General features: G+C 32.9%; 35 protein-coding genes (2 of these 35 running past the window's edge). 1 reads left to right on the top strand and 34 read right to left on the bottom strand.

The window, feature by feature from the left end; translation table 11 throughout:
• The 33 genes from L3X37_RS05740 to L3X37_RS05580 form a co-directional block, all read right to left on the bottom strand.
• A protein-coding gene (locus L3X37_RS05740; RefSeq protein WP_237239215.1) for an amidohydrolase family protein crosses the window boundary here: on the bottom strand, positions 1–79 show its 5' end (the start). It extends 749 nt beyond the left edge of the window; only the first 79 of its 828 coding nucleotides appear in the window; it begins with the start codon at positions 77–79; its stop codon lies beyond the left edge, outside the window.
• Positions 79–1,539 carry a sulfatase family protein gene (locus L3X37_RS05735; RefSeq protein WP_237239214.1) on the bottom strand — a complete coding sequence of 487 codons (1,461 nt, stop codon included), beginning with the start codon at positions 1,537–1,539 and terminating at the stop codon, positions 79–81. The genes L3X37_RS05740 and L3X37_RS05735 overlap by 1 nt, the downstream gene beginning before the upstream one ends.
• Before the next feature lie 81 nt (positions 1,540–1,620).
• Positions 1,621–2,964, bottom strand: a complete 1,344-nt coding sequence (locus tag L3X37_RS05730) for a sulfatase family protein (RefSeq protein ID WP_237239213.1) — start codon at positions 2,962–2,964, stop codon at positions 1,621–1,623.
• 22 nt (positions 2,965–2,986) lie between these two features.
• Positions 2,987–3,841: a fumarylacetoacetate hydrolase family protein gene (locus tag L3X37_RS05725; RefSeq protein ID WP_237239212.1), complete on the bottom strand. Its 855-nt coding sequence runs from the start codon at positions 3,839–3,841 to the stop codon at positions 2,987–2,989.
• Positions 3,842–3,846: 5 nt separating this feature from the next.
• Positions 3,847–5,973, bottom strand: a complete 2,127-nt coding sequence (locus L3X37_RS05720; protein ID WP_237239211.1) for a GDSL-type esterase/lipase family protein — start codon at positions 5,971–5,973, stop codon at positions 3,847–3,849.
• A gap of 293 nt (positions 5,974–6,266) precedes the next feature.
• Positions 6,267–8,654, bottom strand: a complete 2,388-nt coding sequence (locus L3X37_RS05715) for an alpha-L-fucosidase (protein ID WP_237239210.1) — start codon at positions 8,652–8,654, stop codon at positions 6,267–6,269.
• 15 nt (positions 8,655–8,669) lie between these two features.
• The gene (locus tag L3X37_RS05710) at positions 8,670–10,910 is read right to left on the bottom strand and encodes an alpha-L-fucosidase (RefSeq protein ID WP_237239209.1); all 2,241 of its coding nucleotides are present in this window, start codon (positions 10,908–10,910) and stop codon (positions 8,670–8,672) included.
• A 125-nt stretch (positions 10,911–11,035) separates the two neighbouring features.
• Positions 11,036–12,082, bottom strand: coding sequence for an alpha-L-fucosidase (locus tag L3X37_RS05705; protein WP_237239208.1), 1,047 nt, complete (start codon positions 12,080–12,082; stop codon positions 11,036–11,038).
• 20 nt (positions 12,083–12,102) lie between these two features.
• Positions 12,103–13,602: an alpha-L-fucosidase gene (locus L3X37_RS05700; protein ID WP_237239207.1), complete on the bottom strand. Its 1,500-nt coding sequence runs from the start codon at positions 13,600–13,602 to the stop codon at positions 12,103–12,105.
• Between the two features lie 32 nt (positions 13,603–13,634).
• Entirely contained in the window at positions 13,635–15,443 is a 1,809-nt protein-coding gene (locus L3X37_RS05695) for an alpha-L-fucosidase (RefSeq protein ID WP_237239206.1), read from the bottom strand.
• Positions 15,444–15,449: 6 nt separating this feature from the next.
• On the bottom strand, positions 15,450–17,786 hold the full coding sequence (locus L3X37_RS05690) for a beta-N-acetylhexosaminidase (protein WP_237239205.1): 2,337 nt from the start codon (positions 17,784–17,786) through the stop codon (positions 15,450–15,452).
• Positions 17,787–17,796: 10 nt separating this feature from the next.
• A complete protein-coding gene (locus L3X37_RS05685; RefSeq protein ID WP_237239204.1) occupies positions 17,797–18,576 on the bottom strand; it encodes an SDR family NAD(P)-dependent oxidoreductase in 780 nt (259 codons plus the stop codon).
• 43 nt (positions 18,577–18,619) lie between these two features.
• A complete protein-coding gene (locus tag L3X37_RS05680) occupies positions 18,620–20,230 on the bottom strand; it encodes a UxaA family hydrolase (protein WP_237239203.1) in 1,611 nt (536 codons plus the stop codon).
• Between the two features lie 188 nt (positions 20,231–20,418).
• The gene (locus tag L3X37_RS05675) at positions 20,419–21,603 is read right to left on the bottom strand and encodes a PNGase F N-terminal domain-containing protein (RefSeq protein WP_237239202.1); all 1,185 of its coding nucleotides are present in this window, start codon (positions 21,601–21,603) and stop codon (positions 20,419–20,421) included.
• An 18-nt stretch (positions 21,604–21,621) separates the two neighbouring features.
• The gene (locus L3X37_RS05670; protein ID WP_237239201.1) at positions 21,622–22,389 is read right to left on the bottom strand and encodes an endonuclease/exonuclease/phosphatase family protein; all 768 of its coding nucleotides are present in this window, start codon (positions 22,387–22,389) and stop codon (positions 21,622–21,624) included.
• A gap of 80 nt (positions 22,390–22,469) precedes the next feature.
• Positions 22,470–24,602 (bottom strand): glycoside hydrolase family 20 protein, encoded by a 2,133-nt coding sequence (locus L3X37_RS05665; RefSeq protein WP_237239200.1) that lies wholly within the window; start codon positions 24,600–24,602, stop codon positions 22,470–22,472.
• 91 nt (positions 24,603–24,693) lie between these two features.
• Positions 24,694–26,937, bottom strand: a complete 2,244-nt coding sequence (locus tag L3X37_RS05660; protein ID WP_237239199.1) for a GH92 family glycosyl hydrolase — start codon at positions 26,935–26,937, stop codon at positions 24,694–24,696.
• A gap of 4 nt (positions 26,938–26,941) precedes the next feature.
• Positions 26,942–27,997, bottom strand: a complete 1,056-nt coding sequence (locus tag L3X37_RS05655) for an aldose epimerase family protein (protein ID WP_237239198.1) — start codon at positions 27,995–27,997, stop codon at positions 26,942–26,944.
• Positions 27,998–28,081: 84 nt separating this feature from the next.
• Positions 28,082–29,554: an alpha-L-fucosidase gene (locus L3X37_RS05650; RefSeq protein WP_237239197.1), complete on the bottom strand. Its 1,473-nt coding sequence runs from the start codon at positions 29,552–29,554 to the stop codon at positions 28,082–28,084.
• On the bottom strand, positions 29,551–31,191 hold the full coding sequence (locus tag L3X37_RS05645) for a DUF4091 domain-containing protein (protein ID WP_237239196.1): 1,641 nt from the start codon (positions 31,189–31,191) through the stop codon (positions 29,551–29,553). The genes L3X37_RS05650 and L3X37_RS05645 overlap by 4 nt, the downstream gene beginning before the upstream one ends.
• Positions 31,192–31,226: 35 nt before the next feature.
• Positions 31,227–33,548: a GH92 family glycosyl hydrolase gene (locus tag L3X37_RS05640; RefSeq protein ID WP_237239195.1), complete on the bottom strand. Its 2,322-nt coding sequence runs from the start codon at positions 33,546–33,548 to the stop codon at positions 31,227–31,229.
• A gap of 45 nt (positions 33,549–33,593) precedes the next feature.
• Positions 33,594–35,720, bottom strand: coding sequence for a c-type cytochrome domain-containing protein (locus L3X37_RS05635; RefSeq protein ID WP_237239194.1), 2,127 nt, complete (start codon positions 35,718–35,720; stop codon positions 33,594–33,596).
• Positions 35,710–35,913, bottom strand: coding sequence for a hypothetical protein (locus L3X37_RS05630; RefSeq protein ID WP_237239193.1), 204 nt, complete (start codon positions 35,911–35,913; stop codon positions 35,710–35,712). The genes L3X37_RS05635 and L3X37_RS05630 overlap by 11 nt, the downstream gene beginning before the upstream one ends.
• An 8-nt stretch (positions 35,914–35,921) precedes the next feature.
• Positions 35,922–37,379 carry a DUF1501 domain-containing protein gene (locus L3X37_RS05625; protein WP_237239192.1) on the bottom strand — a complete coding sequence of 486 codons (1,458 nt, stop codon included), beginning with the start codon at positions 37,377–37,379 and terminating at the stop codon, positions 35,922–35,924.
• A gap of 4 nt (positions 37,380–37,383) precedes the next feature.
• The gene (locus L3X37_RS05620) at positions 37,384–39,747 is read right to left on the bottom strand and encodes a PSD1 and planctomycete cytochrome C domain-containing protein (protein ID WP_237239191.1); all 2,364 of its coding nucleotides are present in this window, start codon (positions 39,745–39,747) and stop codon (positions 37,384–37,386) included.
• Between the two features lie 102 nt (positions 39,748–39,849).
• Complete coding sequence (locus tag L3X37_RS05615; protein ID WP_237239190.1) at positions 39,850–42,174, bottom strand: glycoside hydrolase family 20 protein; 2,325 nt, start codon at positions 42,172–42,174, stop codon at positions 39,850–39,852.
• A gap of 9 nt (positions 42,175–42,183) precedes the next feature.
• Positions 42,184–44,472: a GH92 family glycosyl hydrolase gene (locus tag L3X37_RS05610; RefSeq protein ID WP_237239189.1), complete on the bottom strand. Its 2,289-nt coding sequence runs from the start codon at positions 44,470–44,472 to the stop codon at positions 42,184–42,186.
• 9 nt (positions 44,473–44,481) lie between these two features.
• Positions 44,482–45,615, bottom strand: a complete 1,134-nt coding sequence (locus L3X37_RS05605) for a putative glycoside hydrolase (protein WP_237239188.1) — start codon at positions 45,613–45,615, stop codon at positions 44,482–44,484.
• A gap of 29 nt (positions 45,616–45,644) precedes the next feature.
• Positions 45,645–46,808, bottom strand: a complete 1,164-nt coding sequence (locus L3X37_RS05600) for a glycoside hydrolase family 18 protein (RefSeq protein WP_237239187.1) — start codon at positions 46,806–46,808, stop codon at positions 45,645–45,647.
• Positions 46,809–46,847: 39 nt separating this feature from the next.
• Positions 46,848–47,927: a carbohydrate-binding family 9-like protein gene (locus tag L3X37_RS05595; protein ID WP_237239186.1), complete on the bottom strand. Its 1,080-nt coding sequence runs from the start codon at positions 47,925–47,927 to the stop codon at positions 46,848–46,850.
• Positions 47,928–47,990: 63 nt separating this feature from the next.
• Entirely contained in the window at positions 47,991–48,962 is a 972-nt protein-coding gene (locus tag L3X37_RS05590; RefSeq protein ID WP_237239185.1) for a glycoside hydrolase family 130 protein, read from the bottom strand.
• A gap of 1 nt (position 48,963) precedes the next feature.
• A complete protein-coding gene (locus tag L3X37_RS05585) occupies positions 48,964–50,841 on the bottom strand; it encodes a sodium:solute symporter family protein (RefSeq protein WP_237239184.1) in 1,878 nt (625 codons plus the stop codon).
• Positions 50,842–50,868: 27 nt separating this feature from the next.
• Positions 50,869–53,118, bottom strand: coding sequence for a GH92 family glycosyl hydrolase (locus tag L3X37_RS05580; protein WP_237239183.1), 2,250 nt, complete (start codon positions 53,116–53,118; stop codon positions 50,869–50,871).
• A gap of 340 nt (positions 53,119–53,458) precedes the next feature.
• On the opposite strand from L3X37_RS05580, the gene L3X37_RS05575 reads away from it, so the two are divergent.
• Positions 53,459–57,040, top strand: coding sequence for a RemA C-terminal-like gliding motility protein (locus tag L3X37_RS05575; RefSeq protein ID WP_237239182.1), 3,582 nt, complete (start codon positions 53,459–53,461; stop codon positions 57,038–57,040).
• A 76-nt stretch (positions 57,041–57,116) separates the two neighbouring features.
• On the opposite strand, the gene hisS is transcribed toward L3X37_RS05575, so the two are convergent.
• A protein-coding gene (gene hisS, locus L3X37_RS05570; RefSeq protein ID WP_237239181.1) for a histidine--tRNA ligase crosses the window boundary here: on the bottom strand, positions 57,117–57,671 show its 3' portion. It continues 1,086 nt past the right edge of the window; the window shows 555 of its 1,641 coding nt (coding positions 1,087–1,641); its start codon lies beyond the right edge, outside the window; it ends in the stop codon at positions 57,117–57,119.

Below are 57,671 nucleotides of genomic sequence, written 5' to 3'. Positions count from 1 at the left end.
TGATTTGCATCGATTCATCAATCCAAGCATCTCGAATAGGGTCAAATTTCCAAAAATGTTGATGTGCATCAATTTTCATTAAATTATATTTTTATATATTGATTCTAAATCTAAAGCGTCTCCTTTTTCTTTTTGTAATTGAATTAAATCTATAAACAAAGATTTAATCTTATCTAAATTTTCAGCATCTTTAGCAAGATCATTCAATTCTAAAGGGTCTTCATTTAAATTATATAACAGCATTTGTTTTGCCTTTGGGTATAGTATTAATTTGTAATTATCTTTTCTAATCATACGCTGTGACCCTTTTTTATAAACCCCATAAATACTTTTATAACGACTTTTAGCTTGCTTATCGCTAACCAAATCTAAAAAACTATTAAACTCTATATATTCTGGTTTTTTCACATCTGCAATATCTAAAGATGTAGCCATAATATCTTGTAAATAAATATCGGCATCAATCTTTTTTCCTTTAGGTATATTAGGTCCTACAACCATTAAAGGCACTCTTACACTATGGTCGTACATATTCTGTTTCCCTAATAATCCATGTTCGCCAATAGCCAAACCATGATCTGAACTAAAAATTATATAGGTATTTTCTTTTAACCCTTTCTTTTCTAGACTATTAATAATCTCTTTTATTTGATCGTCTAAATGGGTTGTAATAGCATAATATTCTTGTTTATTTACTTTTACTGCATATTCAGTTCTTGGAAATGGTGCTAGTCTTTCATCTCTTAACTTTTTACCAGCACCCATTTCTTCTGCAAAAGGGTACTCAGGCATGAAACTTTGTGGTATAGAAACACTATCCAACGGATACATATCTACATACTTTTTAGGTGACTGCCGTGGGTCGTGAGGCGCATTAAACGCTACATACATAAAAAATGGCTTATCCCTTTTAGCTGCGTTGTCTATAAAAGATAGGGCATCATCTTTAACTAGTTCGCTCCAATGTTTACCTCCTTTCCAGTAGCCACCAAATTCTTTTTTCCAAGGTTTCCATAGCGTGTCATTTTTATTTAGTGGACGATTATAACCTTCTGGTGTGTCAAAAGGCATTCCTCTTAACACATTCCCAACATGGTTAAAAATAGAATCTGGTTTTGCTTGTACGTGCCATTTACCTGTCATGTAAGTTTCATACCCTGCTGTTTCCATTAATCTTGGCCAAGTTTTATCTAAATCTTCATTTTTAGAATAATTTCCAGAAATTTGCTGTGCTCTCCATACAGATCTTCCACTAATAATCATTGCTCTAGAAGCTACACATATAGCGCCATTCCATCCTCCCATATTATAAGTATGGGTAAAAGTAGTTCCTTCTTCTACTAATTTATCCATGGTAGGTGTAATAACCTCTGGGTTGCCTAAAGCATTAACATCTTTAAAGCTTTGGTCGTCTGAAAATAAAAAGATAATATTAGGCTTTTTGTTTGTTTGTAAATCTAGATGCGTCTTTTCTTTAATTTCTTTACATCCAAAAAACAATAAGAAACATATTATTTTTAAATCAATTGCTTTTATCATTTTTAATTTATTTAGCCAATAATTAACACGCTACTTTTCTTACTTGATTTTAAATTTACAAGAAATAATCACAATTCTTTCTTATAATTTCCCAACTTCTCTTTTATTAAGATTTAAATCGGTATCAATTTCCATCATTATTTTCTTTAATTCAATAATTTTTTCTGGAAACATTTCTGTCAAGCTATACGCCTCTGAAATATCACTTTCTAAATCAAATAAAAAAGTATCATCTTCAATAATTAGAAGCTTATACTTACCTTTTCTTATGCCTTGAAGTTCCCCTTTACTAGAATAATACAAAAATGGCTTACTTTCTTCTTTTTGTTTTTCTCCAAAAAGTGCAGAAGAAACATCAACGCCATCAATATCTTTTTTTGGCAAATCTGCACCGCATAAACTTGCAATAGTCGGTAACAAATCCATATTAGTAATAACCTTTGTTTGAAAAGAACCTGAAGGTATTTTTCCTGGCCACCAAGCTATACAAGGCACACGAGTGCCTCCTTCCCAAGTAGTTCCTTTTCCTCCACGAAGTGGCCCCGCAGAACCACCATCAGTTTTAAATACTTTCCAAGGCCCATTATCTGAAGTAAAAATGACTAAAGTATTACGCTCTAAATCGTACTTTTTTAATGTTTTTAATACCTCTCCTACACTCCAGTCGATTTCTTCAACTGTATCTCCGTATTTACCTCTTATACTCGTATTTTGAAATTTTTCAGAAGCATATAAAGGAATATGGGGCATTGGGTGCGCTAGGTATAAAAAGAACGGGGTGCTTTTATTCTTCTTAATAAAATCTACAGCCTTATGCGTAAGTCTTTTTGTTAAGTATTGTTGATTTGGGTCTAACTCAATTGTATCTTTTTGAGACATTAAAGGAAGTTGCCATTTGTAGTTTTTATTTCCATAAATATCCTGTTCCTTTCTACTCATATCATTACTAAAAGGAATGCCATAAAAGATATCAAAACCTTGATTGATTGGTAAGAATTTTTCTTGATAGCCCAAATGCCATTTACCGATACAAGCTGTAGCATAATCTTTTTCTTTTAAAATTTCCGCAATGGTTTTCTCTTCTGGATTTAAACCTGTTTTTGATGAAGGAAATAAAACGCCTTTTTCTAAACCAACTCTTTTAGGATAAGACCCTGTTAATAAAGAGGCTCTAGATGGCGTACAAACTGGAGCGGCAACATAAAACTGTGAAAGCTTCATTCCCTCTGCTACCATTTTATCTAATTCTGGCGTATGCAGTGTTGGGTTTCCATAACTACTTAAATCGCCGTAACCTAAATCATCAGTATAAATAATAACAATATTGGGGTTTTTGCCAATTTCAACTTTACTTTTTAGTTTTTGCGAATGCCCTCTAACTCCAAATAGAAATAATAGTATTACTAAACCTGATATTTTCTTCATTTTAGTTTTATTTCTTATTATTTTACTTATACGCCTTTGCAACCTGCTTAGAAGTACCCAAACCTTCAATACCCAATTCCATGGTGTCTCCTGGTTTTAAATATTTAGGGGGATTAAATCCTAAACCAACACCAAAAGGTGTTCCAGTTGAAATAATATCTCCTGGAAGTAAAGTCATGTATTGACTTATATATGAAACCACTTCTTGAACATTAAAAATAAAATCTGATGTTGACGAATATTGTAATCTTTCTCCATTAACATCTAACCATAATTCTAAATTATTAGGGTTTTTTATTTCATCTTTTGTTGCAATAAACGGTCCTAAAGGAGCAAATGTATCGCAGCCCTTTCCTTTACACCATTGTCCTTCTTTTTCTATTTGAAAAGCACGCTCAGAAACATCGTTATGCAATACATAACCAGCTACATAATTAAACGCATCAACTTCTTTAACATAGGATGCTTTTTTACCAATTACGATTGCTAACTCTACTTCCCAATCTGTTTTTTCTGAGTTTTTAGGAATAATCACATCATCATTTGGACCGCACAATGCTGTTGTAGATTTAAAAAACAATACAGGTTCTTTGGGTATAGCCATGCCTGCTTCTTGGGCATGTTTTGCGTAATTTAATCCTACACAAACTATTTTTGATGGCCTAGTTAAAGGTACTCCTAAGCGTGTATCATTTGAAATTATTGGACAATTGTCTTGATTTGTTTTTAACCAATTTTCTAATTGCTCTATTCCATTACTCCCAAAAAATTCTTCATTGTAATCTTGACCAAATGCAGATACGTCAATTCGTGTTCCATCTGGTAATTGTACTCCTGGTTTTTCATTTCCTTCTGCTCCAAATCGTATTAATTTCATTTTTATTATTTTATTAGTTCATTATATTTCTCTTTTATAAATTTCCCCCAAACTTGATATCCTTCTGGCTTTAAATGGACACCATCTTTACTGTAAAGATTATCTTTTAAGTTACCTTTTTCATCAGAAAACAGGTCGATAAGGTTATAATAATTGATTCGAGGCCTCTCATCTAAATAGGCTATATTTTTATGAATTTTATTATATTTTTGCCTGCGCTCAGAATGGGCATCCAAACCTGTTGGCAGTGGACCTAAAAACAATATTTGAGAATCTGGAAATTCATGTTCCATTAATTCTACAATTTCCTCTATGCCTTTACTAATTTCTTCTGCAGAATTAAATCTAAAATTATTAACGCCAATTGCTAAAGTTATCAATTTAGGCTTGTTAGCATTATAATTTCCGTTTTTTATCCTCCAAAGAATATGTTCTGTTCTGTCTCCAGAAATACCAGCACTTACATAGTTTATTCCTTTAAAATGAATGTTTGCTGCTTCTTGACCAGGTTTATATGTTGTAAAATTTCGATTGCCTCCCCAACCTTGGGTTATGGAATTTCCTATTAATAAAATATCTAAATCTTTTGTTGACTGACATAAGTTATTTATATCTTCCATTTGATGCCACCAACCCTTGTCTTTTATCCAACCAGCCCCTGAGCGATACTCTGAAGCTGGAGCTGTGATAACTGCAAAATTAACTTTGTTGTTGGTTGCTCTTAATATAAAATCCACTATTGGTGTTGGGTTTTCTAAACTGTGAGGATGATGTCCTATTTCTGCTTTATAAATGGTTTTAATTTCTCCTCCTTTTTCTTTAATCTTTTGTTCAAAAATTCGTGTATTCTCATCAACTGGAACTACCTTATCGGCTTCACCGCATACATGAATCATTTGGAAACCACCTCTTACAATGGCCTCTATTTTATCAATAGGGTTTCCTTTAAAATTGGCTACCTCATCTTCTGTGGTAATATGATATGCCTTTTTAAAAACGTCCCAGTCGTTTTTACTTCCTTTCCCTTTTCCTTTAGCAGCAGGCCAACTCATTCCATCTAAAACTGGAGCATCTGCATATATACATGCTACTTTTTCAGGATTTTCTGCAGCCCAATTATAAACTATAAGGCCACCTCTACTCATACCTTCTAAAACCACTTTATGAAAAAAACCGTTTTTAACCATAAAATTATAAAAAACATTCCAACGGTTTACAGCTTCATCATTACCAAAAAAATGAGCCACATCGCAATAGGCAATATGATATCCCCTTTCTAACAAAGCAATATCGGTTTGTGGTTGGTGACCAAAAAAACGAGCACGCAATACCCAAGGTTTTCCTCTAGCTATTCTTTTTGGTGTAACTATTTTACACGAGATCTTTTTATATTTAAAATCGGTTAACTCAAAGCCGTGAAAATTACTCACTTTACGTTCTAATAATTTTAAAGTATCAAATTGCATACGGGAATCCTCAGCCTTAAAAATTACATTTTCGTATATACGTCTTGCTATTCTTGTAGCACCTAATGATGACGGATGAATTTTATCAGGAAACATATTTTGATCACCTGTAAACAATTGATATAAATCAATAACTTCACTTTTTGTATCAAAAGCCACTTTTTTAGTTATAGGAATAATTTCATTTTTAATTATAGGATTCCAAATACTTGTAGAATCGTTTAAAAATGAAGGCACTGGTAATAATAAAACGACACGAACCTGATTGTTTTTTTCTTTGAAAGACCGAATGAGTGCTTTGTAATTGTTTTCAAAATCAGACTCTAAATAAATACGATTTTGTTGTTTACTATCATTAGTACCTAATTTTATATAAACCACATCTGGGGCAAAACTTAAAGCTTCGCTATATTTATCAGACTTCCAATAAGGATAATCCCCTTTTTTTAATAAAGTGTTTCCGTTTACTCCAAAGTTTTTTACTTCATAATTGTCTCCAAGCATCTCTTGTAATTGGTTAGGGTAAGCATTGTTTTCTCGATTATACATACCAGCTCCATAAGTAATACTATCTCCTATACACGCTATTTTTATTGGTTGATTTACTGGTTTACAACCCATAAATATTAAAAATCCAAACAAAAATAATTTTAAAAAAAACTTCATCTTCTTTTATGTTTTTAAATTTCTTTAATTAAAAAATTGGATATAATTTCTCTTATTCCAATTATTTTTATGAACAAGCTTTAGATTTTTTTAAGTCCTGTTCCTTTATGCTTCGCGTTCCCTTGATTATGCTTTATAATGGCTTTACTGTTTAAATTTTTGTTAAAAAAAGAGCATATCCAATAGATATAGAATCTCCGATAATTAAAACTTTTGTTGTTTTTTATTTGAAAAGCTACTAAAAGCTAAGACTGTTACAAACATATAAAAAAAGTAAAAATTATTTTTCGTTCTCATTCTATTGGTTTTACATAATAAGCGCTTAAGTTTTTTATTTGGGGCTCTCTTTCAAATTTCAAAACTTTTAACCTAATTCTACTAACTTTTACAAGTTCAAATTGTTCAATTCTTTTATTACCAATACTTTCGCCTTTAGTAATGATTTGCCATTTTCCATCTACTAAACCTTCAATCTGGTAACTCCTAATACGCTCCCCTTTTTGAATATCTTCTTGAATAATTACATGGTTAACTAAAGTAGGAGTATTAAGCTTAAGGGTTATTCTATTTCCTTTTCCTGAGGTAGAAGCTATTGGTATTTGAAATCTTCTTTTAATCTCATCTCCCCATTCTTTTAATCGTTTTACATCAAGTTCTGGCATCAAACCATCTGGATCTGGTGTTAAACCCATAATCAAGGTTGAATTTCTACCTACAGATTTATAATACATGTCCATTAAATTTTCCAATGGAAAAATATGTTTTTCATCTCCTGGTTCCCAGAACCATTCGTGTCTTCCGTTGTATCCTCTTAATGGTGCATCAGCCATAGCGGGCACCCAAAATTTTCCATTAGGATCTCCTTCCTTTAATAGCTTATAATTATCTTTATAAATGTTTTTTTGAGCAGATTCTCCAGTACCAGTATTATTATAAGGAAATGTTGCCCAACATGGATAGCTTACTGTTCCTGATTCTGACCCTCCCCAACGTGCTTCGGCTAATTGTCCATTATGATAAAATAAGCAATTAGGTTGGTATTTTCTAACTATAGGCAAAACATCTGGAGCACCATTATCTGGATGGTCTGCACCACCATCAAACCATATTTCGAAAAGTTCTCCGTATTTGGTACAGATTTCTTTAACCATACCTTCTACCATGTTGTTATACCATTCTTGACGGTTTTCCCTAAATGCACCTTCCCCATTAACTTTAAAATCATGAACGCCTAAAAACGAATTCCACCGAATCCCCAAATAGATGCCAGGTTTAATTCCATATTTTCTACAGGAAGCCACAAAATCGGCTACAATATCGCCTTTACCATCACGCCAATCGACTGCTCTTAAACAATACGGATTAACTTTAGATTGGTACAAGGCAAACCCGGTTTCATGGGTTGCGGTTAAAATAGCAAACTTTGCACCTGCATCTTTAGCAGTTTTTACCCATTGGTCTGTATCTAAGTTTATAGGGTTAAATATTTGATAATCTGGAATAGGATCAATTCTGTTTCCACCTTGTCCATATTTTTTTCCATCGAACACATGCAAATCGTAGTGAAAAACAACTCCTAATTCTGCTTCTTGCCATGCCAATTGCCTCTTATTAGGTTTTGGGTATGGAGCTTCTTCTATAGGAATAAAAATACTATACGAATCATTATCTTTCTTAACAGCAAGACTTAATACTTTTGGTTTACCGTTTTCATGATAAATAAACGGGCGCTCTAATCGGTCTGGTATAAGCACTGAGCCATCTTTCATCCTAACTTCTTTTCTCATCAAAACATATTCGTTTGATTTTTTCCAGCTGATACCGTCTTGTGATGTTACCATGCCTATGAAACCGTGTGTGTGAAAGACACCATAAAATCGGTTTCTAGTTTCGTCATACCATATAGACATATCCTCAGTATCTATATAATCAATAACAGGTTTTTCTTGTATTTCAAAAGGTCCAACTGGTGTTTCAGAAATTGCCACAGCTTGATTCCTAATAAAACGTTTTTCACTAGGTTTATCACCTTTTATTACCAAGTAGTATTTACCATCTTTCCCTTTATCAACTGCAGGATTAACTGCAAGGGTTGTTATTGGTCCCGACGGTTCTATTAAAGGTTGTTGTGTACGTTGCCATGGGCCATTAATGGAGTTAGATACTGCAACCCCAGTTCTCTGATTTGGGCGTAATATTTTCCAATTTGGATGGCTGTATCCTGTTTTAGCCGTTTCAATTAAATCTTCTTCTAAATAGGCTTTATCGCCTAAATTTGTGGAGATATAGTACAAATAATATTTCCCTTCAAAACACTTTATTTTTGGGTTATGGGCTGTAATTCCATCCCAGCTATTTTTTCCAGTACCCTTCAAAACGGTTTCTTTATATTTCCATGGTCCTGATGGTCTTTTCGATGTAGCATGGGCTATTTCAGAATGAGTTAACCAACCATAAAAACCATACTCCTTTTTCCATCTCGAGTAAAACATATGATATTTACCATCTTTTCCCTTTATAATAGAGGTTCCCCAGTTATAATAACCTTCCGTTTTAAAAATATTATCAGAAGACAATGGCTTAAAATTATCATACAAGCGTAAATCATCAGAACTATTTTGGGCAAAAAGCATTCTGCTTAAAACAAACAAAGCTATAAAACAATACTGTGCGGTTTTCATAATTATATTAATTAGTTATTCAAAAAAATCCAATTCGGTTATAGCTGCTTGCTTTTTGCCACCTGCAATAGTTTTAGATTCTATTCGTACAAAACGGGTGCTTACTGCTTCTTTAAAATAATGGGTACGTGGTGTTGGGTCGTTAATTAGATTACCAAACTCAAAACTTTCAAGTGGTTTCCAATTAATAGCATCAGCACTTACTAAAATACGGCCTTGTTCTATCATACCACTTGCGTCGTTTTTTGGTGGCGTGTACATAAAAGCTTTTATAATTTTTACTGCTCCTAAATCTATATTTAAATGATGTTTGGACCCTGTTGCTTTAGATTTCCAATAGGTATCTAGATTTTCATCAAACGCACTGGTATCAAAATGTTCTGGTGTAAAACTGTCGCCAGCTAAACTTTTCCAGTTTGTTTTTAAAATTCCAAACTTTCTAGAAACTTCACTTCCTTTTTGGTCTTGTGAAAATGCAACAGCTTTTACTTGACTAGGTGCCACTACAAATGGATGCTTGTAAACCTGCGATTCTTTTGTTGGCTCACTACCATCGGTTGTATAGCGAATTTCAAGTCCAGAATTTATATTGCCTGAAATATCTTCTCCATGAGGCTTCCATCCAAAGTCATGCTTTTTAGGCTGAATGCTTACCAATCCTTCTAAATTTCTTGTAATGGATAGTTGTGGTGGCCTTGTTTTATAATAATGTGCTGTGATATTTGAAATTGCAGGACTTAAACGTGATTCTAAAATACGGACTCTAAATTTGTTAGAAGTCACTTCTGGAAAACGCAAAATACGCTTGTACCCAATATTAGTGGCAGAAACAATTTCTTTCCAAGTGCCATCAATCCAAGCATCTACTGCATGTTTTTCAACGCGTTCACTATGTGTGGTAATGGCTTCTTGCAACACTATTCTGTTTATTGCAACAAGTTGAGACGTTTCAATTTCAATTGATTTATCAGTATCATTTAAAAGTTCATAGCTCAATACGTCACCATCAATGGCTTTTCCGCCTAAAGCGTTTTCGAATAAATTAGTTCCATAAGTTTCTTTTATTCTGTTACCCACTTGTACTAAAACATTGACATCTTCATCTGAAAACTTACCTTCTCTGTTGGGTGGGATATTTAATAAAAACGTTGAATTACCTCCAACAGAGCGCTCGTACATATCGAATACATCGTCTGCACTTCTTACTTTTTGTTTGTCTTCATCTCTATAAAACCAACCCTCTCTAATTGAAGTATTGGTTTCTGCTTGCTGATAATGTAAAAATTTAGCATCGTACAGCTTTTCCCTACTACCTATATCTTCTCCTGTTATATCAGCGAAACTATTCATCTCATGGGGATTCATTTCATATGGTATTACGTTCCATTCGGTATCTCTTGTCCCCCCCGATTCGTTACCACACCAACGGATGTCCTGTTTGCCAAATATTACGGCATTTGGCGCCAAAGTGGATATTAGCTCTTTCCAAGCCAGATAATTATATTGTTGTCCGCCTTTTCGTTTTGGATGTGCCCCGTCAAACCACACTTCGTGAATGGGGCCATATTCGGTTAATAATTCGAATAACTGATTTAAGAAATACTCATTATAATCGTCAACATTAAAGGTAAATGTTGTTTTGTTTTTAAACGGACGTTCTTCAACTGGTCTTGGAATGGTTCGGTCTGAATAGCTGCTTAGGTTGCCATAAAGTCCTTGTGCGTTTTCAATTTGATACAAATCGGCTGGTGACAGGTAAATCCCTAATTTTAAATTGTATTTTTGACAGGATTCAGACAGTTCTTTTAAAATATCGCCTTTACCATCTTTAAATGGAGTTGACATAACGCCATGTTTGGTATATCGGCTTTGCCAAAGCACAAAACCATCGTGATGCTTAACGGTAATAATTACCATTTTCATTTGGGCGTCTGCCATTGCTTTACACCATTGGTCGGTGTCCAAGTTTTGTAAGTTGAAGATTTTCGGATCTTCCATACCGTTGCCCCATTCCATTCTTGTAAAGGTATTTGGCCCAAAATGGATAAATGCGATGTATTCGTTTTTTAAAGCTTCGTACTGATTTTTTGTTGGCACAACATGAGCTGCCTTAAACACAATAGAATCTTTAGTATCATCAGCATCTATGGTTATAGTAGAACGGGTATTGGGTAACTGTACTTTTTGTGAATTACAAGCTGTAAGGGTAATTACCAATGCACAAATACTTATATACGATTTAAACTTAAATTTCATTTTTATAGTTTTATATAATGCTTTGTAAAGCATTTAATTTTTAATTTGTCTTTTTAGCTTTTGAGATACTAAATCAAGTTTAGAATAACAACAATTTGAATTTTGATATTTTTCAAACAATCAAATTATTTTTTCAACATTTTACCAACTTCTAAAAGTATTTCCACACTTTTTTCGGGGATATTACCATTACCGTCTGGGCCTACATTTAATAATAAGTTTCCGCCTTTATTATTAATATCTTTTAACTTTTTATAAACCACTTCAGGGTTTTTCCAATCGTTATCACTAGTTTTAAAACCCCAAGAATGGTTCATGGTATAGCAGGCTTCCCAATAATGTTTTAATTTGTCGTCTGGATGCTTTTGCTCGGGCGTACCAAAATCTCTTTTAAATACATCTCTTTTAGAAACCCTATTATTAATTATTATACTTGGTTTGAGCGTTCTTATGTATTGGTATAAATCGGCACCGGCCTCTAAATTCCACCATTCTACCCAATCTCCATCAAACCAAAGTATATCGGAATTATAATTGTCGATTAATTCTTTAATTTGATTTTTCATATAAGTAACATATTCTTTCTTCTTAGCATATTTCATTCTAATTTGTCCCCACCAATCCGAAGGCTTGTTACCATCAAGATTACGTTCTTGTGATGGGTGATGCCAATCTATAATACTGTAATAAGTTCCAAATTTTAACCCGTATTTACGACAAGCGGCACTTAATTCTTTTAAAATATCTCTTTTAAATGGTGTGCTACCAACATCAAAATTAGTGTATTTACTATCCCACAAACAAAAGCCCTCATGATGTTTTGTAGTTATAACAATATATTTCATACCTGCTTGCTTTGCAGTTTTTGCTATAAAATCTGCATCAAAATCTTTTGGGTTAAATGTAGCTACTAGCATTGCATATTCTTGAGCTGCAATGTCTGCATTAGACTGAATCCACTCAGCATAACCATCATATGATTTGCCTTTCCATATACCTCCTAGCTGACTATACAACCCAAAATGTATAAACATACCGTACTTAGCATCAGAAAACCATTGCATTCTTTTATCTAAATCAGCAGAACTTTCGTTAATATAATCAATATTTTTTTGGGCTTGTACACCTAAAAAGCTAAAGGCTATTAACAATATGATAATGTTTTTTTTCATGTAATTAGTGTGTTGTCTCATTAATTAATTTTTCTATTTATTATCTTTATAGCATAGGCGTATGCGTCAGTTTCTTTAAATTTATTAGGCTGATACGTTGGCATTGTGATTATTAAATCTTTTCCTACCTGTTTTCCAGATAAAGTTTCTCCTGTTGCCAATAAGGTAATTTCAGTATTTGATGAAGGTTTAAAACCCCTAATCACAATTTCATTTTTCCATTGTGGTGTAATGGCAAAATATGCCTTATCGTTTTGGGTAAAAAACAATTCTTTAACCGCATAACCAGGTTCAGGGTCGATAGTTTGTTTTAAAATAACATCGCCTCCTAAATAATGTTGTTTAGGGATATAATTTTTTTCGCCATTTAATGACCACTGGAACGAATCGTTCCATGGTCGCGTTCCGTAAATGGCCTCTCCATTGGTCTCTAACCAACTCCCTATTTGCAATAAACGCTCCTGCATAATTACCGGAATACTACCTCGTCCATCTGGTCCTATATCAAGTAGTAAATTACCCCCAGTACTCACAATATTTATTAAATTAAGCACTAAAGCTTTAGGAGAGTTATAATCCTGGACATCTTCATTTTGATTGTAACCAAAGGAGAAACCCATACCACGACACTCTTCCCAAGGCTTATCAAATTCTGGAGTTGCTGCTTCATATTCAGTTGTAAAATACCCACCATGTTTTTTTCGTATGCCTTTTCCCCATCTATCATTAACAACTATTGATTTTTTTACATTAGATTCGTTAAACAACCATGCTAAAAACTCTTTAGATTTCCATTTTTCTGCTTCCATATCCCATTCACCATCTGCCCACAAAATATCAGGTTTATAATTTTGTACTAAATCTTTAATTTGAGGCAAAAAATGCTCATCTACAAAACGTGTCTTATCATTTTGCCACCATGGATGGTACCATTCATATAGCGAATAATACAATCCCATTTTAACATCTGTCTTTTTTACAGCTGCTGATAGCTCTCCAACCAAATCACGTTTAGAACCTACTTCCATACTATTCCATGGAAAACCTCTATCATTTGCTTCTTTGTTTGGCCATAATGTATAGCCATCATGGTGTTTTGATGTTAATACTATATATTTTGCTCCAGATTTTTCAAATAATTTAGCCCATTCATCTGGATTAAATAAATCGGCTTTAAACATATCACCAAAATTGTAATATGAAAAGTGATCTCCATAAGTTTTTTTATGAAAATTAGTGACTTCATCGCCTTTAAATTTTCCATTCCCGAAAAGCGATTTGCTTTGCAACCAATATTGGTACCACTCAGAATAGGTGCCTTTTGGAGACCATGCAGGAACAGAATAAGGTCCCCAGTGGATAAAAACTCCAAACTTTGCATCTTGAAACCACTCTGGAATTGGTCTGGCGTCTAATGATTCCCAAGTTGGTTGATAAGCTTCTTGAGAACTTGCAACATTACAAACTAAAATTATCATTAAAGCAATTAAAGCATTGCATTTTATTATACTTTTTTTCATTTTAAATTTAGTTTTAGTTTTTTGATTGGTGTTTAATTTTTATCAATCTCAAAAGTCCAAGCATCATGAGATGGCATTTCTGAATATTTGATAGTTGATGTATTAATATGCACTTTTCCGTTTATATATTTCCAAGATAAAGTTTTATCGACCCCCAGTAATTTAACCGTGGCATCTTTACCAGGGTTTGGAATTGTTAAAACTAATTCTTCTTCAGGCCACTCAAAACTAATCGCATAAACTTTACCATTATTTTGTGTGTAGCATAAATAGGTTTTTAAAGATGTATAACGTCCTGCTAAACCTGGATTTGTTTTTTCTTTATCTTGAAATAATGCCGAAGCAGGGACCAATTGCTTCTCTTCATTTTTTGTTTTCCAGAATAAAGCTATTGATGCATTTTGTTTTTTCTCTCTATATTTTATTTGAATAGGATATAACTCCCCTGCTTTTAATTTAATCTTTCCTGTTGATGAAGCACTGGTATTTGCTCCCATAACTTCGGATTGCGAACCTTTAGCCGTAAAATTTTGGTTGATGACTAATTTGTTATTTATATAAACCGCAGCTTCATCATCGGCTTTAACTTTAAATGTGTATGTATCTGTTTTTGATGCTTCAATGTAACCATCCCATTCTGCAGTAAAGTCGTCCTCTTTAACGCCTTTCATTGGAGAATTTCTAACCCAATTAAAATTTATTTGAGGGTCTATTCGAGTTATAGTAAGCTCTTTTTCTTCTTCCTTAATTGAAAAAGGTCCTGCTCCATAAATAGCTTCACCATTAATTTTAAGCCAGTTACCCAATTGAATTAAACGTTCTTGCTGAATTAATGGTATCTGTCCATCGGCTTTAGGTCCAACATTTAAAATCATACCACCTCCATTGGCAACTGTTTGTACAAAACGATGTATTAAATCTTTAGAATTTCCGTAGGCTTCTAAATCTTCATTTCTATTCAAACCAAATGACCGACCTATACCTCTAACTTCTGCCCATGGTCTATGAGTTACTTTTATACCAGCACTATATTCTGGCGTTAAAAAGCCAATATTTAAACCGCTTCCCCATCTGTTGTTAACAATAGCATCTTTACCTACTAAGTTATAATACCAATGTATTAATTCTGCCGAATGCCATTGTTTTGCAGAATTAAACCATTCGCCATCTGCAAAAATTAAAGAAGGTTTATAAGTAGAAATTAATTCTTTAAATTGGGGAATCATATAATTATCTACATAATTTCCAATACTATCATGCGGATCGGTATACCAACGGTGCAAAGGGTGGTTCCACTCTGCAAGTGAATAGTACAGTCCCATTTTCAAACCAGATTTTCGAACCGATTTAGTTAAATCTCCAACCAAATCTCTTTTTGGTCCAACATCAACGCTATTCCAATTTCTATTATATTTACTAGGCCAAAGTGCATAACCATCATGATGTTTTGAAACAAACATGACATATTTTGCTCCTGCATTTTTAAATAACGCTGCCCATTCGTCTGGGTTAAATAATTCTGCTTTAAATAATGGCGCGAAATCTTTATAGGTAAAATGTTCGCCATAAGTATTTTTTACAAAATTAGTACGTAAAGAATCTTTTAATTGTAAGCCACGTAAAAACCATTCTGCATAAGATTCTTTACCTCCATAAGCTGGCACAGAGTAAAGCCCCCAATGCACAAAAACACCTAGTTTAGCATCTTTAAACCATTGTGGATAAGGTCGTTCTGTTACACTTTTTATATATTCTTCTTCTGTTTTTTGTTGTGCATAAGCTGATGCTATCAATAAAAAATAAGTACTAATTAATAAGAGTCTATTTTTAAAACCTTTCATGTATATTTAATTTACTATAATTTCATCAATCCATATATGAGATTGACTGCCACTTTTATGATGCTCATCTGGAATTGGATTAAATCCTTTCGCCTTTATCTTTAAACCCTTTACTTTAATTGAGTTGAAAGGAATACTAATATTTACCTTATTTCTACCTTGTTCAGTTGCTACTTCAATATGTTCTTTTTGAGTTAATAATTTAAAACTCCTTCCATCATTTGAACCATAAATTTCAATGGTTTTTGGAGGATAAATTCCCGAAATAGTAAAGCGTAATGCATCAAATTCTACTTCGCTTACTTCAATTTCTTTATCAAAAAGTATAAGTAATTCAGCTTCATTAGAAAAATGATTCCACGCTTTATCGCCTTTAGTTAATGCCGCATAGCTTAAATCTGTTAGTTTTTCAATCTGCTTTCCTTTTTTATCAAAAACTTTTGCTTGTTTTGCTTTATGAATTGAAAACTTTTTAGCTGAAACATATCCTACAGGTTTTTCGTTTTTAAATGCCCTTGCTTTTAATTGAGTACTGTTAGAAATAGTAAATGGTTTTTCATATTTAGATGATTTTGTAGTTGGCTCTGTTCCATCTAAAGTATAATGAATATTCAACCCGTTAACTTCAGTATGCATTTGTATTTCTATTTGCTTTCCATCTCCTTTATGGTCTATCCAAGGGCTAAAAGCACTAACCGCATACCTAACCTGTTGTGCATCAAGCCTATCAAATTGAGTATAGAGTCGGTTAGTAAAATCATTCCAGTCTTTATTTTCATGTGCTGTCCAAGCACTTTCTGCAATAGCATAAGTTCTGGGAAAACTCATATAGGTTAACTTGCCCCAATCGCTGATAGACTCTGTCCATAGGTTCGCTTGAATTCCTTTTATCAATTGCCCTTCATCTGCCGTTAATGTATCAGGTATCACTTTATAGTTATATGATGTTGACAGTAACAAGCGGGAGTACCCCAAGTTAGGTTCTAAATCGTCATGCCCTTGTTTTAAATCTATATAACAATAGTTACTAGGTGTCATAATTACTTCGTGTCCTGCTTTTGCTGAAGCTATACCACCTTTTTCCCCTCTCCAACTCATAACTGTGGCATTAGGTGCTAAACCTCCTTCCAATATTTCGTCCCAGCCAATCATGATACGATTGCGTTTGTTAATTATTTTTTCAATACGCTTGATAAAATAACTTTGTAACTCGTGCTCATCTTTTAAGTTCTGGTTTTTTATTCTTTGCTGTGCATGTGGATCAATTTTCCATTGTTCTTTATTACATTCATCGCCGCCTATGTGTACATATTTAAAAGGAAATAAATCCATGACTTCATTCAGCATTTTTTCAGCAAACAGAAACGTTTCTTCTTTACCGGGGTTATAGGTATTATTTTTAAAAACTCCACCAGTAGCAACATAAGGTTCGGCATTAACGCATCCAATTTCTGGGTACGCCGCTATGGTAGCTTGAGCATGCCCTGGCATATCTATTTCGGGAATAATTTCTATATGACGCTCTTTAGCATAAGCGATAATTTCTTTAATATCGCTTTGGGTATAAAAGCCTCCATAAGTTGCTTTATCATTTGGCTTTTGTTTTGGTCTCCCCCACCAATTAGATTTAGTTTCATCTGTAATATTGTAATCAACTCTCCATGCTCCAATTTCGGTAAGTTTTGGGTAACTTTTTATTTCTAACCGCCAACCTTGGTCATCGGCCAAGTGCCAGTGAAATCGATTTAGTTTTAATTCTGCCATAAAATCAATAACCTGCTTTACTTGGCCTTTTGAAAAGAAATGACGCGACACATCCAACATATAACCTCGCCAGCCAAATGCTGGATTATCCTTGATATCAACTACTGGAACGCCCCATCGTATATTTTGGACAGTATTTTTATAAAAGGTTGTTGGAAGTAATTGTTTTAAACTTTGTAAAGCATAAAAAAAACCAGCTTTTGATGACGCTTTTATGACGATATTATTTTTAGATATTTTTAAGTGATACCCTTCTGTTTCTATAGTTTGATCTGTAACGAAACTAATATCGCCCTTGCCTCCGATTACTATTTGCGGTATCCAACCAGCTACGTTTTTAAACTGATTAAAAAATTGATTGGCAATAATTTTTTGTTCTTCATTTTCAACTGACACTTTTGAAGTAGGTTTAATTTCAAAATATCCTTCAGATTTAATCAGACTTGCTGGTTTAGGAATAATATGTGCCTCTCCAATTTGAAGCACTAACTTTTTCTGCTCACACGAGGTTAGCAGCAAAAAACTCAATAGAAATACTCCAATAAATTTAAATAACCTTTTATTTTTTATAATTAGCATTTATATCTTTTTAACCATTCAATTTTATAAATCCTCCATCAATTGGGAAATCTGTACCTGTTATAAAGGAGGCTTCGTCTGAACATAAATATAAGGCTAAATTTGCAATTTCAACAGGTTTCCCCATTCGTCCGATGGGTTGCGTTTTTGAAAGCGCATCAAACATTTCTTCTTCTTTTCCTGGGTAATTATTTTTAATAAACCCATCAACAAATGGTGTATGAACTCTTGCTGGTGAAATGCAATTACAACGAATACCATCTTCTAAATAATCTTTCGCCACCGAATACGTCATGGTTAAAGCTGCTCCTTTAGACATAGAGTAAGCAAAACGATCTGAAAGACCTACTGATGAAGCAATGGACGCCATGTTAATAATAACACCTCCACCCTGTTGTTTCATAACTGGCACAACAGCATGCAAACAGTTATAAACGCCCTTAACGTTTACATTATACACACGGTCTAAATCTTCTACCTGGGTGTTTTCAACATTACCAACGTGAGCTATACCTGCATTGTTAATTAAAATATCTATTTTATGATTTTTAGCTATTTCAGCAACAATAGTTTTCACTTGTTCGTGATTAGATACGTCACATTGGTAAAAGTTTGCTTTTCCGCCTTTTGCTAAAATAGCATTTACAGTTTGCTCGCCACTTTCAGCATTAAACTCTAAAATATGTACATGAGCGCCTTGTTCTGCAAATGTAATCGTAATGGCTTCTCCAATTCCCCTGGCTCCACCTGTAATAATTGCTGATTTTCCTTCTAAACTAAATTTTGACATTTTATTTATTTTTTAATATGTAAAAAGTACTGAATAGGCATTATTATAAGGACACCCCTCTTTTCCAAGGAATAAAATCGTCTTGCCCTAGCTTTGTAGCACAGGTTTGATGTCTTCCACTAGCCACTTCGATAATTAAATCGATTAACTCTTCTGAAAGCTCTTCTTGTGTGGTGTCTTCTGAAATTAATCGACCTGCATCAAAATCTATAATATCTTTCATTTTTGCTGGTAACATGGAGTTAGAAGAAATCTTAATAACTGGACACACCACATTACCAGTTGGCGTACCCAATCCCGTAGAAAACAAAATAATATTCGCTCCAAAACCAGCTAAACCTGTTGTTGACTCGACATCGTTACCAGGAGTACACAATAAATTTAAACCTTGTTTTGTAGCGTATTCACCATAATCAATAACATCTGCTACTGGAGCACGCCCTCCTTTTGTTGCTGCTCCTGCCGATTTTATCGCATCAGTTATTAAACCATCTTTTACATTTCCGGGAGATGGATTCATATCAAAACCAGAGCCTACTTTTTCAGCTTGGTTACTATACCGCTCCATAATGTCTATAAACTTATTTCCAACTTCGGCATTTGGACAACGGTCTAAAATATCTTGTTCTACACCACATAGCTCTGGGAATTCTGACAGAATACTTTTTCCACCCAAAGCATTTATTTTATCAGAAACTACTCCAATTAACGGATTTGCTGTAATTCCTGAAAACCCATCAGAACCACCACATTCTAAACCTATTGAAAGCTTACTTAACGGTGCCGGTTTTCTTGATATTTGGTTTGCTTTTTCTAGTTCTTTATACGTTGCATTAATTACTTCCGTAAGCATTTCATTTTCAGTAGCATACTTTTGTTGTTCAAAATACAGTACAGGCTTATCTGCTTTAAAACGTTCGTTTAGCGCTTCTTGAAGCATATCTATCTGTGCATGTTGACACCCCAAACTCATTACCGTAGCACCAGCCACATTCGGGTTTTTAATATATCCTGCTAACAAATTCACTAAAGCCTGTGCATCATCTTTTGTACCACCACAGCCACCTTCATGCGTTAAAAACTTAATCCCATCAATATTTTTAAACTTTCTTTGAGATAGTTTTTCAACCTCATAATCAGCATCTTTAATACCATTAACTAAACCTCTAAGTTTTAATCGGTACGGATTTTCTTTTTTAAAGCCTAATTCACTTTCAAAAGCCTCTTTTAAAACCTTTAAATTTCGGTTTTGGCAAAATACCATGGGTACAAAAACCCAATAATTTGCAGTACCTACTTGCCCATCTTTTCTATGATATCCTAAAAATGTTTTTTTAGATAAGCCGTTAATATACGGTGGTTGATAGTTATAGGCTTTACCTTGAAACTTATAAGGTGCCGAGATATGCTTTAAATTCTCTGTAGTTATTAATGCACCTTTTTTAATAGGTTTTAGGGTTTTGCCAACAGGAACACCATACATGGTTACAACATCGCCTGTATTTAATGCCTGTAAGGTAAACTTATGTTTAACTGGAATATCTTCAACAACCTGTACTTCTGCTGCGTTTATTGTAAAAACTTCCCCTTTATTGATATTAGATAATGCAACAGCTACATTATCATTTGGAGATATTATTAAATTATTTTTCAAAGCTCTGAAATAAAGTATTAGTATTGGTATTGGTCAATCTCGCTAACGCTAAAACGTAGGTTACGTAAGCGGATTAACAAAAATACGCATGTGAGTTAAATCGTGCTACCTCTTAAAACACTTTAACCTATACTTTTTTTGCAAGAATGCTTAATTTGAAAGCTTTTAAGACATTAATTGTGATAACGTTAATACTCGAAAGTTAAGTATGCCGAAACCAACCAATGGTTTAGCTTATCCCCATCTACAGGGGTCGCAGGAATTTTTATTTTTAATTCGTGATTTCCTTTTTCTAAATCGCCCAACTTAACCACCATAGGTTTAACTGAAGATCCTGGACACCAATTAGAACGTGACAAATCGGAAGATGCGATACGCTCTTCAATAACTTTTACAGCTCTTTTTTTAGTTTTAAAATCGTAATAAGCGGCCGAATCTTTTTTAATCCAAACACCAGAAGTTGGATTAAAACGCCTGAACGACGCACAATCGTCTCGCCAAGGGATAGTATCCAGCACCAATTTGCCATCAAAATAAACACTGTTCTTAATTTTAATAAACTCATCACCACCACTATGACCACCATGGCCTGTGGTAATATAATGTAGTTTTACATTTTTAGCGTTCTTTTTTAAATTAAAGGTATGCGTTAAGGCTTCTTTTGCAAAAATATCTGGAATGGGTTGTCCGCCTACATAAGGTATCGTATTTACTAATGGCAAGACTTTAAGTGTTTTCCTTTCACGATTTGAGTAGGAAAATTGCAAATCAAAATTATAGCCTTCAGCTGTCCATGAATCTATCCAGACACCAACATAAAATGTATTAGAAACCAATTTTTTTAACTGAGAAATATCATGCTTCCACACCACTTGTTTTTCCCATGAGGGAATATAAACAGGACGCCTATATTTTACACGATTGTCGCTATAATGCCCTACTCCAAAAGGTGTCATAAAACGCATTAATTCAACTACTGGTTGATAGTTTTCTCCTGCTACAACACCTGCATGATTTTCTGCTTTAAATGAATCTTTAGGAAATTCTTTATAGCCTTTTGAAACATCTAAAACAGAAATAAAACTAGTATCTGCAACCACAAAACAAGAGCCCGATTTATCCCATCGATCACCATTAGAACGTACGGTTAATTTTATAGATACATCTGTTCCTTTAGGGAAACTTGGTACAGTTACTTTTTTATAAACTAAACGACCACTTTGCAGTATTTGAGCCTGTTTATCATTTCCTTTTTCTCCATTAAAATTTAATGGTTGCCTATTAAACACATTAATTATAGTGTTGTTTTCTTGTGCAAATAAACTAGCGCAAAAAACTAAAAACCAAAGTATTATAATGTTTTTAAAACTCATTTTATTTAAACCATTTTATTAATCTATAAATATAACATCAACAACAACTGGTAAATGATCTGAAGGATATTTACAATCTTTAGAATCACTTAATACTGCATATTTTTTAACAGATATATTCTTTTTACTTGTAAAAATATAATCTATTCTATTAGCAACAGGTTTGTTAAATTTAAAACCATTAAAAGTTCCTGTTGGCCCGAAAGGTTTTAATTCACTCACTTTTTTAGTATCATTCAAAGATTTTGATAGTAATTTTATTGGCGCTTCTTCTGGCTTTAAATTAAAATCTCCCATGACTACTACTGGTAAACTTTTAGTGTTAAATTCTTCTATTTTATTAAGAATTAACGCTGCACTTTCTACTCTTGCTTCTTTTCCTATATGATCAAAATGCGTGTTGAAAACTAAAAATTGTTGTTTTGTTATTTTGTCTTTAAACCATCCGAAAGTACAAATACGCTCCATTGCGGCATCCCAACCCACTGAGATTTTATTTGGTGTTTCACTTAACCAAAAGGTGCCTTGTTTTAAAACATCAAATTTTTCTTTATTATAAAAAATGGCACTGTATTCTCCTTTTGTTTTTCCATCATCTCGTGCTACACCTATGTAATTATAATTTACAAAAGTACTGTCTAAATATTGAACTTGATGGTGTAAACCTTCTTGAATTCCGAAAATATCTGGATTGTTATATGTAATTTGATTGCTTAAAAACCCTTTTCTATTAGACCATTGGTTTTCACCATCGTTAACATTATCGTACCTAATGTTATAAGTCATAACTTTATATGACTGCGCTATTACTGTCTGAAAAAAACAAAATGCAATGATTGGTATTATTTTTTTTAAAATCATAATTATTAATTTATAATAACTTCGTCTGCAAAAACCCAAGATGGTAAACCTGCAGCATGATGCCAATATGGTGCTTCTTTTAAGTTTTCTGCTTTTATTTTTATAAAACGTAATTGTGATGTTTTTATACTTAAATTAAAATACTGAATGTCGTTTATTTTACTCGTTTTACTTAATGGATGTTGATTTGTAATTGTACCCAATTTTAAATAGCTTTTCCCATCAACCGAACCATAATAAGTTACTTGTTTAGGGAAGAAAACAATATGATTGGTGACTTGTAAAAATGCAGTAGAAATAGATTTTACATCTTTTTTAGCTTCCAAATCTATAACAGCTTCTAAATGATTGCCTTCAAAACCTAACCAGTTTGAATAAAAGTTACTACCGCCTAAAGCACCATCAGTTAAAGTTTGCGGGTTTTCGCCAGCATATTTTTTTGGTTTTGTTAATAAGGTTACTTTTTTGCCAGAGGCTATATTTGGTTGTAAAGCCATTTGAATGGATTTTAAATACGCATTGCCATAATCTTTAACTGTAAATCTCATTTCGTTCATTAAAGTAATATTTGCTTCTTTACAAACAGACATAAAATTTTCAACTAAAGTTTTAGTGTTTTTAGTAATTGTAAAATCATTAGAGATACTTTTTCTACAGGCTTCCAAAACGGCATAGTCTATACTTAATCGTGCCACTTTAACACGTTTTAAAACTTCAGGTTTGTTTGCAACAGCTTTTTCTGCATCATCAAAAAGCTTTACATAGTGTTTTAATAAATCTGGACTTAAATAAGAGTTAAAAGCTTGAGAAGGATCCCCATATAAAAACAAGAAAAAATCAGGATGCTTTTTTAATTCTTCATGAATTTTATCAATATAAGATTTCACATAACTGCCTGCTTCATGGTAGTAACCATTAGTAAATTCTGTAATAATTTCATCTACATTAGCATCAGGATTCCAAAGTAATTTAGCCATTAAATAAGAGCGTAATTCAAACAACTCACTTGGGTTGCTACTGTGTTGCTCAAAAACCCATTTAGTATTATGGTCTCTAAAAAATTGAATATTGGGTTGTAGTGTATTAAAATTAGGAAACGGTGCTAAAAAGTTGGTAAATTGCGTGGTGTAATCCCAAATTCTAATATTATCTGTTAATGCCCTCCAACCTTTTATATCATCTGCGAAAGCTGTACATTTTTCCGTAATGGGTGCGCTTCTATTACATTCTATTGAGCATAACGTAATTAATACGTTTTTTAAAGGTTTTGTTTTGCAAGGTTTTCTGGTGTATTGATAGGCTAAAGTTGAAATGGTTTTATCTGGAAAAGATTTTGCTACCTCGTTTACAAAACGAATCATGGTTCCTGCATGACTATCTTCTTCTTCATCTATTTTTTTACAATCATTGCAAGTACAATATTGTGTGTTATCGTTACTACTAACAGATAAAACTGAAGTCTCAGGATTGTTTTCAAACAAACTTCGCACCGAATCTTTTACTATTTCTAAAACCGTTTTATTGGTTAAGCATAATTGGGTTGGCAAGCGTTTATTACCACGAAGCGCAAAATATTCTGGGTTTGATTTGTAAAATTTTTCTTCTGGAATAAATACATGAAAGGTATGTACTCTAGCTTTAGGCACATAAAACGGAAATGACTTATAAGTTACCTTGTGCTTATTGGCAAAGTTAATATCTTCATAAAACAATCTAGAGTGAACAGTACGCGTTTTTATTTCAGGGTTATGAGTATAATCAATATTTAATGGGATTTTAATAGATTTTAAGCTAGGTACATCTTCAACATTTGGAGCATACCATTTACAACCTAAATATAATTCAAGAAACTCGTAAACCGCATTTCTTGTAGCTTCATCTGAACCACCTGAAATAATTAAATGATTGTTATCTGTTTTTATCTTAATTTGATGTTTTTTTAACTTTTCATTTAATACATTACCAACGTATATTTTGTGCTTCTTTGTTTGTGAACTTTCATCAACTAAATCTAGTTTTACATTACTTATTTTTTGGATATATTTTTGAAGTGTTTCTGCTGATTGATACTCATGCTTTGTAGCATTTCCTAAAAAAACAATTTCGTAATTCGTGTTTGCATTACAAACTAAAGTCATGTTTTTGTCATCGCAAGATGTTATAAATACCAAAATCAATAGATATTTAAAGCTTTTTAATATTTGGTATTTAATTGGTTTATACAAAAAATTATTCTTTTAAATTAAACTGAATTTTTGAAGCATTAGTAAGAGTACTATGATTAATAAAAAAAGATTTCTTAGCTTTACCATTAATTGTAAATGATTCTAAATTTCCCGTTCCTTTTTTTTCAATAACCAACTTGTCTTTTAAATAGTAGCGATTATCTAAATGGATAGTTATTTTATCAAATCTTGGTGCTGTAATCGTGTAAACAGGCTCAGCAGGGGATATTGGATAAATACCCATCATGCTATAAATTAACCAAGCAGACATGGTTCCTGTATCATCATTTCCTGGCAATCCAGCTGGATTATTGGTAAAATATTTATTAATTAAACTAGTAACACGCTGTTGCGTTTTCCACTCATAACCTTTGGCGTAGTTATACAAATACGGATATGCAATATCTGGTTCGTTAGCCATGTCGTATTGCTTTTTTTCAAAAACCTCATCTAATTTATTAACATACTTTGTTGTGCCACCCATTAATTTTATTAAAACTCTAGCATCATGGGTAACCATAAATGTGTATTGCCACGAGTTGCCTTCTATAAAACCTAAATTCTTTTCAAAATTTGCTCCTTTATTTGGGTTAAAGGGACTATGCCATGAACCATCATCATTTTTGGGGCGTAATAGATTAAATTCTCTATCAAATAGTTTTCTATAGGATATTGACCGTTTATAAAATAGTTTAGAATCATTTTTTTTACCTAATGCTGTAGCTAATTGTGCAATAGCAAAATCAGAAATATTATATTCTTGAGTGGTTGAAACCGAACCACTTTTTGTGGTTTTTGTAGTTAAATATCCTTTTTTAATATAATCTTTAATTCCTGGTCTAAGTGGATTGTTTTCTAACTGAGTAGCGCTTTTTCTCATGGCTTCATAAGCTTTTTCAATATCAAAATCCTGAATACCACGCAAATAAGTATCTGCTAAAACAATACCTGCAGGATCGCCAACCATAGTTGTAGTTTCTGTTGCATTGAGCTCCCATTTTGGCAACCAACCGCTTTCATCATAAATATTTAGCATACTTTTTACCATATCTGATTGTTGCTTCGGGTACACCAACGACATTAGCGCATGTAAATTTCTATACGTATCCCAGAATGAAAATACCGTAAACCGCGTACCATTAGTTTTAGCAGTTTCTCGTTTTGCCATAGTTGGGTATTCGCCATTAACATCGTTTAAGGTATTTGGGTGAATTAAGGTGTGATAGAGTGCTGTGTAAAAAATAATTTTATCGTCTTTTGTACCACCTTCTACTTCAATTTTAGATAATAAATCGTTCCATTTTGAAGCTGTATTTCTATAAATAGCATCAAACGATAAATCTTGGGTTTCTTTATCGAGATTCTCACGTGCATTTTCTATACTTACATAAGATACACCAACTTTAACCTCAACTTGAGTAGGTTTATCAAAATAATAAGTAAAATAGCTACCTATACTATCGCCAATAATTTCTTTTCTGTAGTTTTTATACAAACGCGTATTTCCATTATAAGGCATCCATTGAGCTTCTATTCCATCATATTTTCTAGTTTTTTTCCAAACTCCAAAATCATCTGCTGGTTTACTAAACTTTACCACAAAATATACTGGATAAGATTCTTCTGGCTTATAATAACAAAACGAGCCAACATTACGTATGCCTTCAATTTCAGTAGGCGATACTACTTTTACTGTTGCGCCTTCCTCATTAGTTAAACCTAAACCTAAATTGATTAAAATATTAGATTGTCCTTTAGGAAAATAGTATTTACTAACTCCAACTCTTGTAGTTGCCGTAACTTCAGTTTTTATTTTATATTTTGAAAGTTGAACACTATAATACCCTGGTTTTGCAAGCTCATAATTATAAGTTGAACCATACTCTAAATGATTTGTTTTAAGCTCGCCAGTTGTAGGCATCGTTAAAATAACACCCAAATCTGGACAACCAACACCACTTAAATTAACATGTGAAAAGCCTGTTAAAAAAATATTTTCATTAACGTACGGATTAGACAACCACCTGCTATCTTTTTCTAAAGGTAAATTTTGTGGTCCAGCAACATTAAATGGCGACACACTAGCCATTCCTCTTGGTGCAATAGCTCCAGGATTTGTAGCTCCATAATTTGATGTTCCTATAAATGGATTTACAAAATCAACTGGTTTTTGTGAATAACTGTATATGGTAATTAAAACTGTGCCAATTACAACTAAATAATTGCGCTTATGTTTACTTTTTATCATATGTTTATTCTTTTATTGAAAATTTATAAATACATGTTGATTGGTATGTATTTCTAGGCTTTAAAATAGTTGATGGAAAATTTAATTGATTTGGACTATTTGGAAAATGTTGAGTTTCTAAACAAAATGCTTCTCTGTATTTATACGGTAAATTTTCTTTTCCAACATCTTTGCCATTTAAAAAATTGCCACTATAAAATTGCATTCCTGGTTCGTTAGTAATCACTTCTAGTATTCTTCCAGATATTGGTTCTTCTACCTTTGCTACAAGTCTCAAACCCGTTCCATCTAATACAAAATTATGGTCGTAACCAAATCCATATTTTATTTGATCTACTTCATCATTTATATGCTTAGCAATTTTAGTAGGTTTTGTAAAATCAAATGGTGTGTTTTTTACATCTTTTAACTCTCCTGTTGGAATTAAAACATCATTAATTGGTGTAAAACGAGAAGCTTTTATTTGCAAAAGGTGATTATTTATACTACCCTTTCCCGCACCAAGTAAATTAAAATAGGAATGGTGTGTTAGGTTTACAGGTGTTGCCTTATCTGTAGTGGCTATGTATTCTATTTGTAATTCGTTATTGTTTGTTAACTTGTAAATAACTTTTACATTTAAGTTACCTGGATAACCTTCTTCGCCATCTTTGGATAAATATGTTAGTTCCAATTTAGAGTCAGATATTTGTTTTGCACCCCAAACTATATTGTTAAATCCATTAACGCCTCCATGTAAATGGTTAGCATCATTATTGGTTGCCAATTTATAAACACTATTATTTAATACAAATTTTCCTTTTGCAATACGGTTGCCATATCTTCCAATTAAAGCTCCAAAATAAATTTCGTTAGAATTCAAATAACCATCAATAGTTTTATAACCTAAAACAATATCTTGATAATCTCCCTGCTTATCTGGAACCCATAAACTTACAACTCGTCCACCATAATTAGTGATTTGGGCAGTTATACCGTTATCATTTTTTAGAGTATATAAATCTACCTGCTTACCTTTTATTTTCGTTTTAAAGTTTTCGTTTTTAATTAATTTTATCATTGACGGTTTCTTTTTACATGGCGTAGTTAAAATGATAACTAGCACAAAAATTGTTATTGCTTTATTTATTAAATGAGTTAATGTCTAATTTACATCTTCAATTTTAAATACCCAAGCATTATAACATGGTGGTTTATTTTGTATTGATTTTGGGATATTGATTTTAAACCCATTTTTAAGTGATTTCCATCTTAAATTAATATTGCTACCTAATAATTTAATTTTTGATCCTTTTTTAGGAGATATTGAATTTATTAAAATTTGAGTAGGCATTTTCGTTTCTCCTTCTTTAGCTAAATACAACGCAAAAACTTGTCCTTTTTTATTTTGAGTGAAACAAATGTTGTTTTCTTTGTAAGGTGCAATTGGTTTAGTATTATATATAGATTCACTATTAATCTTCATCCAACTACTATAGGATTTCAATAAATTATAAGCTCCTTCTTGCCACTCTCCTTCAGGGCTAGGTGCTATATTAAGTAACAAATTCCCACCTTTTGCAACAATATCAATTAGCATATGAATACCTTCTCTCCCACTTATGTATTTGGCATTGGGTGTGTACGACCAGCCGCCGCCAGAAATTATACAAGATTCCCAAGGGTAAGGCAATGTTTTTTCTGGAACTCTATTTTCTGGCGTTAAATAATTTTGGTTTTTACCATATACTGCTCTATCTACAACAATTAATCCTGGTTGCTTTTCTCTAGCTTTTATAACCAATTCATCCATTTTAATATCTTGGTTTATAATGCGGTGTTTAAGGTAGCCTTCTTCGGCATTATCAACAGTATGCTTGTACCATTCTGTTATTTCAGCTTTTGGAGTTTTTGAAACCCAACCACCATCTAACCATAAAATATCCATTTTCCCGTAATCTGTCATTAACTCCATGATTTGATTGTGTGTAAACTCAATAAATTGATTCCACTTTTCTGGATTTTCAGCTGGAGAATAATTTACATTTCTATCTTTTGGAGGATAATACGGATCCCAGTAACTATCAACATGCCAGTCTGGTTTTGAAAAATAAGCACCAGCCCATAAGCCTTGATTTCTAAAGGAGCTAAATATTTCTTTTGCAATATTTGCTTTTGGATGAGATGAAAAAGGTGTTTTAGGTGAAGTGATTTTGTAATCTGTATACTTAGAATCAAACATACTAAAGCCATCATGATGTTTTGTTGTAAAAACCACATATTTCATTCCGGCATTTTTTGCCGCTTTTGCCCATTTATCTGGATTAAATTCAACAGGATTGAATGTGGTTTGTAACGCTTCATATTCTTTTTTGTAGGTAAAATAATTATCTGGATTGCTTCCTTTGGTTCGCTCACACCAACCATATTCTTCTGGAGACAATGACCATGATTCAACAATTCCCCATTGGCTATAGGCTCCCCAATGCATAAGCAAACCAAATTTTAATCCTTGCCATTCATCTAATTTTTCTAACACCAAAGAATCTGTTTCAGGGACGTAACGTTCTTCTTCGTAAATGGCTTGCGAAAACATACTTAAACTCATTAAAAGTAATAGGTAAGTTGTTTTTTTCATAATAATGCTTTTAATAATTTTTTCTTAGTTTTTCTGTAATCTTCAACAGACAAATTATAATCAGTATAACTTTTAAATAGGGTGTTTACAAGCTTTGTATATTTATTTTTATTTATTTTATTTAACTTTTGTAATAACTCATAATCTTCAATCCCAATACGATGTGCTTCAAAACGAATAGACGATAGCGGTCCCTCTTTTCCAGGATAAACAATATGAGTGTCTCCTGCTGGCAAAAAGTTACTAACTCCAGATCCTGGGGCTGGATGATGTACTACACTTTGATTAAATGGGTCTGAATAATACTGATTTAAACCCCAATGCAAATACCCATTTGTATTATAATAAGCTGCTCCCCAACCAAAGTAAACCTGACGCAGCTTTTCCATATCTAAAGTTCTATTTAACCACTTGCCCCCGGGAATTAAGCAAGTATAAACTAAAACTTTTTCGCCATGTTTTTCTCTTTCTCTAAAAAACGATTCATTTTCTTGAAAATCGTTTATTAACGGACACCAAATATCAACGGCTCCTGCAAGACCATCTCTGTCGTTAGTAGCTTCCATAATTTTAATTTCAGGAAAAATACTTTTTACTTGTTTTGCTACGTCTTTATAACATTTTGCATTAACTTGAGTTGGCTCATCAGAAATGTGCTGTAACCAATTGTTTTCTAAATTATTTGCCTTAACAAAATTGTAAATTTGCGTCATTAAAATAGTAATATCTTTTTTACCCTTCTCTTTATAATAGCGTCTTTTTGTTAAAGCTACTTTAAGTTCTGGGTCTCCCCAATCATCATTTTCACCTCTATTCATTAAGTGTGGAGATTCAAAATATTTAAACCCATTTTCCCTAAACACGTTTATAAAACGTAACATTTTTTCATTTTCTAAATACAGTTCTCCACCTTCATATTTAAAAAGTTCGTTAGGTAAGCTTATAGAATTTTGCCTACCGTGAGCCATAAGTTTTGCATACTTATTTAGCATAATAAACCAATCGTTAGACCAACGCTTAATATTATGCTGGTTCTCCATTTTAGTTAAATTAAACCAATTTGTATAAAAGAATTTACTCTTTGAAAGCTTTGGAAGCTTTACTTGATGTACTTTAACAACAAAAGTCCCTCTATATTCTAAAACGTCTGTTTTAATAACTAATTCAATCTTGTTTGTTTTTTTATTTAGGTTTGAAGAAGGAATTGCCAAACGTAATGCAGTATAAGTGGTTGTTACTTTTAGCGTTTCCTTTTTAAGCGGTTTAATAACTTCAAAAATCCTAAAAGGGGCTCTCCTAATTACATAGGGATTAATTTTATCAATGTATTGTTCGGTACGACTATCTAAGCCAGTATTTTGTTCAACTGGAACATCGATTAACGCGCTCCATACATTTTTTAAAGGTTTTCCGTTTGTTGATGCTGTAATAGTAAACAACTTACCTATTGGTAATTTTAAAATCACATGAGCTTCAGCAATTCCTTCTTCTGCTATATCAGCTTCTAATTTTGTAGAATATCTCTTTAACTCATTTTTATCTGGATAAACAGGCTCTAAAGGATCAACAATCCATAATTGAGCAAATACACTGCTTGATATAAATAAAAAAATAATTCGTATTATTAAAGGTTTCAATCTTTATTGTTTTTAAATTTTGTATATAATATTTTCTAATTGTCTTTACTCATCGAAAATGGAGTGTTTTTTAGTTTACTAGCCCATTCTTTATTTGGTGTAGCATTCATATCAAACTGTAAATGTCCACCATTTTGAATGTCTTCAAAATTTACAAAACTATTATTCCACAATTTTCCGTTTAGCAAAACACTTTCTATAAAAACATTTTTTTTTGAATTATTAGAAGCTAAAATTCTAAACGTGTTTCCGTTTTCTAAATGAAGTGTTGCTTTTTTAAATAAAGGACTACCAATTACATATTGATTAACCGAAGGGGTTACGGGATAAAAACCTAAAGCACTATAAACGTACCAAGCTGATGTTTGTCCATTGTCCTCATCACCACAATATCCATCTGGAGTTGCACTATATAATTTGGTTAAAACATCTCGCACTTTTTTTTGTGCTTTATACGAAGCATTTGCATGATTATATAAATATATCATGTGTTGAATGGGTTGATTGCCATGTGCATAATTACCCATATTTGCTATTTGCATTTCTCTAATTTCATGGATTGTAAACCCATAATACGAAGCATCAAAATCTGGTGGCATTTCAAAGACCTCATCCAACTTAGCAACAAAATTGTCTTTTCCTCCCATTAAATCAATTAAGCCTTGAGTATCATGAAAAACCGACCATGTGTAATGTAAACTATTACCCTCTGTAAACGCATCTCCCCATTTTAAAGGATTAAATGGCGTTTGAAAACTACCATCCTCATTTTTACCACGCATTAAATTAGTTGAAGGGTCAAATAAGTTTTTATAGTTATTAGATTTTTTGTAAAAATCTTTAGCCAAATTTTGATTACCTAGTTTTTTTGCCATTTTTGCAATGGTAAAATCTGCGAAAGCATATTCTAATGTTCGTGCTGCATTTTCGTGAATACCAACATTGTAAGGCACATAACCCAATTGATTATAATAACTTAATCCTGCCCGACCTACCGAGTTTTCTGGACGACCATCACCTACACTGGCATTTTTTAAAACTGCTTCAAATAATATATCAGCATCCTTTTTATTCATATTTCCTTTTAAAAACGCATCGGCTATAATTGTAGCAGAATTTGAACCAATCATACAATCACGATGCCCTGGGCTTGCCCACTCTGGCAACCAACCAGACTCTTTATAGGTATTTGCTAAGCCTTCCATAATTTGAGTATTTAACTCAGGATACATCATATTAAAAAATGGAAATACTGCTCTAAAAGTATCCCAAAAGCCATTATCTGTAAACATATAACCTGATAAAATTTCACCATTATAAGGGCTGTAATGTATTACATTAGCATTATCATCATATTCAAAAAACTTTCTAGGGAACAATAAAACACGATATAAACACGAGTAAAATGTTCTAACGTTATCAATATTATCATCTTCTACAACAATTCGCTGCAACTCTTTTTCCCAAGCGTTTCTTGCTTTTTCTCTGGTGTTTTTAAAAGAATCATCGCCAATTTCAGCTTTTAAATTTATTGCTGCTTGCTCATGACTAATAAACGATGAGGCTACTTTAACATGAACTTGTTCGCCTTTTTTTGTTTTAAAGCCTACAATTGCTCCTACATGTCCGCCTTTATTTTCAGTAGAATTTTCAATAAGTTTCCAATCATCTCCCCAAGTATGGTTTAGCTCAAAATCTTTATCAAATTCTGCTACAAAATAATTATGAAAATTATCAGGAACACCTCCACTATTGTTTCTACAGTACCCAATTATTTTTCTTTCCTTCGGAAGAATTTTTACCATAGAGCCTTTAAAAAACGCATCTAATATTATATAAGCTGAATCAGTTTCTGGAAATGTAAACTTAAAATGTGCAGCGCGTTCTGTTGGAGAAACTTCGGCAGTTATATCGTAATCTGCTAAATACACACTATAATGATGTGGCTTAACAACCTCTGCTTTATGTGAAAAATATGAAGCACGTTCTTGCTCTTTATATTTTAAATCGCCAGTAGTAGCCATTAAAGAAAATGCTGCATAATCGTTTATCCACGGACTGGGTTGATGCGTTTGTTTAATGCCTCTAATGGTGTAATCGTCGTATTTGTATGCCCAACCATCACCCATTTTGGCGGTTTGTGGCGTCCAGAAATTCATACCCCAAGGAGTTGCAATCGCGGGATAGGTGTTGCCGTTTGATAAACTAAACTCAGAATCTGTTCCCATTAATGGGTTTACATAGTCTACAAGTGCTTTTGTTTTATTTAAATCTACAATACTATTAGCTTGTTTCTTGCATGCAATTAAGCAAATAACAGTAATTATAACTAAACTTTTTGAAATAATTTTTATCATTATGTAAATTGAATTATTAACTCATTTTTACTTGAAACCCACAAACTACCAGAGTATAATTTCGTCAACAAAAATCCAAGACGGATTGCCTGCACCTTCGTGCCATTCTGGTAAAATCTTAGGGTTTTTAACAACAACTTTAAAGTATTGAGCTTTTGTTTTTTCAGGCAATTTAACGCTAAACTTTTTTATTAGTATTGACTCTTTTTTATTATCAGCAACAATTGGCAAATTACCTATTTGTTTAAACCCAGATGTTCTATTTGAAGATGCATAAACTTGTATGCTTTTTGGAAATAAAACCCAGTCTCTTATACTTACTAAACAATTTACAGTAATCGTACTAACTTCTTTTGGCTCACCTAAATTTATTGTCGTGTTTAAATCATTCCCAAGATAACCATTCCATTTTTCGTCTTTAAAGTTTTTGGTTCCTAAGGTAAAATCAAATAGTTTTTTTGGACCTTTATATTGATCCTCTGGTTTATGAACAATAGTATAATCTTCTACTTTATGTGTTACCTTTATAAAAACTTCTTTCATAGTTTCACTTGGCAACCAGCCCTTTTTATACAACTTTATAGCTATACTTGTGGTAGAATCTATTAAAATTGGTGATTTATATACTAAAGCCGTTGAATCTGGTTCTGTACCATCTAAGGTATAATAAACTTTAGCTCCTCTTAATTTAGAGTTTAATTTAATAGAAAGTGTATCGGTAAAAAGTGTTTTTTTAGTAACCAAAATAGGTGGTTTTAAACGTGTAATTTCCACAAAACCATCAGCAATACCGTTGTTTAAGTTAACCTTAAAGTTATTTTGTAATTGTTTTGCAGCATCCTTAGTTATAGATGTTTCCCAAACATAGGCACGTTCTAAATCTATAGCTGCCAATAAACTTTCTAAACCTTTATCGCCTACGTCTGTTTTAACTAAATTTAATATTTTAAGTGTTTTTAATTCTTTTAAATCCAATAATGTTTTATCTGATATATGGGTATCACTAATATCTAGTTTCTCTAAATTTTTTAAATTTTTAATACCAGAAATCATATCATCTGTTAAATTCGAGCTGCTTAAATCTAATTCGATAATTTGCTCTTTTAAATTTGATAAAGATTTAACTGCTTTTTTGGTAATACTATCTTTATTAAACTTAACCCATAATTCTGGTTGATTGGGTACAAATTTTCTAACCAAAAATCCAGCAGCTTCAACTTTTTGAATATCACTTAAATCAGCTTCTTTTATTATTTTTTTATTAAATACTAAATACTTTTTAAGTAACTTATTTAAAGTATCGCTTTTTGGCATAGCAACAGCTTTAGTATTAAGATCGTTGCTTTTATTTATCCAATATTCAATTAACCAAATTTCGTCTTTAGTAAGTTGAGGCTTTCCTTCTGGTGGCATATGCTTTTCATCAGATATTGGTAATAAAAGATGTTTATACAGTATACTTTTATCAGCGTTACCTTGTGTTACAACATCACCAGATTCTCCTCCTTTTAATATACTTTCTGTCGTATGCAGTGCTAATTCACCTTTTCTTTTTGAAGTATTATGACATTCTATACATTTATCATCAAATATTTTTAAAACAACATCATCGTACATATTTAAACTATCAACATGAGTAATGGTTTTTGCTTTGGGTAATGGTTTAATATACTCTGTTATATAATTATCGCCGTGAGTTAATACGCTTCCATAATGTCCAGCAACGCTTATCCCAATTATGGTAAGAACAAAAAGCGGGAAGAATGTTTTTTTGATTGTTTTATCCTTATTATCAACCAATAAAAACAAGGTGGTAATTAATACTGCAGTTGCAATTCCTGTCCAGAAATGTATATCTAATACATCTGTTGAATAACCTCCTTCTAAAGACAAAAAATATCCAAAAATACAGGCCAAAATTGAAAAAATTGATGAAAACCCAAGTCCGTATTTTATGGTTTTTTTAGTGTAGTCTTTTCTAAATCTACCTAGAACATCTAAGAAAAAAGTAAGTAACAATCCACCAATAGGTAAGTGTAAAATTAAAGGGTGTAATCGCCCTAATGCCAATACAAATCGTGGTACATCTTCAGTATTATTTGCATAAGTTGCATTAAAAGCTAATAGGGTAATTATTAGAATTAATTGTTTTTTTGAATCTTTAATCTTCATCAAATATTGTGCTAGTTAAAAATGAACTCAGCCATAAATAGTAAACATTTTGTTCTTTCCCGTTATGAACTTCGATTATGGATTGAAGATTATTTTCTTCAAGTCTTAATGATGCAACGTCTGCTTTATTAGGAATATTAATTACATCGTCTTTCTTATTCAAAAACTGACTTAATAATTTGGTTTGACTCATTTTGAAAATTATGATAAAATGTCGTGAACAACATGCCCAGAAACATCCGTTAGCCTAAAGCGTCTGCCTTGGTGTTTATATGTAAATTTAGTGTGATCTACCCCCATGAGGTGCATTATAGTTGCCTGTAAATCATGGACATGCATTGGGTCTTTGGCAATATTATAACCAAAATCATCGGTTTCACCATAAGTAAACCCTGGTTTTACACCGCCACCTGCCATAAACATGGTAAAACATTTTGGGTGATGATCTCTACCATAATTGGTATCAGTTAAAGTACCTTGACTATAATTTGTTCGACCAAACTCGCCACCCCAAACAACCAAAGTATCTTCTAACATACCACGTTGTTTTAAATCCATGATAAGTGCCGCAGTAGCTTGGTCTATATCTTTGGCTTGCCTCTCAATTTGAGAAGGTAAATCGAAATGCTGATCCCAACCCATATGGTATAGTTGAATAAATCTTACATCGCGTTCTGCCATACGCCTTGCCAATAAACAGTTTGCAGCATAAGTTCCTGGAACCATAGCATCTACACCATACATTTGAATAATGTGCTCTGGTTCTTCTTCAACATTCATAGTATCTGGAACTGAGGTTTGCATACGGTAAGCCATTTCGTATTGTGCAATACGGCTATTAATTTCAGGGTCGCCAAATTCTTCTTCTTGTTTTTGATTTAACTCGCTAATATGATCTAGCATAGCACGTCGTTGCGCTCTACTCATTCCATCAGGGTCTTTTAAGTATAATACAGGGTCCTTACCAGACCTGAATTGAACACCTTGATGTAAAGAACTTAAAAATCCGTTACCCCAAAGTCTAGAGTATAAGGGTTGAGAAAAAGGACGTCCTGTTCCTCTGGATAATAATACTGAAAATGTAGGAAGGTTTTCGTTTAAGCTTCCTAAACCATAACTCATCCACGAGCCTATACTTGGTCGACCAGGTTGCTGAGATCCTGTTTGAAAAAATGTAATAGCTGGATCATGGTTTATAGCTTCTGTGTGCATTGATTTTATAAAACATAACTCATCTACAACCTTGGCTGTATAAGGCATTAAACTACTTACCCAAGCTCTGGATTCACCATATTGGTCAAATTTAAAATTACTACCAACCAGTGGAAAACTATCTTGTCCCGATGTCATTCCAGTTAATCGTTGACCTTGTCTAACAGAGTCTGGAAGATCTTGTCCTCGCATTTTATCTAAAAGCGGTTTGTAATCAAAAAGATCTAATTGGGACGGACCACCACTTTGAAACAAATATATAACACGCTTTGCCTTTGGTGCAAAGTGTGGTAAATTCAATCCCGTTGGATTTAACTGACTATTATTTCCTAATGCCGAAAATGGATCTAATAAAGATGCTGCTGCTAATCCGCCAATCCCTAATCCCACTTTTTTTAAAAAGTGTCTTCTATTATTATTTATAAAATGTTTTGATAATTCTTCCATAATTTTATCCTTTAATAATAACCTCGTCTAGATTAAAAATTAAACTTGATAGCAATGTATATGCATATTCTGTTTTTGAAGTAATTTCAGTTTTATCTATATCTGGGTTACTTTCAAAATCATTTTCAACAGTTTCTACGTATTGTGTAAATTTATCTAACTCCTCTTGGGTTGGAAAACGAGAGGTTATTTTTCTAAATATCAATTTTATTCTTTCGTCTTGAGACAAATTATCTTCTTTTAATGTGTTTTTAGCTAAATGTTCAGCAGCTTCAATAAGTTGAGGATCATTAAGCATAACTAACGCTTGTAATGGTGTACTTGTTTTTTGGCGTTTTACTTCGCAAAAATCTCTTGTTGGTGCATCAAAAGTCATCATTGCAGGTGGTGGCACAGTACGTTTCCAAAAGGTATATAAACTTCGTCTGTATAAATTCTCACCTGTATCAGGAATATATTTTGCTGTACTTCCACCGCCACCGCCAGTAGTTTCTTGCCATAGTCCTGGTGGCTGGTATGGTTTTACACTTGGCCCACCTATTTTATCTACTAACAAACCACTAACTGCTAAAGCATTATCACGAACCATTTCTGCAGTTAGTTTGCTTCTAGAATATCTTGCTAACAATACATTATCTGGGTCTAACTCTAATAATTGTGGCGATAGTTTAGAGGTTTGTTTGTATGTACTAGACATAACTAAGCGTTTGTACATTTTCTTCATATCCCAACCTTCTTCTCTAAAAGTTACTGCCAACCAATCTAACAATTCTGGATGTGACGGTAATGCCCCTTGGTTTCCAAAATCTTCAGAAGTAGAAACAATACCAACTCCAAAAATATCCTGCCACATACGATTTACTGCAACTCTAGCTGTTAGCGAATTATCTTTATGAAAAAGCCATTTAGCAAGTCCTAACCTGTTCTTTGGAAGCGAATCTGAATACTCTAAAATGAATTCAGGCGTATCTAAAGTAACTTCTTGATCTGGTGCATCATATTGCCCACGTCTTAGCGTATAGGTTTTTCTATCTGGAGCATTATCTTTCATCACCATAAGCTTAACCTCTTTTATAGAATCTGGTAAGTTTATGAATGATAATGTCTCTTCGACTTCCTTTTTTGTGATTTTTATATTTGGTTCAGGGAGTTCACCATAATCTATTCGCCCTTTTTCATCTACTTTATTAAAAAACGCGTAGAAACCATAAAATTCTTTCATAGAAATAGGATCGTATTTATGGTCGTGGCATCTAGCACATTCCATGGTTATACCCAATATTGCTTTAGCTGTTGTATTAGCTCTGTCCATTACATATTCCACACGGTATTCTTCATCAATAACACCACCTTCTTGAGTGATTTTATGATTTCTGTTAAATGCTGTTGCTACTATTTGTTCTGGTGATGGGTTTGGTAATAAATCGCCAGCCAATTGCCACTTGATAAATTTATCATAAGGAATATTTCTGTTAAAAGCGCTAATTACCCAATCTCGCCATGGCCACATAATACGTTCTAAATCATCTTGGTAACCATGTGTATCGGCATACCTAGATACATCTAACCACGTTGATGCCATACGTTCGCCATAAGAACTAGATGCTAGTAGTTTATCAACTACTTTCTCATAGGCGTTGGTATCTTTATCATTTAAAAAAGCATCAATATCTTCTATTGATGGTGGAAGCCCTGTAAGGTCGAAATAAACTCTTCTAATAAGTTGCTCTTTTGAAGCTTCTTCAGATGGCTTTAAGTTCTTTTGCTCTAACCGTTTGGCTATAAAATAATCAATAGAATTTGAAACCCAATCTTGAGTTGCTATTTTAGGTAATTCTGGTTTTATTGGAGGCACAAAAGACCAGTGTGTTTTCCATTCTGCACCTTGTTCTATCCATTTAATTAAAACTTGCTTTTCATATTCAGTGAGCGATAAGTTTGAACTTGGTGGAGGCATCACTTTTTGCAGATCTGTGTTTGTAATTTTACTTACCAACGCACTTTCTTCTGGTTTCCCAGCCACAATGGCATATCTATCTAAATTTTTGCCTATTGCTTTAAAAGCGCCTTCTTTAGTATCTAGTCTTAGTCCTGCCTCGCGAGTTCCTTCATCAGGACCATGACATAAATAACAGCGATCTGATAAAATTGGTTTTACATCAAATATATAATCTACCTTTTCAGGTAGGTTATTTGCCTTTGCAGCTAAATCTGTACTATGTTGGTTTCCAGAATTAGTTTCACCTATGGCTTGATAAGAATTATTAGAATTTGAAAAACTATACTTTAAAAATAGTACAATGGCAAATGGCACTAAAAAATATAACACTAAAACAAAACCACTATTCTTTTTCTTTCCTTTTGCCATTGTTTTGATAATTTATGTTAACAGAATACAATTTAATTATCACACTAAGTTAATCAAAATAAATTCGACCAGCAACGCTATACTGTAGCCAAATAAAAGGTTTTACTGTACAATTATTTCATCAATAAAAATCCAAGTAGCACCTCCTCTTTCTGTTTTTCCTAAATTCTTAGCTTTTACTCTAATAAATTGGGCTTTTTGAGTATCAAAACCAATAACAAAATCTTTAAGAATTATGTTAGCATTACTCTCAAACGGCCTGTCTATTTTTCCTACACTAGAGAATGTTTTTCCATCATTTGATAATAAGACTTCTACTTGTGTTGGAAAATAAATACTTGGTCCTTGGCTTTCCATAGTTCCAACTGAAACAGAAGATACATCAGTTAACTCATCCAAATCTATGGTTAAGTCCATGTCTTTAACTAACCACGCTTGCCATTGGCCGTCATGAAAATTTTTAGTTCCTCGTACAATATTTACCATATTTGAAGCTTCTTTACCCTTATAGCTGTCATGATATTTTATATTGTAAATAACCTTTTTGCCCACTGCTTTATGGTAATTAAATGTTTTCTCAAACACTTTCCCTACTGGTTTATTATCTTTAAAAAGTGAGGCTTTAATAGTTGACGTTGAATTAATTTCGATTGGTTTAGTATACTTAATTGCAGCTTCGTCAAGTGATGATTCATTTAAAACATAACGAATATCTGCCACAGGAAACTCATTTTTTAAAGCTACAGAAATTGTATTCATTGAATCATTAACTTCAGTTTCAGAAGTAATCGTATATGCACTTTTAGCATAATTTATATTTTGGTGTTCGTAACGCTTAAAAAGATTTTCTAATCGAGACGAAAAATTAACCCAATTTCTACTCGGTTTAGGACTCCAAAGTGCTTCGGATAAAGCCGCTATTCTAGGATAAATCATATATTCAGAATGCGATTCGGTAGTTACGTACTCAGACCATAAGTTAGCTTGCCCACCTAAAACATGTTTTGCTTGTTCATCGCTCATAGTATCAACAATTGGATCAAATTGATACACTTTACTTACTGGCGAGTATCCGCCCCAAGCTTTAGGTTCAGTATCCATTGGCCCTTGATAATGATCAAAATAACAATGTGACCCTGGTGTCATTACCACATCGTGTCCTTGCTCAGAAGCTTCTAATCCACCTTTTACACCACGCCAACTCATAACGGTTGCTCCTGGAGCTAATCCGCCTTCTAAAATTTCATCCCAGCCAATAAGCACTCTTCCTTTTGAACTTATAAAACGTTCCATACGTTTTATGAAATAGCTTTGTAACTCCTCAACAGATTTAAGCTTCTCATCTTTCATACGCTTTTTACAATGTGCGCATGTTTTCCAATTGGTTTTGGTAGCTTCATCTCCTCCAACATGTATATATTTTGAGGGAAATAATGCCATAACTTCAACTAAAACATCTTCTAAAAACTCAAAAGTTGATTCTTTCCCAGCGCAATAAATATCAGTTATTGGCCATAAACCACCCGATGGCACAGGCACTGGTTTTTCTAAACACGAAAATTCAGGATACGAAGCAATAGCACTTGTAACATGAGCAGGCATTTCAATTTCTGGTACAACAGTAACACCACGACTTTCTGCATAAGCTACAATTTCTTTAATGTCTTCTTGGGTATAAAAACCACCATAAGTTGCTTTTTCATCTAATTCTGGCGTGTATCTCCCGTTCCATGGTTTATCTTCTTGATCTACTCTAAAAGCACCTACTTCGGTTAATTTAGGATATTTTTTAATCTCAATTCGCCAGCCTTGATCATCTACCAAATGTAAATGTAAAGTGTTCATTTTATGATATGCTAAACGATCAATTGTTTTTTTAATGTATTCCTTTTGAAAGAAATGACGCGACACATCTAGCATTAAACCTCGCCATTGAAAACGTGGTTTATCAGTGATTTCTAAATTTGGAATTACCCAATTAATATCTGCTACTTTAGTTTGAGATTCAATAGCTGTTGGTAATAATTGTCTAAGCGTTTGTATGGCGTACAGCAGCCCATTATAACCTTTTGATTCGATGGTTATCACATCGTTTTCTACTATTAATTTATAAGCTTCTTTACCAATATTTTCAGAAGTTTTAAATTGAATAAAATTTGATTTAGGTTGTGTTTTAACTGTTTTTAAATCCCAACCTTGAGCAGTTTTAAACCTATCAATTAAAATTTGAGAAGCTCTCAGTTGTATATCATCTGTAACATAAAACACGGTGTTTTCGGTAAACTTAAAATGTCCTTCTTTTAGTTTTAAAGTTTCAGGTTTTGGAATCACTTGAATATCACTTTCAGTAAACACTTTAGTTTCATTAGTATTACAACTAAAAATAACAAGGCTTAATGCAACTATTAATAATACTTTTAATTTCATATTTAAAAATTATTTTCTCGGAGAATCACTCATTTTAAAAACAAGTGTTCCGCCATTTATTATCTCTTTATGTGTTATATAATTTCTATTAATGGTTTCTCCGTTTAAGGTAATAGACTCTATATATTTACTTGATTTAGAGTTGTTAATGGTTTCAATTTTAAATTGATTACCATTTTCTAAATTAATCGTAGTTTCATCAAAAATAGGCGAACCAAATTGATATAATCCTTCTGCTGGATTAACAGGATAAAACCCTAAACTACTAAAAATATACCACGACGACATTTGCCCGCAATCTTCATTTCCACAATGCCCATTAGGTTCATTTTTATATTGTGTATTTAGAATGTCTCGAATAATTTTTTGAGTTTTCCATGGCTTATCAATGTAGTTATACAAATATCCAACGTGGTGACTTGGTTCGTTGCCGTGTGCGTACTGTCCAATCATGCCTGTACTGAAAATAGGTAATTTATCAGTTGGTAATGGATATAGCGTAAACATTGAGTCTAATTTTTGCTCAAACCGTTCGTTACCACCAACCGTTTTTATAAGTCCGTTTACATCATGCTGAACCGACCAAAAGTATTGCCATGCATTGCTTTCGCAGAAATAAGCAGAATAATCTTTTGGAATAAAATCTTTTACAAATGTACCATCTTCTAATTTCGGGCGCATAAAACTGCTCTTTTCATCGTACATATTTTTCCAGTTTTTAGATCGCTTTAAAAAATATTCATAATCATCAGTTTTATTTAATGCCTTAGCAAATTGTGCTACACACCAATCGCCAAAAGCGTATTCTAAAGTTTTTGAAACCGACCAGTTTTCATGTGCTTCATCAACAGGAATAAAGCCTAATTTTTTATAAACATCTATTTGCCTATTATCATCCATAGCACTTGCTTTACAAGCTTCAAAAGCTAATTGTGCATCAAAATCAATACCTTTAAAATAAGCATCAACAATTACAGGAATAGCGTGGTAACCAATCATCATATTAGTTTCGTTTCCTTGCATAGACCAAACAGGAAGCAGACCCGTTTCTTTATAATGCGCTAATAGCGATTGCATCATGTCGCTAACACGTTCAGGATGCATAATAGTATAGAGCGGATGTGCTGCTCTGTAAGTATCCCACAACGAAAAAGTATCGTACCTGTTGTAACCATCAGCTTTCATAACGGTATCGTTAGCGCCTTTGTAATTATTATTGTAATCGCTTAAAAGTGTTGGCGCTAACATGCTTTGATAAAGCATGGTATAAAAGATATGTTTTTTAGTTTTATCCTTAGTTTCAATATGTATTTTTTGTAATTGTTCTTCCCAAATACTGTCTGCTTGTGTCTTATAAGTTTCAAAATTAAAATGAGAAGCTTCTTTTTTTAATGACAGTTTTGCTCCATCAATATTAGCTGTAGAAAGTCCTGTTTTTAATACAATTTCTTCATCTTCATCTGTATTATAATTTAAAATAATTTTAGTGTTTTTCGCTTTTGCGGAATCTCGATAATCGAGATTTAGGTATTCTGATGATTCAGTCGAATTTATTAATTTCTTTTTATCTCCTATACTTTGCAAACTTGATTTAGGGCGATTGATTAGTGTATCACTTTGGTATAATTGATAGGAATCAAATGGTTTTGAAAATTGCATCTGAAAATACACACGTTGGTCTTTTGCCCAACCTACAGATTTTCTATATCCTTCAATTGTGGTATTATTTACAACTTTAATATGTGTATCGGTTGGGGCATCCCAATTAAGTGTATACCCTAAATCGATATGAATTTGCGACAAACTATCCTTAGGAAATGTATATTTATGAATACCTGTACGCTGCGTTGCAGTAACCTCAGCTTTAATCCCGTAATCTAACAAGTCTACTGTATAATAACCCGGTGATGCTGCTTCTTTATCGTGTGAAAAACTAGAAAATGGTTTAAAGCTATTTTCTTTAATACGTTTATTAAACCTACTATTGGTTGGCATTACTAAAATATCGTATAAATCACCTGCTCCTGTACCCGTTAAGTGCATATGCGAAAACCCAGAAATTATGGAGTCTTGGTAATAATAACCTGCAATTCTGTCCCAACCCGGAATACCAATATCTGGACTCAACTGAACCATCCCGAACGGCACTGTAGAACCAGGATATGTGTTTCCCGGACCATCAGTTCCAATAAATGGGTTTACAAAATCGGTAAGCTTTGTTATAGGTTTATCTTTTTGCTGTATACAGTTAAAAAACAGGATAATACTAACTATTAAAAGAATACCTTTTTTTAACATAATAACTTATTAAAATGAAGCTTTTACTTCCTTGATCGTTTGTAAATATTCATCGGTTAATTGAGGTCCATCAAAAAACGTTACACCAATGGCGCCATTATCTTTAGCTTGTAAAATGGCTTTTTTTATCTCTTCTCCTGTTTTAAATGGCGGTAAGAAAACTCCTGTATTTAATCCTATATTTTCAGTTTCTATATCAGTGACACCTTGCTTAGTAGCATATCCAATCCAATCAATTTCTTCGTTGTAAAAACTATGATAAATCATTGGGTAAACTTCATCGATATCCCATTTATCCCAACGTTGACGTACCATATGGTCTGCCATTTCAGGGTACGGAAAAACTGCGGCCGTTAGTCTTTTATTATTGTTATGAACTATTTTGTAAGCATCGTCAACCAAAGCTTTAATAGCATTAAGTCTAAAATTTTTCCACTCCATGTCAATAGCTGTGTTTTTGCTTTCTTTTGGGTTTTTATGATGGATTTTCTCAAACTCACTTACACAAACATCACAATAACAAAAATCGTATTCTGGTAATTCTACATCTTGAATCAAATTGTATTTAGGCAATAATCCTATAGGTAAAAAAATGTCTGGAAAACGAATATAATCTAAATGCACACTTTCAATACCTTCAACTTTTGCTAAGCCTTCAACTAAACCTAAAATATGGTTTCGAGACTCTTCTCTAGTTGGGCACAACCACTGATAATAACCAACATAAGGACGCGTATCAAAACATGATTTACCCTCGCGACTCACCTGATACCATTCTGGGTGCTTTAAAGCTTCTTTGTCTCCAGGTCTATTTACAGCCATAATCCACGCATGTACATTTAATCCTTCAGCTTTAGCAATAGGCACCAATCGCTCTAACTCTTTAGGGTCAGTTCCTGTGTTAATTAATATTTCATCTATTCCTCCTGCTTTATAGCGTTTAAATTCTTTGGTATAATTTTCATTAGATTTTTTCTTGCTTGAGGTTATCCACGTACCAAATTTAAATGCAGATTCATTTGATGCCATTGTTATTTCTTCGTCATTAACATCAGTGTTATTATTCTGCTCATTTTTATTTTGATTGCACGCCGTCATACTAAATAGCAAAGCAAAAATTAATGGTATTCGCAATGTTTTCATTTTTTTAGTTTTAATTATAATTAATACCTTTATTTTATTGTTTTATAAAGTGTATTTAATAATTCCTGATTTTTATCTAAGCTATACTCCCAAAACATAGCACCACCTAAACCATTCTGCTTGATGTATTTAGCTTTTAATTCGATATCTTTTGGAGTTTCCCAAGAAATAAAAATACTGTCGGCTGCATTCCATAAATAAGAAGCTTTTGCAGTCTCATCATATTCTTTTTTATATGAACCAGATTTTAATTTTTCGATAATATCCCAATACGGAATAATCATTCCAGGAGACATCGCATTTTCGTATAAACCACCATTACCTATTGAAACTTTTTCCCACATTCTACCATAAAAAGGAATACCCATAATTAGCTTATTTGCAGGAACTCCAGCTTTAATATGCCTTGTAATTGCTTCTTGCCCGCTATTACCAGTAAAACGCTCTTTATCTGAAGGATATAAATTAGCATGATGTCCAGTTTGATAATACCACCCGTGATAATAATCATAACACATAATGTTTATAAAATCTAGGTATTGGTGTGCTTTCCCTAAATCTGTATTATCAATATAGGCTTGATTTGCTCCTGTTGCAATGGTTAGTAAATAATGTGTATTATCAGTTTTAGCAGCTGCATCTAATTGCTTTCTAATTTCGGCAAGTAGCATTGTGAAGTTTTCTTTATCCGAAGATCTAATCGCATTATCCTCAGCGCGTTGTCCTGGGTATTCCCAATCCAAATCTACGCCATCAAAACCATGTTTCTTCATAAGTTTAACACAACCTTTTGCAAATTTCTTGCGTGCATCAGGATATGCAGCGGTATGTGAAAATTTATCAGACCAAACCCACCCGCCAATTGAATATAAAACTTTTAAGTTGGGATTCTTTTTTTTAAGCGCTATTACTTTTGGAATTTTGATGGAATCTAATTCCAGTTCAAATTTTGGCTTTCCTTCTACTATATTGGCAAAGGCATAATTTATATGTGTTAGTTTATTAGCATCTACACTAGACGGATCAAATGGATCATAATCCTCGTAACCAGCTACATATCCGATTATTTTTAAATCTTCGACAAGGACTTTAACTGGGTCTTCTTTTTTTTCAACAGACTTAGAACATCCTAAAAATAAAAGCATTAAAATTAAAGGCACTATTAATTGTTTTGATTTACAAATTGATTTCATTTTACTTATCGTTTTAATTTAAAACTGAATATGTTTAATTTATTTTTTTTTTAAAAACTTGCCATCTTCCTTTACAGATAAAATATGGTTTGTAAATGGGCTTTGTACTGAAATTGTCCAACCAAATTTATAGGTTTCTATAGTTGGATTAATTTCTTTTTCATCAATTATTATTTTAGAATGTTCTAAATCACTAATTGATTTTGCACTTTGATTATTTTTTGTTTGAAAAGTCCTATTAGCATGAAATAATTCATACAATTTCCATTTGATTTTTTCATCTTTTGGGATTTCAAAAGTTACATTGCTACCAACTTCTTTGGAAGAAAAATATACATAACCCCATTTTTCTGGTTTATGCATATTTATTACACCCATTGGCGACCAAACCCAATTATACTCTGGTAAAAACCTACCTTTTTTATTCTTTTTTCTGGAATACTTTCCGTTTTCAAGATCGAAATCCCAATTTACTCTCGAAAAATTCACACGATAAAACTGATTACTTGGTATATTATTTCTTTTTCGAGATTTTCTAAAATCTTTAAAAGGAATGGCAATTTCTAAAGTCCATCCTTTATCTATATCGTTTGGATTATTAAGTGTTCCTTTAATATTAATAGCAGATTTTAAATCTGAATAATCCCAGTTGTTTAAAACCCTACTACCTGATATTCCATATGGCTTAATTAAAAACAAATCCCAAACCGTGTTAAGGGCATTAATTTCTAATTCGTAATAATTATGAGTATCGCCATTGGTATCAATAAACACCTCAAAATCATTATTATAAAAAATAACAGCATCACGTTGGGTTATATCACCCCAAACATGTGGTTCTTTCATTTCTGCAAAAATGTAATAATAATTGTCATCCCAAAGCATTTTTACGCGGGTTTGATATTTTGGTGTTTTATCGCTTTCAATATCTATAAAATCACTAGTCCATTTAGCATTTTTCCAATCAGATTCGTTAGCTTTTCCATCAATAGTTATAAGCTCCGATGTTTTATGCGCAACATAAGTTTGTGGAATAATCTCTTTTTTGGATTGGGCGTAAAAAGTTATACTGAACAAAAACAGACTAAATGTTAAATATGTGCTATGATGATTTTTCACTTTTATTTCAAAAAGATTATTTCAGATGTTCGTGCCTCACTTCTTCGTAATGACACTATATTTTTATAAACTGTTATCTTTTGTAAACTGAATAACTTCACTTAATTTACCATAAGCTAAAGCTACAACAGTATCGGCAGCACCATAATAAACGGCTAATTTGTCTTCGTCTGTGTCATGTAATGCAGCGCAAGGAAACACAACATTTGGCACATCGCCAACCATTTCGTATTGCTCTGCAGGTCCTAGTAAATAAGGTTGTGTTCTATATTTTACTTTATCAGGCGAGTTTTCATCTAGTAATGCTGTTCCCATAGCGTATCTAAACCCGTTGCAAGTATTTATTACGCCATGATAAATCATTAACCAACCCTCATTTGTTAAAATAGGTATTGGTCCTGCTCCAATTTTTGTGCATTGCCAAGCACTATCTTCAAAATTTGTTGCTTTCATCACACAACGATGCTCTCCCCAATATTTCATATCTGGGCTATAACTAATATAAATATCACCAAACGGTGTATGTCCATTATCGCTAGGGCGACTTAACATTGCATATTTTCCGTTTATTTTCTGCGGAAATAACACGCCATTTCTATTAAATGGTAAAAAGGCATTTTCGCATTGAAAAAACTCCTTAAAATTGAAAGTATAAGCAATACCAATAGTTGGACCATGATAACCATTACACCATGTTATCCAATAACGATCTTCAATAAACACCACTCGTGGATCGTATTTATAATCAGATTCTATCATATTGGTATTACCCACTTGCATTTTAATAGGTTCGTGATTAATGCTCCAATCGACACCATTTTTACTAAAACCAGCAAAAATATTCATCTGAACTGCTTTATTATCACATCTAAAAACACCTGCATAGCCATCTTTAAAAGGAACTACAGCACTATTAAAAATACTGTTTGACGTAGGAATGTCGTATCTATTAATAATAGGGTTATCACTATGACGCCATATAACATCTTGACAATTTTCTGGTTTATCCTGCCATGGGAAAGGTCTGTTTTGCATTTTAATTTTTGTATTTTTTTACTTTATTTAACCAAGTGAATTTTAATATAATTGATGTTATAGCAAAAACTAACAATGCCCATAATGCATTTTGGTAGTCTCTTACCATAAAATAAATAGGCAATAAAATCATGCTAGATTGCCAAATTATACCAATAAAACAATTCGCCATATCACTTACAAAATCATTATTTTTTGTGAATGATTGGTCTTCTTTCTTAAGAGCTTTATAAACTGGACTCCACCAACCCCATGGTTTTACATTACTGTAAAAGCTTTTTAAAGTTTCCATGGTGGTAGCTGGGGTTAACCAAGTTCCTAAAAACGAACCTAAAACTGATACAATAAATATGATTGGAAACACGTAAATTGCTGGGATTTGAGCTAAATCGCATAACCAAGTACCTACTTCAAAATTAGCTTTGTTTTGGTCTAATAAAAACTGAAGCGTTGCAATAATTAAACCCGATAACATCCCCCAGAAATATCCCCATCCATTAAAACGCCACCAAACCCATTTTAAAAAGTTTGCTGCTACATAACCACCATAAAGTGCACTAGTAATCCATAATGTTAACGAGTTTATAGAATCTGCGAAAAAGCCCATAATAACACCTACTATTACTATGGAAAACGAGGCTATATGGCTCGCTTTTATATAGTGTTTTGCAGTAGCTTCTGGTTTAAAATATTTTTTATAAATATCATTAACAATATAAGCAGGACCAGAATTTACAAAAGCTGAAAAAGTAGACATAAATGCTGCCAACAATCCTGCCAATAACAAACCTTTAATTCCTACTGGAACATGAAAATTAATAACTTTAGGGAGGATAACTTCTAAATCGTTAGACCCAATATTACTTAAAGCACTCATTTCTGGGGTTAAAAAAACCAAACCAATAACTACAATACCGCCAATTAACAAATATCTTGGAATAAAAAGTACTAAATTAGTAAAACCACTCATGTAAGCTGCCTCTTTAACCGATCGTGTTGATAAAATACGTTGCATATCGTAGCTTGGTGTTGGACCAGCAATACTTGCAAAAAAGCCTTTAAATAAAGACATCCCAATAAAAGCACCAAACATTTTATAGCCTTGAGAATCTATTAAATCGTTAAAGGCTTGAAGTTTTTCGTCCCAGAAACCTTCGAGTTCCATTCCGAATAAAATAGAATTCCATTCAGCTGGAATAACAGCAGCTATTTGTGCATCGGTAATAGTTGCAAACGCATAAACAACAACCAAAACACCTGCTAAAACCATAATGCCATATTGTAAAACTTCGGTGGCTACTACCGAAAACATACCACCCTTGATGGTGTAAATAGTTGTTATAAAAATAATGATTAGTGCATAACTTTGTTCAGAGAGCAACAAGGTGTTATCTCCCATGGCAAGAGTTAAATCCCACGGTAAAATAATAGTCATAAATTTACCCACACCTTCAAAAAAATAAGCGATAAAACCAACCGAAGCTATTATTGCAAAAATAGCAACTATAAGGTGCGATGCTCTACCTGATTTATCATCGCCAAAGCGAGTTAATATCCACTCAGAACCTGTCATAATATTAGAACGCCGAATCCAAGCTGCAAGAAAAATCATGATGAAAATTTGATTCCAAATCGGCCAAATCCACATAAACATAAAGCTTTTGGCACCGTATAAAAACAAAATACCAACCATCCACGCAGTTCCCGAAACATCAAACATTCCAGAGCCATTACTCAATCCTAAATAATACCATTTGATACTGTTTCCTCCTAAAAAATAAGAATCTAAACCCTTTGAGGCTTTTTTTGAAATCCAAATCCCTACACCTAAAGTTAATACAATGTAAGTTACAATTATTGATACATCAATGATATTCATTCGTGATGGTTGTTAGTTATTATATTGTTATTTAGTAGCTATTCCCCAATTTTTATTGGGTTGATTTCCCATAACAAAATGTAGTGTTCCACCTTTAATAATTTGTTTGTGTGAAATAGACGTTTGGTTAAAATCATCACCATTTAATGTTGCAGATTGAATATAAATATTTTTATTTGAAACGTTTTCAGCTTCAATAGTAAATGCTTTCCCTTTTGAAATATTAATAGTTGATTTCTCAAAAATAGGGCTTCCAATTTCGTATTCTGCTGATGCTGGATTCATAGGATATAATCCAATAGAACTTAAAGCATACCAAGCACTCATTTGTCCGCAATCCTCATTTCCACTTAACCCAACTGGTGTGGCATTGTATTGTGTATCGATAATGTGTCTTACCCAATATTGTGTACGCCAAGGCTTATTTGCATCATTAAACATATAAGCAATATGATGACTTGGTTCGTTACCATGAGCATATTGCCCAATAAGACCAGAAATATCAACAGAAACATTATCCCCAGTAATTTCAGAGCTTTCTGTGAATAATTGCTCTAATCTACTTGTAAAGGTTTCGTTGCTGCCATGTAATATTATAAAATCATTAACAGCATGCGGCACAAACCAACTGTGTTGCCAGGCGTTACCTTCTGTATAATCAGTTTGTTCTCTGTGGTTTGAATGTTTTGGGTCGAAAGGTTCATTCCAAGATTTCCCATCAACCGATTTGCCTCTCATAAAGCCTGTTTCATTATCAAATAAATGTTGATAGGCTTTAGAACGATTTAAGAAAAAATCGTAATCATCATTTTTACCTAATGCCTTTGCCATTTGAGCTATACACCAATCATCATATGCATACTCCAAAGTTATAGTAACCGATTCGTCCATTAAACTATATGGAATATAACCGTATTTTTTATAATGATTCAATCCACGCTCATCTTGCATCATGGTAGCTTTCATGGCTTCAAAAGCTTTTTCAGGGTCAAAACCACGAATCCCCTTTAGGTATGCTTCAACAATAACTGGAATAGAATGGTAACCCGTCATAGTATTAGTTTCATTGGCGTAAAGTGTCCAAACGGGTAATATTTTTTTAGTTTCATAATATGCTAACATGGTATTAATAATATCTGAAACTTTATCTGGTGCGGTTAGTGTTAAAAGCGGATGTTCTGCCCGAAACGTATCCCAAAGTGATAATGTTGAATATGCTGTATAATTATTAGCAGTTACAATCTCATCATTTTCTTTTCTAAATTGGCCGTTTTTATCGCTAAAAGTTACTGGTGCTACTTGAGCGTGGTACATAGCGGTATAATATATGGTTTTTAAGGAATCGATTGGCGTCTCAACTTCAATTTTTGTTAAGGCTTTATTCCAGGTTTCTTCGGCATTTGTTTTAACAGTCTCAAAATTAAAATCGCCTGTTTCTAAATTATCTTTAGCGTTTTGAACACTTACTGAAGACAATGCTACTTTTGCGAATAATTCAGTTGATGTATTATCATCAAAAAATAATTGAGCTGATGTTTTTTTACCTCCTGAAGTTTGGTTTTCTACTCGATTTCCATCTACAAAGATATGATGCTTACTTATTGGTTTTGAAAACTTTGCAACAAAAAACACTTTTTGGTTTTTTGCCCATCCTGTACTAAAACGATATCCGCTTATGGTATATTCATCTTCAACTGAAATTGACGTTTTTAAAGCTTTATCCCAATTTATGGCAAATCCTAAATCGATAACTACGGATTGTAAATCATCTTTTTCAAAAGTGTATTTATGATATGCTGTTCGTAATGCTGTTGTTAATTCGACATTTAGATTATGATCTTCTAAAAACACCTGATAATAGCCTGGTGATGCAGTTTCGTTTTTATGGTTGTATTTAGATTTATAATTTAAAGAATCTCTAGAAAACCGTGTTGGAGACAAATCAACTTCTTTATTTATCGGCATAAAAAGTATATCAGCCAAATCACCAATACCCGTTCCGCTCAAGGCTAAATGACTAAAACCAACTGCAATAGAATCAGAATAATGATAACCTGAACACCAATCCCATTTACTAATACCATTTACTGGAGTTACTTGCAACATACCAAAAGGAACCGTTGCTCCTGGGTAAGTATGTCCATGACCTCCAGTTCCAATAAAAGGATCGACATAAGATATATTTTTTGTTTTAGTTTGAATTACTCTTTTATCTTCTTTCTTACAAGAAATAAAAATTGAAAAAACTACAATTAGAAGTATATATTTTTTTAACATATATATAATAATGTTTTATTCTTTTAAAACGAAATAAATATCTTCAATTTTAATTAAGTAGTTAAGTATTTTAGACTAATAACAGTGTTGCATAGCTAAACAACAAAAAAGAGCTATTCATTTTTAAAATAAAAATTAAGCCATCATTTAGCATACTAATTTTTATTACTCAATACTGTACAACAGTATTTATATTTTAATTATGATTAAAAACATTTAAAAACGTATTTAAACGACTTTTTTTGCTTTTTATCGATATTTTTAAAAATTAATTATTATATTTGTTTTTTAAAAAAATATTAACGGTTAAAAATTTAGCCCCAACTAAATTAACCTGCTTATGAAAATAAGATTACTTATTATAATTTTAGTTTTTGCTACATATGTAATTCAAGCACAAACATGCGATGGTAATACATTCCCCACAATAAATCAACCAACAACATGTACATATAGCTACACTTCTACAGGTTGGAAAGACTCATTAGGTAATCCAACTAGTGCTCCAACTTCTAACGGGAGTTCACAATCAATTTGCATTTTTGAAGATTATACAGGGGATTTAAATTTTAATATCAAAGGAACATTATATATAGCTCCAAGTGTAACATATACTGGAGCTGTTTCATCTTTTGGAGGCTCAAATTTATTAGTTGAAGGAGAAGTAAACTTTACTAATTCTCCAACATTTGCAGGAAATAATACCGTAGTAGGTGCTAATGGTACCATCAATATTAACGGATCTCTCATTCCTCAAGGAGATGCAACAGTTAACAATGCTGGCATTCTAAATGTTTCAGGAGATTTTAATATGGGTGGGCAGGCAAATTTTATAAATTATACAGGTTCAAGAATCAATGTACAAGGAAATTCTTCTATAAACGCATCTTTAGACAATTGCGGAATATTTGAGTTATTTGGTTCTTTAAGTAGCGGTGGCTCTAGTGGATTAAAAAATCTGTGTTCTACATACATTCATACAAACATGAATTTAAATGCAGACTATACTAATGATGCCCTAATGATAATTGATGGTTTACTCAATTTTGGTACTGCTAAACTATACAATAATTCAACAATACTGATTAACAATATAACATTAAACAACGATGATTTGATAGGTAATGATTTAGATTCGTTCCTAATAGTAAGAAATTCAGCTATTCTATCAAGTGGAGGCAGTATTACCGGACATTTATTTTATGATATTGATGATGAAGGTGGTTTTGATAGTGTTTGTGGTTCTTGTACTGAAGATATTGATATTGTTGATGATATAGTAATTCCTTCTACTACCAATGAAATACTAGAAAACTGTGGGGAAGATATCATTATTAATCCTATCATATTAGAATCTAAACTTGATTTTGATGGTATAGATGATTATGTTTCTACCCCTGAATTTATTAATTCCTTAAACCAAGTTACAATTATGGCTTGGGTAAAATCAGATTTAGGCAACTCAAATAATATGACTGTAGCTGGAGAAGATACAGGCTGTAAATTATGGCTTAAAAATGGAAACACTCCAACATTTACAATAAAATCAGTAGGTAATTCAGAAAAAGAAGTTAGTTGCAGCACTATTAATTTTAACGAATGGCATCATATTACTGGAACATACTCTAGTACAACAGGAATTATGTCTATATACGTAGATGGCGAGTTGTTAAACTCAACAAATGTAGGTAATACTGGTGCAGCTATACAGAATACTGCTTCTTCAAATGGAAATTTTGAAATTGGAAGAACATCAAAGAATACTACAAATAGAGAGTATTTTAAAGGTGATATAGATGAAGTAAGGGTTTTTGATACAAATCTTACCGAAAACCAAATCCAAAAAATAATTTATCAAGAAATTGAAAATAATGGAGGTGTAGTTAGTGGCAAAGTTATAAACAAAGATATTTTAGATTTTAATACAAATTCAACAATAGCATGGCCTAGTCTTATAGCCTATTATCCAATGAGCACCATTATATCGTATGACAGAACATCTGACTTCTCTATATATAATAGAATCACAAAGCTACATAACATAACTACATTTCAAGAGGAAACAGCTCCAATGCCTTACACAACATCAAACAACGGCGATTGGAGCTCACAAAACACATGGCAACATGGTAATGTTTGGGATATTGAAAACGAGACATCCAATAAAGATTGGAGTATTATTAAAATAAAAAATAATATTACAACCTCTAACAGCCATGGCACTTTAGGCTTAATAATAGACTCAGGGGCAAAACTCACCGTAAACGGCAGTAACGAATTAAACAATAGTTGGTATTTAAAGCTAGATGGTGAAATTGATTTACAAAACGAATCGCAGCTAGTACAAGGAGCTGAGAGTTCTCTTGATGTTACTAGTGCTGGAACTCTAGAGCGCGATCAACAAGGTACTAAAGATTTATATACTTATAATTATTGGTCTTCGCCTGTTGGTCTAAGTAATACAACTAGTAATAATAATAGCTATACACTTCCTGATGTACTCAGCGACGGGTCTGTAGTTACTACGCCTCTACCTATTACTTTTGTAACTGGATATAATGGTGCGCCTGGATCTCCAGCTACAACACCAATTAGTATTGCTTCTACTTGGATTTGGAAATATGCCAATAAACTATCTGATGATTATGCCTCGTGGCAACATGTAAAAAATACAGGAACTCTATTAGCTGGAGAAGGTTACACCATGAAAGGTGTAGATAATAGTGCTACATCGTTCACTGAAGAACAAAACTACATATTTAACGGAAAACCTAATAATGGTGACATTACATTAACCTTATCGGCTGGTAACGATTATCTTATTGGTAATCCGTATGCTTCTGCTATAGATGCTAACGAATTTATACTCGACAACATTAGCGATGGTGCCGGTAGGGCAACCACAAACATTATCAACGGTACGCTGTATTTCTGGGATCACTTTGCTGGAGATACCCATGTACTTCGTGAGTATCAGGGAGGGTATGCCACATACTCTCTAATAGGGGGTATAAAGGCCGTTTCTACAGATACCAGAATTAATGCCTCGGGACAAGTGGGCACCAAGGTACCGCAGCAGTACATCCCCGTTAGCCAAGGCTTTTTCGTTACTGCCGACGAAGGCGGATCCGTAACCTTTAAAAACAGCCAGCGCATCTTTAAAACAGAAGCAGTAGACCCTTCCCAATTCCTAAAAGGAAAAAAAGACAAAACCAGCACTACCAAAAACAATTCTAACGACAACAGACAAAAAATCAGGCTCATTCTAGATTCTCCCAAGGGTTATCACCGCCAATTATTGGTTGGAGTAGATAGCAGTGCTACAAACGGTATCGACAAAGGCTACGACGCTCCGTTGATTGAAAACAATGTTGAGGATTTATTCTGGATATTCAACAACAAAAACTTTGTTATACAAGCAGTAAGCAATTTTAACGACAACCAAATACTACCATTAGGTATTAAAATTAATCAAGAAGGTTTAGCTTCTATTAAAATTGATGAGCTTGAAAATATTCATAACAACAAAAAAATCTATTTGCATGATAAAGAATTAAGCATATATCATAATTTGAAAAAAAACAAATACGATGTACACTTAGCTGTTGGTGAGTATTTAAACCGCTTTGAGATAACATTCTCTAAAAAATCGCATTCTCTGAGTACCGATGAGATTAGCAATAACCATATTGAAGTATTTTTCTCTAATAAAGAAAGCAATGTAATCGTGCACAACCCCAATGCACAGCTTATCGAGTCTGTGGAGATGATAAACATATTGGGGCAGACGCTATTTAAATTTAAGATAAACTCTAACGACGATTACCTAAAGTATAAAGCCTCACAAATGAAAACAGGAACCTACATTTTAAAAATTGAAACCGAATATGGTAAGATTTCTAAAAAAGTATTAATAAAATAGTTTGTTAAGTAAGTTTTAGTTAGTAATTCCCAAATCTACTTTTAAACTTAACACACTTCAAGTCCTGAACTGACCTTCAGGACTTTTTTGTTGTAGATATTAATGTTTCTAACGGCACTTTTGTTTGCTCACCAGAAATCATATTTTTTAAGGTGTAAACATTGGCGTTTATTTCCTCCTCACCTACTAAAACGACAAATGGAATCTCGCGTTTATTAGCGTGATTCATTTGCTTTTTCATTTTAGCATCATCGGGATATAATTCAGCATTAATACCATTTAAACGTAATTGCTTAATAGCTTTTAAACTGAATAACGCTTCTTTCTTTCCAAAATTTATAAAGAGCACCTCAACATTTTTATTAACCGTTTCTGGAAATAGACCAAGTTCTTCAAGTACTAAATAAATCCTATCTAAACCAAAGCTAACACCTACGCCACTCATATTTGGCATTCCAAAAACACCTGTTAAATCATCGTAGCGACCGCCACCTCCAATAGAACCCATTTTTACGTTTTTGGGAGCAGCAACTTCAAAAATAGCGCCAGTATAATAATTAAGTCCGCGTGCTAAAGTCACGTCGAGTTGCAACGTGGCTGCAGATAATCCTAATTCTTTAATAGCTTCATT

It is taken from the genome of Wocania arenilitoris, assembly GCF_021728535.1.
GTDB lineage: Bacteria > Bacteroidota > Bacteroidia > Flavobacteriales > Flavobacteriaceae > Wocania_A > Wocania_A arenilitoris.
This window is presented reverse-complemented; position numbering and strand designations above follow the sequence as displayed.

Excerpts from the sequence above, each read along its gene's own strand:
- L3X37_RS05630 (WP_237239193.1), bottom strand. The coding sequence starts at position 35,913 with ATGAGTCAAACCAAATTATTAAGTCAGTTTTTGAATAAGAAAGACGAT.
- L3X37_RS05590 (WP_237239185.1), bottom strand. The coding sequence starts at position 48,962 with ATGCAAAACAGACCTTTCCCATGGCAGGATAAACCAGAAAATTGTCAA.
- L3X37_RS05730 (WP_237239213.1), bottom strand. The coding sequence starts at position 2,964 with ATGAAGAAAATATCAGGTTTAGTAATACTATTATTTCTATTTGGAGTT.
- L3X37_RS05605 (WP_237239188.1), bottom strand. The coding sequence starts at position 45,615 with ATGAAAACATTGCGAATACCATTAATTTTTGCTTTGCTATTTAGTATG.
- L3X37_RS05660 (WP_237239199.1), bottom strand. The coding sequence starts at position 26,937 with ATGATAAAAAGTAAACATAAGCGCAATTATTTAGTTGTAATTGGCACA.
- L3X37_RS05625 (WP_237239192.1), bottom strand. The coding sequence starts at position 37,379 with ATGGAAGAATTATCAAAACATTTTATAAATAATAATAGAAGACACTTT.
- L3X37_RS05735 (WP_237239214.1), bottom strand. The coding sequence starts at position 1,539 with ATGATAAAAGCAATTGATTTAAAAATAATATGTTTCTTATTGTTTTTT.
- L3X37_RS05610 (WP_237239189.1), bottom strand. The coding sequence starts at position 44,472 with ATGTTAAAAAAAGGTATTCTTTTAATAGTTAGTATTATCCTGTTTTTT.
- L3X37_RS05585 (WP_237239184.1), bottom strand. The coding sequence starts at position 50,841 with ATGAATATCATTGATGTATCAATAATTGTAACTTACATTGTATTAACT.
- L3X37_RS05695 (WP_237239206.1), bottom strand. The coding sequence starts at position 15,443 with ATGAAAGGTTTTAAAAATAGACTCTTATTAATTAGTACTTATTTTTTA.
- L3X37_RS05690 (WP_237239205.1), bottom strand. The coding sequence starts at position 17,786 with ATGCTAATTATAAAAAATAAAAGGTTATTTAAATTTATTGGAGTATTT.
- L3X37_RS05725 (WP_237239212.1), bottom strand. The coding sequence starts at position 3,841 with ATGAAATTAATACGATTTGGAGCAGAAGGAAATGAAAAACCAGGAGTA.
- L3X37_RS05700 (WP_237239207.1), bottom strand. The coding sequence starts at position 13,602 with ATGAAAAAAAGTATAATAAAATGCAATGCTTTAATTGCTTTAATGATA.
- L3X37_RS05575 (WP_237239182.1), top strand. The coding sequence starts at position 53,459 with ATGAAAATAAGATTACTTATTATAATTTTAGTTTTTGCTACATATGTA.
- L3X37_RS05665 (WP_237239200.1), bottom strand. The coding sequence starts at position 24,602 with ATGACTTTAGTTTGTAATGCAAACACGAATTACGAAATTGTTTTTTTA.
- L3X37_RS05705 (WP_237239208.1), bottom strand. The coding sequence starts at position 12,082 with ATGAAAAAAAACATTATCATATTGTTAATAGCCTTTAGCTTTTTAGGT.
- L3X37_RS05685 (WP_237239204.1), bottom strand. The coding sequence starts at position 18,576 with ATGTCAAAATTTAGTTTAGAAGGAAAATCAGCAATTATTACAGGTGGA.
- L3X37_RS05675 (WP_237239202.1), bottom strand. The coding sequence starts at position 21,603 with ATGAGTTTTAAAAACATTATAATACTTTGGTTTTTAGTTTTTTGCGCT.
- L3X37_RS05635 (WP_237239194.1), bottom strand. The coding sequence starts at position 35,720 with ATGAAGATTAAAGATTCAAAAAAACAATTAATTCTAATAATTACCCTA.
- L3X37_RS05580 (WP_237239183.1), bottom strand. The coding sequence starts at position 53,118 with ATGTTAAAAAAATATATACTTCTAATTGTAGTTTTTTCAATTTTTATT.
- L3X37_RS05600 (WP_237239187.1), bottom strand. The coding sequence starts at position 46,808 with ATGAAATCAATTTGTAAATCAAAACAATTAATAGTGCCTTTAATTTTA.
- L3X37_RS05650 (WP_237239197.1), bottom strand. The coding sequence starts at position 29,554 with ATGAAAAAAACAACTTACCTATTACTTTTAATGAGTTTAAGTATGTTT.
- L3X37_RS05670 (WP_237239201.1), bottom strand. The coding sequence starts at position 22,389 with ATGACTTATAACATTAGGTACGATAATGTTAACGATGGTGAAAACCAA.
- L3X37_RS05710 (WP_237239209.1), bottom strand. The coding sequence starts at position 10,910 with ATGAAATTTAAGTTTAAATCGTATATAAGTATTTGTGCATTGGTAATT.
- L3X37_RS05620 (WP_237239191.1), bottom strand. The coding sequence starts at position 39,747 with ATGGCAAAAGGAAAGAAAAAGAATAGTGGTTTTGTTTTAGTGTTATAT.
- L3X37_RS05640 (WP_237239195.1), bottom strand. The coding sequence starts at position 33,548 with ATGATAAAAATTATTTCAAAAAGTTTAGTTATAATTACTGTTATTTGC.
- L3X37_RS05615 (WP_237239190.1), bottom strand. The coding sequence starts at position 42,174 with ATGAAATTAAAAGTATTATTAATAGTTGCATTAAGCCTTGTTATTTTT.
- L3X37_RS05655 (WP_237239198.1), bottom strand. The coding sequence starts at position 27,997 with ATGATAAAATTAATTAAAAACGAAAACTTTAAAACGAAAATAAAAGGT.
- L3X37_RS05715 (WP_237239210.1), bottom strand. The coding sequence starts at position 8,654 with ATGAAAACCGCACAGTATTGTTTTATAGCTTTGTTTGTTTTAAGCAGA.
- L3X37_RS05720 (WP_237239211.1), bottom strand. The coding sequence starts at position 5,973 with ATGAAGTTTTTTTTAAAATTATTTTTGTTTGGATTTTTAATATTTATG.